The organism is Mycobacterium sp. NGS49 (assembly GCF_059812565.1).
The window spans coordinates 1-41,909 of record NZ_JCALCX010000039.1 but is presented as its reverse complement, the minus strand read 5'-3'; the positions used below and the strand labels follow the sequence as shown (position 1 = coordinate 41,909).

Annotated in this window: 38 protein-coding genes and 1 pseudogene; 13 read left to right on the top strand and 26 right to left on the bottom strand. The window is 67.3% G+C overall.

Annotated features, from left to right (window positions below; translation table 11 throughout):
* The 7 genes from AC5Y7D_RS27215 to AC5Y7D_RS27185 form a co-directional block, all read right to left on the bottom strand.
* A partial coding sequence (locus tag AC5Y7D_RS27215; protein WP_499928969.1) for a PE family protein occupies nucleotides 1–713 on the bottom strand: 713 nt, incomplete at its 3' end.
* A 262-nt stretch (nucleotides 714–975) separates the two neighbouring features.
* Entirely contained in the window at nucleotides 976–2,631 is a 1,656-nt protein-coding gene (locus AC5Y7D_RS27210; RefSeq protein WP_499928967.1) for a PE family protein, read from the bottom strand.
* Between the two features lie 130 nt (nucleotides 2,632–2,761).
* Nucleotides 2,762–4,792, bottom strand: coding sequence for a peptidoglycan D,D-transpeptidase FtsI family protein (locus AC5Y7D_RS27205; protein WP_499928965.1), 2,031 nt, complete (start codon nucleotides 4,790–4,792; stop codon nucleotides 2,762–2,764).
* A complete protein-coding gene (ftsL, locus tag AC5Y7D_RS27200) occupies nucleotides 4,789–5,937 on the bottom strand; it encodes a cell division protein FtsL (RefSeq protein ID WP_499928963.1) in 1,149 nt (382 codons plus the stop codon). The genes AC5Y7D_RS27205 and ftsL overlap by 4 nt, the downstream gene beginning before the upstream one ends.
* On the bottom strand, nucleotides 5,934–6,947 hold the full coding sequence (gene rsmH, locus AC5Y7D_RS27195) for a 16S rRNA (cytosine(1402)-N(4))-methyltransferase RsmH (protein ID WP_499928961.1): 1,014 nt from the start codon (nucleotides 6,945–6,947) through the stop codon (nucleotides 5,934–5,936). Before rsmH ends, ftsL begins: the two co-directional genes overlap by 4 nt.
* Nucleotides 6,948–7,086: 139 nt before the next feature.
* Complete coding sequence (mraZ, locus tag AC5Y7D_RS27190) at nucleotides 7,087–7,518, bottom strand: division/cell wall cluster transcriptional repressor MraZ (protein WP_459362405.1); 432 nt, start codon at nucleotides 7,516–7,518, stop codon at nucleotides 7,087–7,089.
* Between the two features lie 399 nt (nucleotides 7,519–7,917).
* Nucleotides 7,918–8,322 (bottom strand): SCO2097 family morphological protein, encoded by a 405-nt coding sequence (locus AC5Y7D_RS27185; RefSeq protein WP_499928958.1) that lies wholly within the window; start codon nucleotides 8,320–8,322, stop codon nucleotides 7,918–7,920.
* Between the two features lie 284 nt (nucleotides 8,323–8,606).
* On the opposite strand from AC5Y7D_RS27185, the gene AC5Y7D_RS27180 reads away from it, so the two are divergent.
* Nucleotides 8,607–9,221: a GNAT family N-acetyltransferase gene (locus tag AC5Y7D_RS27180; protein WP_499928956.1), complete on the top strand. Its 615-nt coding sequence runs from the start codon at nucleotides 8,607–8,609 to the stop codon at nucleotides 9,219–9,221.
* A gap of 124 nt (nucleotides 9,222–9,345) precedes the next feature.
* Nucleotides 9,346–9,993 (top strand): lipoprotein LppM, encoded by a 648-nt coding sequence (lppM, locus tag AC5Y7D_RS27175; RefSeq protein WP_499928979.1) that lies wholly within the window; start codon nucleotides 9,346–9,348, stop codon nucleotides 9,991–9,993.
* Here the strand turns inward: lppM and AC5Y7D_RS27170 are convergent.
* A complete protein-coding gene (locus AC5Y7D_RS27170; protein WP_499928954.1) occupies nucleotides 9,990–10,883 on the bottom strand; it encodes a mycobacterial-type methylenetetrahydrofolate reductase in 894 nt (297 codons plus the stop codon). The genes lppM and AC5Y7D_RS27170 overlap by 4 nt on opposite strands.
* 182 nt (nucleotides 10,884–11,065) lie before the next feature.
* Between AC5Y7D_RS27170 and idsA2 the strand changes: the two genes are divergently transcribed.
* Complete coding sequence (gene idsA2 / locus AC5Y7D_RS27165; protein WP_499928952.1) at nucleotides 11,066–12,157, top strand: bifunctional (2E,6E)-farnesyl/geranyl diphosphate synthase; 1,092 nt, start codon at nucleotides 11,066–11,068, stop codon at nucleotides 12,155–12,157.
* 4 nt (nucleotides 12,158–12,161) lie between these two features.
* The gene (locus AC5Y7D_RS27160; protein ID WP_499928951.1) at nucleotides 12,162–13,685 is read left to right on the top strand and encodes an alpha-(1->6)-mannopyranosyltransferase A; all 1,524 of its coding nucleotides are present in this window, start codon (nucleotides 12,162–12,164) and stop codon (nucleotides 13,683–13,685) included.
* Here the strand turns inward: AC5Y7D_RS27160 and AC5Y7D_RS27155 are convergent.
* Complete coding sequence (locus AC5Y7D_RS27155; RefSeq protein WP_499928950.1) at nucleotides 13,672–14,076, bottom strand: Rv2175c family DNA-binding protein; 405 nt, start codon at nucleotides 14,074–14,076, stop codon at nucleotides 13,672–13,674. The two genes, AC5Y7D_RS27160 and AC5Y7D_RS27155, sit on opposite strands and share 14 nt — an antisense overlap.
* An 81-nt stretch (nucleotides 14,077–14,157) precedes the next feature.
* Between AC5Y7D_RS27155 and AC5Y7D_RS27150 the strand changes: the two genes are divergently transcribed.
* Nucleotides 14,158–15,426 carry a protein kinase domain-containing protein gene (locus tag AC5Y7D_RS27150; protein ID WP_499928948.1) on the top strand — a complete coding sequence of 423 codons (1,269 nt, stop codon included), beginning with the start codon at nucleotides 14,158–14,160 and terminating at the stop codon, nucleotides 15,424–15,426.
* On the opposite strand, the gene AC5Y7D_RS27145 is transcribed toward AC5Y7D_RS27150, so the two are convergent.
* The 3 genes from AC5Y7D_RS27145 to AC5Y7D_RS27135 form a co-directional block, all read right to left on the bottom strand.
* Nucleotides 15,423–16,820 (bottom strand): class II 3-deoxy-7-phosphoheptulonate synthase, encoded by a 1,398-nt coding sequence (locus AC5Y7D_RS27145; protein ID WP_499928946.1) that lies wholly within the window; start codon nucleotides 16,818–16,820, stop codon nucleotides 15,423–15,425. The genes AC5Y7D_RS27150 and AC5Y7D_RS27145 overlap by 4 nt on opposite strands.
* Before the next feature lie 34 nt (nucleotides 16,821–16,854).
* Nucleotides 16,855–17,361 (bottom strand): polyadenylate-specific 3'-exoribonuclease AS, encoded by a 507-nt coding sequence (locus AC5Y7D_RS27140; RefSeq protein WP_499928944.1) that lies wholly within the window; start codon nucleotides 17,359–17,361, stop codon nucleotides 16,855–16,857.
* Nucleotides 17,362–17,465: 104 nt separating this feature from the next.
* Complete coding sequence (locus AC5Y7D_RS27135) at nucleotides 17,466–18,377, bottom strand: hypothetical protein (RefSeq protein ID WP_499928977.1); 912 nt, start codon at nucleotides 18,375–18,377, stop codon at nucleotides 17,466–17,468.
* 60 nt (nucleotides 18,378–18,437) lie between these two features.
* Here AC5Y7D_RS27135 and AC5Y7D_RS27130 point away from each other — a divergent pair, with 60 nt between their 5' ends.
* Nucleotides 18,438–19,715 carry a glycosyltransferase 87 family protein gene (locus AC5Y7D_RS27130; protein ID WP_499928942.1) on the top strand — a complete coding sequence of 426 codons (1,278 nt, stop codon included), beginning with the start codon at nucleotides 18,438–18,440 and terminating at the stop codon, nucleotides 19,713–19,715.
* 9 nt (nucleotides 19,716–19,724) lie between these two features.
* Here AC5Y7D_RS27130 and AC5Y7D_RS27125 read toward each other — a convergent pair whose 3' ends face one another.
* The 5 genes from AC5Y7D_RS27125 to AC5Y7D_RS27105 form a co-directional block, all read right to left on the bottom strand.
* Nucleotides 19,725–20,450 (bottom strand): lysophospholipid acyltransferase family protein, encoded by a 726-nt coding sequence (locus AC5Y7D_RS27125; RefSeq protein WP_499928940.1) that lies wholly within the window; start codon nucleotides 20,448–20,450, stop codon nucleotides 19,725–19,727.
* Nucleotides 20,451–20,543: 93 nt separating this feature from the next.
* Nucleotides 20,544–20,936, bottom strand: coding sequence for a hypothetical protein (locus AC5Y7D_RS27120; protein WP_499928939.1), 393 nt, complete (start codon nucleotides 20,934–20,936; stop codon nucleotides 20,544–20,546).
* Nucleotides 20,933–22,195, bottom strand: coding sequence for an ArsA family ATPase (locus AC5Y7D_RS27115; protein WP_499928975.1), 1,263 nt, complete (start codon nucleotides 22,193–22,195; stop codon nucleotides 20,933–20,935). Before AC5Y7D_RS27115 ends, AC5Y7D_RS27120 begins: the two co-directional genes overlap by 4 nt.
* Nucleotides 22,192–22,626 (bottom strand): SRPBCC family protein, encoded by a 435-nt coding sequence (locus AC5Y7D_RS27110; RefSeq protein WP_499928937.1) that lies wholly within the window; start codon nucleotides 22,624–22,626, stop codon nucleotides 22,192–22,194. Before AC5Y7D_RS27110 ends, AC5Y7D_RS27115 begins: the two co-directional genes overlap by 4 nt.
* A 153-nt stretch (nucleotides 22,627–22,779) precedes the next feature.
* Nucleotides 22,780–23,169 (bottom strand): polyketide cyclase / dehydrase and lipid transport, encoded by a 390-nt coding sequence (locus tag AC5Y7D_RS27105; protein ID WP_499928935.1) that lies wholly within the window; start codon nucleotides 23,167–23,169, stop codon nucleotides 22,780–22,782.
* Between the two features lie 132 nt (nucleotides 23,170–23,301).
* Here AC5Y7D_RS27105 and AC5Y7D_RS27100 point away from each other — a divergent pair, with 132 nt between their 5' ends.
* Nucleotides 23,302–25,104: an AMP-dependent synthetase/ligase gene (locus AC5Y7D_RS27100; RefSeq protein ID WP_499928933.1), complete on the top strand. Its 1,803-nt coding sequence runs from the start codon at nucleotides 23,302–23,304 to the stop codon at nucleotides 25,102–25,104.
* On the opposite strand, the gene pimB is transcribed toward AC5Y7D_RS27100, so the two are convergent.
* From pimB to AC5Y7D_RS27080, 4 genes are all read right to left on the bottom strand, one after another.
* Nucleotides 25,089–26,243 carry a GDP-mannose-dependent alpha-(1-6)-phosphatidylinositol monomannoside mannosyltransferase gene (gene pimB / locus AC5Y7D_RS27095; RefSeq protein WP_499928931.1) on the bottom strand — a complete coding sequence of 385 codons (1,155 nt, stop codon included), beginning with the start codon at nucleotides 26,241–26,243 and terminating at the stop codon, nucleotides 25,089–25,091. The two genes, AC5Y7D_RS27100 and pimB, sit on opposite strands and share 16 nt — an antisense overlap.
* Nucleotides 26,244–26,365: 122 nt before the next feature.
* On the bottom strand, nucleotides 26,366–27,196 hold the full coding sequence (locus AC5Y7D_RS27090) for a gluzincin family metallopeptidase (RefSeq protein WP_499928973.1): 831 nt from the start codon (nucleotides 27,194–27,196) through the stop codon (nucleotides 26,366–26,368).
* Nucleotides 27,197–27,228: 32 nt separating this feature from the next.
* Nucleotides 27,229–28,386, bottom strand: coding sequence for a peptidoglycan hydrolase RipC (ripC, locus tag AC5Y7D_RS27085; protein ID WP_499928929.1), 1,158 nt, complete (start codon nucleotides 28,384–28,386; stop codon nucleotides 27,229–27,231).
* Between the two features lie 173 nt (nucleotides 28,387–28,559).
* Nucleotides 28,560–28,823: a hypothetical protein gene (locus tag AC5Y7D_RS27080; RefSeq protein WP_499928927.1), complete on the bottom strand. Its 264-nt coding sequence runs from the start codon at nucleotides 28,821–28,823 to the stop codon at nucleotides 28,560–28,562.
* Nucleotides 28,824–28,982: 159 nt separating this feature from the next.
* Here AC5Y7D_RS27080 and AC5Y7D_RS27075 point away from each other — a divergent pair.
* Nucleotides 28,983–30,803, top strand: a pseudogene (locus AC5Y7D_RS27075) (DEDD exonuclease domain-containing protein); the annotation flags it as partial.
* Here AC5Y7D_RS27075 and trpD read toward each other — a convergent pair.
* Nucleotides 30,741–31,826, bottom strand: coding sequence for an anthranilate phosphoribosyltransferase (gene trpD / locus AC5Y7D_RS27070; protein WP_499928971.1), 1,086 nt, complete (start codon nucleotides 31,824–31,826; stop codon nucleotides 30,741–30,743). The pseudogene AC5Y7D_RS27075 and the gene trpD sit on opposite strands and share 63 nt — an antisense overlap.
* Before the next feature lie 78 nt (nucleotides 31,827–31,904).
* On the opposite strand from trpD, the gene ctaE reads away from it, so the two are divergent.
* From ctaE to qcrB, 4 genes are read left to right on the top strand one after another with little or no spacing between them, the layout of a single operon-like run.
* Nucleotides 31,905–32,516: an aa3-type cytochrome oxidase subunit III gene (ctaE, locus tag AC5Y7D_RS27065; protein ID WP_499928925.1), complete on the top strand. Its 612-nt coding sequence runs from the start codon at nucleotides 31,905–31,907 to the stop codon at nucleotides 32,514–32,516.
* 52 nt (nucleotides 32,517–32,568) lie between these two features.
* Nucleotides 32,569–33,411: a cytochrome bc1 complex diheme cytochrome c subunit gene (qcrC, locus tag AC5Y7D_RS27060; protein WP_499928924.1), complete on the top strand. Its 843-nt coding sequence runs from the start codon at nucleotides 32,569–32,571 to the stop codon at nucleotides 33,409–33,411.
* Nucleotides 33,408–34,637: a cytochrome bc1 complex Rieske iron-sulfur subunit gene (gene qcrA / locus AC5Y7D_RS27055; protein ID WP_499928922.1), complete on the top strand. Its 1,230-nt coding sequence runs from the start codon at nucleotides 33,408–33,410 to the stop codon at nucleotides 34,635–34,637. Before qcrC ends, qcrA begins: the two co-directional genes overlap by 4 nt.
* Nucleotides 34,634–36,313 carry a cytochrome bc1 complex cytochrome b subunit gene (qcrB, locus tag AC5Y7D_RS27050; RefSeq protein WP_499928920.1) on the top strand — a complete coding sequence of 560 codons (1,680 nt, stop codon included), beginning with the start codon at nucleotides 34,634–34,636 and terminating at the stop codon, nucleotides 36,311–36,313. Before qcrA ends, qcrB begins: the two co-directional genes overlap by 4 nt.
* Nucleotides 36,314–36,450: 137 nt before the next feature.
* Here the strand turns inward: qcrB and AC5Y7D_RS27045 are convergent, their stop codons facing one another.
* The 4 genes from AC5Y7D_RS27045 to ctaC all read right to left on the bottom strand — a co-directional run bounded on the left by AC5Y7D_RS27045 (nucleotide 36,451) and on the right by ctaC (nucleotide 39,695).
* Nucleotides 36,451–37,095 (bottom strand): DUF2561 family protein, encoded by a 645-nt coding sequence (locus tag AC5Y7D_RS27045; RefSeq protein WP_499928918.1) that lies wholly within the window; start codon nucleotides 37,093–37,095, stop codon nucleotides 36,451–36,453.
* Nucleotides 37,095–38,024 (bottom strand): MmpS family transport accessory protein, encoded by a 930-nt coding sequence (locus AC5Y7D_RS27040; protein ID WP_499928916.1) that lies wholly within the window; start codon nucleotides 38,022–38,024, stop codon nucleotides 37,095–37,097. The genes AC5Y7D_RS27045 and AC5Y7D_RS27040 overlap by 1 nt, the downstream gene beginning before the upstream one ends.
* 175 nt (nucleotides 38,025–38,199) lie before the next feature.
* The gene (locus tag AC5Y7D_RS27035) at nucleotides 38,200–38,619 is read right to left on the bottom strand and encodes a cytochrome c oxidase subunit 4 (protein WP_499928914.1); all 420 of its coding nucleotides are present in this window, start codon (nucleotides 38,617–38,619) and stop codon (nucleotides 38,200–38,202) included.
* Between the two features lie 8 nt (nucleotides 38,620–38,627).
* Nucleotides 38,628–39,695, bottom strand: a complete 1,068-nt coding sequence (gene ctaC, locus AC5Y7D_RS27030; RefSeq protein WP_499928912.1) for an aa3-type cytochrome oxidase subunit II — start codon at nucleotides 39,693–39,695, stop codon at nucleotides 38,628–38,630.
* A gap of 222 nt (nucleotides 39,696–39,917) precedes the next feature.
* On the opposite strand from ctaC, the gene asnB reads away from it, so the two are divergent.
* Complete coding sequence (gene asnB / locus AC5Y7D_RS27025; protein WP_499928910.1) at nucleotides 39,918–41,894, top strand: asparagine synthase (glutamine-hydrolyzing); 1,977 nt, start codon at nucleotides 39,918–39,920, stop codon at nucleotides 41,892–41,894.
* The last annotated feature ends 15 nt before the right edge of the window (nucleotides 41,895–41,909 follow it).

The following is a 41,909-nucleotide window of genomic DNA, read 5'->3' as shown; positions in this document are numbered from 1 at the left end:
CCGCCGGCGTTGCCGCCGGCACCGCCGGCTCCACCCCACCCTATGAGCGAGGCGTTACCGCCGGCCCCGCCCGCTCCGCCATTCCCGAAAACCACCGATTCTCCGCCGACGCCACCGGCGCCGCCGCTGCCGATCAACCACCCGCCGTTGCCGCCCGCGCCGCCGACGCCGCCGCGGAAACCGGCACCGCCCGCTCCGCCATTGCCGATCAATCCGGCGGCACCACCGCTGCCGCCATTCTGCAGGTCTAGCCCGCTGTTGTAGCTGAAGCCATTGCCGCCGTTGCCGATGAGCAGTCCACCCGCACCCCCGTTCGGACTGGCCGCTGTGCCGTTGGCACCATTACCGATCAGCGGACGCCCCAACAGCGCCAGAGTGGGCGCGTTCACCACACCGAGGACATTGCTTTCCAACGCCTGCAACGGCGTGGCACTGGCCGCATCGGCGGCCGCATAGGCTCCACCGGCCGCAGTCAAGGTCTGCAGAAAACTCTCATGAAACGCTGTCGCCGCAGCGCTCAACGACTGATATTGCAGGCCGTGACTACTGAACACCGCAGTGACCGCCGCGGATATCTCGTCGGCTCCGGCGGACAGTATCTCGGTTGTCGACGCCGCGGCGGCCGCATTCGCGCTCTGCAGCGCGGACCCGACGCCCGCTATCTGCTGTGCAGCGGCGCCCAGCATTTCCGGAACAGCAATGACAAATGACATCGGACTCCTCCTGATGCGTCGCGGGCAGGCCCGAATTTCCTGCTTTTCCACGAGCGGCAGGAGTCAGTATGCATAGCCGCGGCGGCTTCGAAGCCGCATTTGCCGAAATGACTTCATGGTGTCGACCCACTGATCTACGGCACCGTCTGTCACATTGCCTCGAAGGTGACCAATGGTCCCAGTTTCGCTGACAGCTGCCACCTTTCGCGCTGCATCGGCGAGCCTGACAACCCGGCACCGCAGTACATCGCGCGCCGTGCAGCTAGGGCGATCCGTTCGTGCCGTTGGCGCCGAAGATCACACCTCCGGTGCCGCCGGCACCTCCGGCGCCGCCATTGGCGCCATTGCCGCCGTTACCGCCGTGTCCGAACAAGGTCGGGACGAAGGCGCCCTGGTTGATCGCCCCGACGCTGCCGCCGGCGCCGCCGCTGGCAGGGCCGCCGCCGGGGCCGGTGTCGCCGCCGTTGCCGCCGTTGCCGCCGTTGCCGAAGCTGAAGATGCCGCCGGCGTCGCCGCCCTCACCGCCGATGCCGCCGGCGGCGATGATGCTGCCGCCGCCCACACCACCGTGACCGCCGGCACCCAGGCCCGCGACAAGAACGCCCCCACCGCCCGCTCCGCCGGCACCGCCGACGCCGTCGACGCTGAAGCCGCCGGCACCGCCGACACCGCCCACACCCAGACCCGTGATCGCAGCTCCGGTGCCGCCCGCACCGCCCGCTCCGCCGGCGTTGATGTTGGAGCCGCCACCGATGCTGCCGGCCCCACCGACGCCTACACCGAGGACCGCCGCTCCGGTGCCGCCTGACCCGCCCGCGCCGCCACCGGCGGCGCCAAAGCCACCCATGCCGCTGACACCGCCCTGCGCATAGCCGAGTAACACACCGGCGGCGCCCCCAGTGCCCCCGGCGCCGCCGATACCGCCGACGGAATCCAGAGCCGCACCGCCGGCACCACCGGCACCACCGAGGGCGAGGAAGTAGCCCCCGCCGGTGCCGCCCGCGCCACCGGCACCGCCTATCGACCCGCCCAATCCGCCGGCCCCGCCGGCACCGCTAAGACTGAAGACCAGACCGCTGGCTTCGCCGCCCGCGCCCCCGGCGCCGCCGCTGGTTGAGCCGAACCCGCCGGCCCCGCCGGTGCCGCCGAAGGCGACGAGTCTTCCGCCTGCACCGCCGATCCCACCGACCCCACCGGTTCCCTGCTGGGAGTCGCCACCGGCACCACCGTTACCGCCCCAGCCGATGAGTGGAGCGTTGCCGCCGGCCCCGCCCGCACCGCCGGTGCCGCCAGGCATAAACACCCCGCCCCCGACCCCGCCGGCTCCACCGCTGCCGATCAGCCAGCCTCCGCTGCCGCCGGAACCGCCGGTCCCGCCGGCGAAGCCATTGCCGCCCGCTCCGCCGTTACCGATCAAGCCGGCGGCACCGCCGCTGCCGCCATTCTGCAGGTCTAGCCCGCTGTTGTAGCTGAAGCCATTGCCGCCGTTGCCGATGAGCAGTCCACCCGCACCGCCGTTCGGACTGGCCGCTGTGCCGTTGGCACCATTACCGATCAGCGGACGCCCCAACAGCGCCAGAGTGGGCGCGTTCACCACACCGAGGACACTGCTTTCCAACGCCTGCAACGGCGTGGCACTGGCCGCATCGGCGGCCGCATAGGCTCCACCGGCCGCAGTCAAGGTCTGCAGAAAACTCTCATGAAACGCTGCGGCCGCAGCGCTCAACGACTGATATTGCAGGCCGTGACTACTGAACACCGCAGTGACCGCCGCGGATATCTCGTCAGCTCCGGCGGACAGTATCTCGGTTGTCGACGCCGCGGCGGCCGCGCTCGCACTGTGCAGCGACGAACCGATGTTCGCCACCTGCCGCGCAGTCGTTCCCAGCACATCCGGAGCAACAGAAACAAACGACATCGACAGCCTTCCCGACAGGTCGTCAAACAGGAACCAAAGGCTGCCAGTATGCACAGCCGAGACGAATTCCGGCGGCCGTTCTGCCGAAATGTTCGGATACTGTGGATGATCGGCTACGCGCCCGAGGCGGTTACATCGCCTGCAGCGTGAGCGGCGGTCCCGGATCCGGTGACAACGGCACGTTTTCGCGCTGCATCAACCAGCCCGCGATGTTGTGGAACAGGGGCGCCGCCGAATGCCCCGGTGTGCCGTCGGCGTTGCGTTGCGGATTGTCCATCATGATGCCGATGACATATCGGGGATTGTCGACAGTCGCCATGCCGGCGAAGGTGATCCAGTAGACGTCGTCGAAATAGCAGCCACAGCCCGGGTTGATCTGCTGTGCGGTTCCGGTCTTTCCGGCCATCTGGTAACCCGGCACCGCGGCCGCGGGACCGGTGCCCTGCTGGTAGCCCATCGGGTCATGTTGCACGACGGCACGTAGCATCTGGCGCACCGTCTGCGCGGTCTGGGCCGACACCACCCGAATGCCGTCTGGACGCGGTTCTTCGGTACGGGAGCCGTCGGCGCCGATGGTGGCCTTGAGGATGCGCGGCGGGACTCGCACCCCGTCATTCGCGATGGCCTGATACATGCCGGCCATCTGCAGCAGTGTCATCGAAACACCCTGCCCGATAGGCAGATTGGAGAAGGTGCTGCCCGACCACTGGTCGATCGGCGGCACCAGGCCGGCGCTCTCACCGGGCAGCCCGACACCGGTACGCTGGCCCAGCCCGAATTTGCGGACCATGTCATAGAAGCGCTCCGGACCCACCCGCTGCGCCAGCATCAGGGTGCCGACATTGGAGGACTTCCCGAATACACCGGTCGTGGTGTAGGGCATCACGCCGTGCTCCCACGCATCATGCACCGTGACGCCGCCCATCGAGATGGTGCCGGGCACCTGCAGCACCTCGTCGGGGTTGGACAGGCCGTATTCGATGACCGAGGACGCGGTGATGATCTTGTTCACCGATCCCGGTTCGAAGGGCGAGGACACCGGCAGGTTGCCCAGTTGGCGGTCGCCCTGTCGTCCGATGTCCTGCGACGGGTCGAAGGTGTTGTCGTTGGCCATCGCCAGCACTTCGCCGGTCTTGGCGTCGAGCACCACCGCGGAGACGGTGTGGGCTCCGGACACGTTCTTGGCCTGCTGCACCTGCTGCTGCACGTAGAACTGGATGTCGTCGTCCAGGGTGAGTTGGACGGTGGAACCGTGCACCGCTTTGTGCCGGTTGCGGTAGCTGCCGGGGATGACGACGCCGTCGGAGCCACGGTCGTAAGTGACCGAACCGTCGGTGCCGGCCAGCATGGCGTCCAGGGAGTCCTCGAGGCCCAGCAGACCGTGTCCGTCCCAGTCGATGCCGCCGACGATATTCGCTGCCAGCGACCCTCCCGGGTACTGACGCAGGTCCTGGCGCTCGGAACCCACCTCGGGATACTTGGCCGAAATCGCGTGCGCCACAGCGGGATCGACATTGCGCGCCAGATAGACGAACGAGTCGTTGCCCTGCAGCTTCTTCAGCAGCGTCGAAGTGTCCGGCTTGTTGTTCAGCTTGCCCGCGATGTCTTTGGCGATGTCCTTGAGCCGCTCCTGCGGGTCGGGCGCGCGCGAAGACTTCTTCTTGGCCTCCTCGAGTTGCTGGCGAACTCGCTTGGGCTGGAAGGTCAATGCGCGGGCCTCGATGGTGAAGGCGAGCCGGTCGTTGTGCCGGTCGATGATGGCGCCGCGGACGGCCCGTTCGACGTCGGTGACCTTGAGCTGGCCGGCTGCCTGGGCATTAAGCGCCGCGGCGTTGGAGACCTGCAGGTAGAACAGCTGCGTGATGGCCACCAGCATCAGCACGCCGATGACGGCGTTTCCCGCCCGGTGACGAAAGACGAACGATGCGCCGCGGCTGGTCACCTCGACCACCTGGCGGGTGCGCCGCTCCTTTGCCGAGCGTCCCGTCTCCGGCCGTGCGCCGGCGCGGGAGTTTTGGGCTTCCTTGGGTTTCCGGACTCGCTTGGGTTGGCCGACGTCGGTACCGGACCGGTCCTTGCGTCCGTTGGCCCGTCCCTGATCCTCGGGCGGCCGGCCGGGACTGCGCGCCTGCCGGCCCCGCCGCGCCTCGCCGCGGTTCATCGGGGGATCCCTGGCACCGCCGGAGCCGAGGGCGCGACCGGGGCGAACTGTTCGGTGTTGGCCGGTGGGGGCAACGGCGAATCGTGGATCGGGTTAGGCACCGTCGCAGGCTGTGGCATCGGTGGCGGCAGTTGAGCCGGCACCGGAGCGGGATATGACGACAGTGGGCCGTGTATGTCAGGCACCTGACCCGGCACCGTCGGCACCTGACCCGGCACCGTCGGCACCTGACCCGGCACCGTCGGCACCTGGCCCGGCACCGTCGGCACCTGACCCGGCACCGTCGGCACCTGGCCCGGCGCCTGCAGGTGGGGATCCAACGTCGATGCCCCGTCGGGCCCGCGCAGCAGCACTTGCGGACCGGGCCGTGCGGGCGGCGCCGGGTCACCTGGAGCGGGCAGCACACGAACGGCCACCTCGGGGGGAGTCACCGGCGGTTTCGGCGGTGCCGGTGGCGCCTCGTCGGGCAGCTTGGCATTCAGCGGCGGTGGCTGAACGCCGTCAGCGGGCTTGGGCGTGCCCACCACCACCCAGTTACCGTCCGGAGCCTGGACCAGGTGCGCGGTGTCCCGGGTGGGAATCATGCCTTGTTTGCGTGCCGCCTCGGCCAGCGCCGGCGCCGACTCCGCCTCACGCACATCGCGTTCGAGCGCTTCCTTCTGCTGTTGCAGTAGGTGGGTCCGCTCCCGGGCATGGCTCAGCTGATAGGAACGCTCGGCGGCGTCGGTGGACAACCACAACGTCAGGCCCAGCCCGACGCCGAGCGAACCGATGACCAGCACGACGAAGGGAACCTTGCTTATCAGGGTCTGCGGCCGCAGGTCTATCTCAGCCAGTCTGGCGGCCAGCCGTTCCGTCAGCTTCGGCCGAACGACCTTCGGCGCTTTGGCTTTTCGCGCCTTGGCCCGCGCCTTGGCCTGACTGGCGTTCTTGGCCCGCACCGGCCGGTCGACGGGCCGGGCGGTCGGGCTGGTCTGTGGTCCCGACCGCGGCACCCGAGCCTCACGAGTGGGCGCCGCCGGCTTGTCGGCACGTCCCCGACCGCGGCGCGACGGCGACTCCACCGCGCTGGGACGGGCGGCACCGGCACGTCGCCCGCGGCGTTCACTCTCCCGCCGTTTGGTCGTCTCGCGCTGTGCGCTCATGCCTGTGCCCTCCCGCTCGCGTGCTCAATTCGTTGCAGGGCCCGCAGCCGGACCGGGGCGCTGCGCGGATTGCGTTCCAACTCGGCCGCATCGGCTTTTACCGCTCCGTGTGTCAATGAGCGGAACAGTGGCCCATGGCCGGGGAGTTCGACCGGCAGACCCGGCGGTGTCCGGGAGGCGGTCGCGTCGGCGAACAGACGCTTGACGATCCGATCCTCCAGCGACTGATAGGCCATCACCACGATGCGCCCGCCTACGCCGAGCGCGTCCAGCGCGGCGGGGAGGGCAGTGCGCAGTGACGCCAGCTCGTCGTTGACCGCCACGCGCAGCGCCTGAAACGTCCGTTTGGCCGGATGCCCGCCGGTGCGCCGGGCCGCCGCCGGAATCGCCTCGTAGAGCAAGGCCACCAACTCCGACGTCGAAGTGAACGGGTGGCGGGCGCGCCGACGGACGATCTGAGCGGCGATGCGGCGCGCGAACCGCTCCTCACCGTAGCGGTGCAGAATGTCGGACAGCTCCGCCTCGCTGTAGGTGTTGACGATGTCAGCCGCCGTCAGTGGTGACGACTGGTCCATCCGCATGTCCAGCGGCGCGTCTTTGGCGTAGGCGAAGCCGCGCTCGGCGCGGTCGAGTTGCATCGACGAGACACCGAGATCGAACAGCACGCCGTCCACCGATTCGACTGTGCTGCAACCCGATTCGTTCAGCGCGGTAGCAATGCCGTCGTAGCGCGTGTGCACCAGGGTGACCCGGTCAGCAAAGGGGGCCAGCCGGTCGCGGGCGATATCCAGCGCACTCGGGTCCCGATCGAGTCCGATCAGACGCAGGCCCGGCAGCTCGGTCAGGAACCGCTCGGCATGCCCGCCGGCACCGAGGGTTGCGTCGACGAGGACGGCGTTTGTGCCGTCGGAGCGATAGCGGGTCAGCGCCGGGGCAAGCAGGTCGACGCAGCGTTCGGCCAGGACTGGGATATGGCCGAAATCGCCTGCGCCGGAGGCTGGGTCAGGCATGGCGATACCTCCCCCGCTCGAGCCGCGCCGGTTTACCCGTCTCGTCCGTGCACCGAGGCCCCTGTCCGACACGCACCTGGCGTTGGGGAAGTACGCCAGGGTCGGTTCGGGCAGAGACCACGGTGCACAGGCATGCACCTCAGAAGATGTCGCCGAGTGCTTCATCGCTTGCCGCGGAGAAGTTCTCTTCATGGATCTGCTGATAGTTGTTCCAGGCCTGCGCATCCCAGATCTCGAGGTAATCGACCGCGCCGATCACCACGCAATCCTTCGACAGGCCCGCGTAGCGGCGGTGGTCGGCCGACAGGGTGATGCGGCCCTGCGCGTCGGGATGCTGTTCGTCAGTGCCGGCGGCCAGGTTTCGCAGGAAGGCCCGCGCCTCCGGGTTGCTGCGGGGCGCCTTGCTCGCCCGGCGTGCCAACTGCTCGAACTCCGCTCGTGGGTAGACCGCGAGGCTGTGGTCTTGACTCTTGGTGACCATCAACCCCCCTGCCAACGCGTCGCGGAACTTGGCCGGCAGCGTGAGCCGCCCCTTGTCGTCGAGCTTGGGCGTGTAGGTGCCGAGAAACACTGGGGCACCTCCAACTTGCTTCTCACCCAAACACTTCGGCCACCATACCCCACAACCCCCCACTTCGCCCCATAAACACCCCCTCCGCGCGTCCAGCTCTCGCGTTTTCCCACGGCGGGCTGGTCATGGCGGCGATCCGGCCCTTGCCAGAAGCCGGCTCAAGCCAACGAAAAGCCATGCCAGAAAACATGATTCGGTCGGCTGGCGCGCAGTGGGGCACAGTGGGGAGCAGTGGACACAACTGCGCTACAAGTGGGGCACGAGATGGCTTCACCCGGCTTGGACGGCGTGTCGAAGCGACCGGGTCTGCAACGCTGGTCTCGGCGCCTCCACCGGGGCGTCGCACAACGAAACGGGGCAGCCCGCTTGGGCTACCCCGTTATGTCGTCTTGGGTGGGACTATTCGTCGAACCGGCGGCGGAACCGGTCCTCCATGCGACTGGTGAACGAGCCGCCGGATCCCTTGGCCCGACGCTGTCGCGACGAACCCGCCGCGGGGCCACCCTGGTCCGGCCTACCGGACAGCCGGCGACCGGTCACCGCGTACACCACGCCGGCGAACATGACGAGGAAGCCGAGCACGCTGAGAATGGGGAAGCTTCCGATCATCGTGGCCTTGAATGCCACGCCGGAAACGAGCATGCCCAATCCGACGGTGAACAGCGCCGTACCCTGAAGGCGCCGTCGCGCGGTCGGAGCCCGGAAGCCGCCGCCGCGCACACTCGACGCGAACTTGGGATCCTCGGCATAGAGAGCGCTCTCGATCTGATCGAGCATTCGCTGCTCATGATCGGAGAGTGGCATTCGTCCCTCCTTGCCGACACACAGTCACGTAGCCATCAGTAGCACGCACTTCGCCCATTTGTTAGGGCACTTAACTCCGATGATACGAGCTCATTCTGCGCCGTACCACTGGTTCGCAGGCGATTCTATCTCGGCGACGCCAGTGCGACGTGATCGGTCACGACCGCGTGGCGGTGCAACCGGTCACACCGCGGCCCGGCGCCCAGTCGCCGACCCTAGAACGCCGCGTCCGATACTGGAACCACCCGGAGCCCAGCCGCAGCCGATGAAAGGGACACCGCAAGTTGGCGACTTTCCTCATCGACCTGTCGGCCAAGGACATGGAGCGCCGCCTCGGCGAGGCCCTGAGCGTCTACGTCGATGCGATGCGTTACCCCAAGGGCACCGAGCACCAGCGAGCCGCCATGTGGCTGGAACACACCCGGCGGCGCGGCTGGAAGGCCGTCGCCGCCGTCGAGGTCGCCGCCGACGAGGCGAACGCCGGTAAGCCGGGCGGGCCGTCGGAGGGCGAACTGAGCACCGCACCACTGGTCGGCATCGCTTACGGCTACCCAGGGGCGCCCGGCCAGTGGTGGCAACAGCAGGTCGTCCTGGGACTGCAACGCAGCGGCTTTCCCCCCGATGCGATCGACCGGCTGATGAACAGCTATTTCGAGTTGACCGAACTGCACATCCACCCGCGCGCCCAGGGGCGCGGCCTCGGTGAGGCGCTGGCCCGTCGCCTGCTCGCGGGGCGGGACGAGAACAACGTCCTGCTGTCCACCCCGGAGAACAACGGCGAGACCAACCGGGCCTGGCGGCTGTACCGGCGCCTGGGATTCACCGACGTCATCCGCGGCTACTACTTCGCCGGGGACCCGAGGGCATTCGCGATTCTTGGTCGGGCACTGCCCCTGTAAACCCCTCGACCATGAATGGCACCGGGTCTGGCACGATGACCTGGTGCGAGCCAGCTCTCTCCCGCTACCAGCCCGCGGATTCCGCAACATCGGCGCTCGAAAGCGCCGCTTGCTGGCCGTCCTGATGCTGCTGATGCTGGTGCCGCTGGCCACCGGGTGCCTGCGGGTGCGCGCGTCCCTGACGATCTCTCCCGACGACCTGGTGTCCGGCGAGATCATCGCCGCGGCGAAGCCGAAGAACAACAAGGACACCGGGCCGCAGCTCGACACGAACCTGCCGTTCAGTCAGAAGGTCGCCGTATCCAACTACGACAGCGACGGCTACGTGGGGTCGCAGGCGGTCTTCTCCGACCTGTCATTCGCCGAGTTGCCGCAGCTGGCCCACATGAACTCCGACGCCGCCGGGGTCAACCTGTCGCTGCGCCGCAACGGCAACCTGGTGATCCTGGAGGGCCGGGCCGACCTGACCTCACTGACCGACCCGGACGCCGACATCGAGTTGACCGTCGCCTTCCCCGGGACGGTGACCTCCACGAACGGCGACCGGATCGAACCCGAAGTGGTGCAGTGGAAGCTGAAACCGGGCGTGGTGAGCACCATGACCGCGCAGGCCCGCTACACCGACCCCAACACCCGATCGTTCACCGGGGCCGGGATTTGGCTGGGCATCGCGTCGTTCGCGGCCGCCGGCGTCGTGGCCATGCTGGCGTGGATCAGCCGCGACCGCTCACCCCGCTTCACCACGTCCGGCGATCAGACCTCGTCTGGTTAGCACCGGTCAGGCGCCCAGTAGGCGAGCATCTCGGCGAACGTCTCGAAGGCCGGACCGGATACGCCGTAGGTCGCTTCGAAGTGGATGCTCAACGGGAAACCGAGATCGGCCACACCGTCGACCACCCGCTGGTACAGGTCGACCAGCAACCGGCGCTTGTGCGCGGGTTCGCTGGCGGCCAGCGTACTGACGAACTCCTGCTCGTCAGCCACCGCCGGGTTGCCCGGGTCCTGGATCAACCAGTTGATCAGGCCAACGCGGGTCTCCAGTTTGGGGACGAAGCCGAACGACAGCAGGATCTCGGGCCGGTGATCGGTCTCTTCGGCGAACTCGGCCAGAAATCGCACGATCGCGTCGGAATACAACAGCTGGGTCATTCCGTAGGTTGCGCCCTGGTTGCACTTGAAGTTGAACCGGCCCTGCTCCCCTTCCCGCGTGGGGATCACGATCACACCGCGGTTGGCCACCGCGTCCCGATAGATGGACAACGCGTCGGTGGGTGCGACGCCGGAGCCCTCCCCGTCGTTCATGGTGCGCGGCACCCCGACGAACACGACGCCCTCCATGCCGGCCTCGGTAAGCTCGGCCAGCCGCACGCCCAGAGCTGCCTCGTCCGTGAACGCGGTGACCTGCGTGCACAAGCCGCGCATGCCGGGCAACTGCGGTTTGATGATCGACCAGAAATCCAGCACGTCCAGCTTGGGCTTCATCGGAACCGGGCGATCGTCGTCCTCGGCGATCATGCCGGGGATCATGACGTGCCGGATGCGGCCGTCCAGCCCCGACTCTGCCGAGTACCGCACCACTTTCTGCGCGTCTTCTGCTGCCTTCTCCCGTCCCCCGTCCACGTTCGGCGGCACCAGCTCCAGCGCGATGGTGTTGAGCGTCACCCGGCTCCTCTCTTTCTCTTGCGTGCTGCGCCATCCCGGGCTCCCCCAAGCCGGGCCACCACGACAGCATAGGGGCGGCTGGTGCGTCGACCGTAGCGCCGGGGGTTGCCACCGGGCCGCCGGCATCCAGGCGGCATACACTGTCGGGCCAGAAGCACGCCGACCAGAAAGGGGCACCTCCGGTGAGCTTGGAAGCATCGGCAACCGTGGAGGTAGCCGGTGCCATCACCGAACAACTGCGACGGTATCTGCACGACCGTCGCAGCGAATCCGCCTATCTCGGCGCCGACTACACCGCGTTGACCGGCTGGCTGGAGGACTTCGTCCTGGGCGGCGGCAAGCGGATGCGGCCGGTCTTCGCCTACTGGGGTTGGGATGCGGTGACCACCGAGCCGCCCGATGCGGATGCACTGCTGTTGTTCGCCGCGCTGGAGTTGCTGCACGCGTTCGCGCTGATCCACGACGACGTCATCGACGCCTCGGCTACCCGCCGCGGCAGACCGACCGCTCACGTCCATTTCGCCGCACTGCACCGCGAACGCGGCTGGCGCGGCGCGGCCGAGGAGTTCGGCGTATCGGCGGCGATTCTGCTCGGCGACATCGCACACGCCTGGGCGGGCGACGTCGTCGCAGGGGCCGGTCTGTGCCCCGCAGCCCGGGATCGGGTGCAGCGGGTCTGGTCGGATATCCGCACCGAGGTGCTGGGTGGACAGTTTCTCGACATCGTCGCCGAGGTGTCGGTACCGGCATCCGCTGCCGAGTCGCTCGCAGCGGCGATGACGGTCGCGACCTACAAAACCGCCTCCTATACGGTGTCGCGGCCCCTGCAGTTGGGGGCGGCGGCCGCTGCCGACCGACCCGACGTGATGGCCGCCTTCCACCACTTCGGGACCGACCTCGGGGTGGCGTTCCAGCTTCGCGACGACGTGCTGGGAGTGTTCGGCGACCCCTCGGTGACGGGCAAACCCTCCGGCGACGACCTGCGCTCGGGCAAGCGCACCGTGCTGCTGGCCGAGGCCACGCAGTTGGCCGACGAGTCAGACCCTGCGGCGGCCGACCTGTTGCGCACCCTGGTCGGTACCGAGTTGACGGATGCGCAGGTATGCCAACTGCGCACGGTGATCGAGGATCTGGGCGCGTTGGCCGCCGCGGAGACCCGGATCACCGAACTCACCCAGCGGGCGCTGGCCACATTGTCCGCGGCACCCATCAACCCGACGGCCAAGGCGGGATTGTCCGAACTGGCCCGCCTGGCCACCGATCGGACTGCCTGACCCCATGTCGAGTCCGGCCACCGCCCCGCCCGGAGAGACTTTCCGGCAACGCCTTTCCCGGTTCCGGGTGTTCGCCACCGCCCCGGCCGGCGGACCGGCGCGGCTGGGCTTCCTGGGCGCGGTACTCATCACCACCGGCGGTCTGGGCGCCGGCAGTACCCGTCAGCACGACCCGGTGCTCGAGTCGATCCACATGTCATGGATGCGGTTCGGGCACGGCCTGGTGTTGTCGTCGATCCTGCTGTGGGTGGGCGTCGGCCTGATGCTGATCGCGTGGCTGCGGCTGGGTCGCCATTGCCTGGCCGGCGCGACCACCGAGTTCACCATGCGGGCCACCACCGCGTTCTGGCTGGCGCCGCTGCTGTTGTCGGTGCCGGTGTTCAGCCGAGACACCTACTCGTACCTGGCCCAGGGCGCACTGCTGCGCGATGGCCTGGACCCGTACGCGGTCGGTCCGGTCGGCAATCCCAACTCACTGCTGGACGACGTCTCACCCATCTGGACCATCACCACGGCGCCCTATGGCCCGGCGTTCATCCTGGTGGCCAAGCTGGTCACGATGATCGTCGGCAACAACGTCGTCGCCGGCACCATGCTGCTGCGGCTGTGCATGCTGCCCGGGCTGGCGCTGTTGATCTGGGCCGCTCCACGGCTGGCGCACCATCTGGGCACTGACGGCGCCAAGGCGCTGTGGATCTGCGTCCTCAACCCGCTGGTGCTGATCCACCTGATGGGCGGGGTGCACAACGAGATGCTGATGGTGGGCCTGATGGCCGCCGGTATCGCACTCACCCTGCAACGCCGCCACGTCGCCGGAATCACGCTGCTCACCATCGCGATCGCGGTGAAGGCCACCGCGGGACTCGCGCTGCCGTTCCTGTGCTGGGTGTGGATGCGTCACCTGCGCGAGGACCGCGGCTGGCGGCCGGTGCGGGCGTTCGGAACGGCCGTGCTGGCGTCGCTGACGATCTGTGTCGTCGGATTCGCGGTGCTGTCGTTGGCGGCCGGGGTGGGGCTGGGCTGGTTGACCGCGCTCGCCGGCTCCGTCAAGATCATCAACTGGCTGACCGTCCCTACCGCGGCGGCCAACCTCATCCACGCGTTCACCAGCGGTTTGTTCGCGGTGCAGTTCTACACCGTGCTGCGGATCGCCCGGCTGATCGGGATCATCGTCATTCTGGTGTCGCTGCCGGTGCTGTGGTGGCGCTTCCGCCGTGACGACCGGGACGCACTGCTGGGGATCTTCGGCGTGATGGTGGTCGTCGTGCTGTTCGTGCCTGCCGCATTGCCGTGGTACTACTCCTGGCCGCTGGCGGTGGTCGCCCCGCTGGCGCAGTCCCGACGGGCGATGGCGGCGATTGCCGGATTCTCGACGTGGATCATGGTCATCTTCAAGCCGGACGGGTCGCACGGCATGTATTCCTGGCTGCACGTCGGGCTGGCGACCGCCGCAGCAGTGGGGGCCTGGTATTCGTTGCACCGGGAGCCGGCGGGCAGTGCGGAACCGGCGCCGGTCAGTACGCCATAGCCTGCGCGCGGCGCACCACTTCGCGGGCCTGATGGGCATGCAGCGCATCGACGGGGCGGGCGTTGTTCAGGGCGTCCCGCGAGCCGTCGCGGGTGACCGTCAGCGACGGGTCCGGGGTGAACAACCAGCGCACGATCTCGGTGTCGCGGTAGCCGCCGTCGTGCAGGATCGTCAACAGGCCCGGCAAGCTCTTGACCACCTCGCCGGTGTTGGTGAAGAAAACCTGTGGCACCACTACGCCGCCGTCGCGGCGTACCGCGACCAGGTGCCCTTCCCGTAGCTGCCGGTGGACCTTGCTGACCGGTATGCCGAGGAGTTCGGCGACCCGGGAGAGGTCGTAGGTTGGCTCGTCAGGATCCAGAACATCGTCGCCGGCCGGAATGCTGCCCACGACCGTCAGTCTAGAACTTGCCGGGCGACCAAGTCTTCGGCTTAGCCTCCGTTCTGCCATCGAATTCCGCGTCCACCTACGATGGCCTCCGTGGTTGGAGGGGACCCGTTGGACAACGCCTTGCTGGACGGGCGGTACCTGGTGCAGGGCAAGATCGGCAGCGGTGGCACCTCGACGGTTTATCGCGGGCTGGACACCAGGCTGGACCGCCCGGTCGCATTGAAGGTGATGGACGCCCGCTACGCCGGCGATCAGCAGTTCCTCACCCGCTTCCAGCTCGAAGCCCGCACCGTCGCGAGGCTCAAGCATGCCGGGCTGGTCCCGGTCTACGACCAGGGCCAAGACGGCCGGCACCCGTTCCTGGTGATGGAGCTCGTCGAGGGCGGTACGCTGCGCGAGTTGCTGACCGAGCGCGGTCCCATGCCGCCGCACGCCGTGGCGGCCGTGCTGCGCCCGGTGCTGGGCGGGCTGGCCGTCGCGCATCGGGCCGGACTGGTGCACCGCGACGTCAAGCCCGAGAACGTACTGATCTCCGACGACGGCGAGGTCAAGATCGCCGACTTCGGATTGGTGCGCGCCGTCGCCGCCGCCGGAATCACCTCCAGCAGCGTCATCCTGGGCACCGCGGCGTATCTGTCGCCCGAGCAGGTCCGTGACGGCAACGCCGGTCCGCGCAGCGACGTGTACTCAGCCGGGGTTCTCACCTACGAGCTGCTGACCGGGCACACACCGTTCACCGGTGACACCACGTTGTCGATCGCGTATCAGCGACTGGACCATGATGTTCCGCCGCCCAGCGATGCAATCGACGGTGTGCCAACCCAATTCGACGAGTTTGTGGCGTGCGCGACAGCCCGCGACCCGGCACAGCGGTATGCCGATGCGGTCGAGATGGCGGCCGATCTGGAATCCATCGTCGAGGAGCTGGGTTTGCCCGAATTCCGGGTTCCGGCGCCGCGCAACTCGGCTCAACACCGGGCTTTGCAGCACAGCCGCATGACCCAGCCCACTGCCCGGCCGCGTCCCGGCGCGCCGGTTCCCAACCCCACCCGTCAGTTCACCCGTGAAGCGCAGGAGTTGGCCCAACCCGCTGCGTCAACCGAGCCGGACGACCTCGGCGACCTCGACGACCTCGACGAGCTCGGCGACCTGGACGACCTGGACGCCCTCGACGACGAATTCGCTGCTGAGCCTGGGCAATTCGCTGGAATTCCACTGGACGAGTTCGCCTGGGCACGCCAGCGCAACCGGCGCATGGTGCTCGTCTGGGTGGCGGTAGTGCTCACCCTCACCGGCCTGGTCGCGACCGCGGCCTGGACCATCGGCGTGCACTTGAGCACCCTGCTCTAATCCCGCAGCATCTCCGCGACCAGGAAGGCCAGCTCCAGCGACTGCTGGGTGTTCAGCCGGGGATCGCAAGCCGTCTCATAGCGGCCCGCCAGGTCGGTGTCGGAGATATCTTGTGCCCCGCCAAGGCATTCCGTGACGTTCTCACCGGTGATCTCGACGTGGATGCCGCCGGGGTGGGTGCCCAGTGCGCGGTGCACTTCGAAGAAGCCCTGCACCTCGTCGACGATGCGGTCGAAGTGCCGCGTCTTGTAGCCCGTCGACGACTCGTGGGTATTGCCGTGCATGGGGTCGCACTGCCAGATCACCTGGTGGCCCGCTGCCTGAACCTTCTCGATGATCGGGGGCAACACGTCGCGAACCTTGTTGTTGCCCAACCTGCTCACCAGGGTCAGCCGGCCCGGCTTGTTGTGCGGATCGAGCCGCTCGACGTATTCCACGGCCAACTCCGGCGTCATGGTGGGGCCGATCTTGACACCGATCGGGTTGGCGATCACCTCGGCGAATGCCAGGTGGGCACCGTCGAGTTGGCGGGTCCGCTCGCCGATCCACACCGTGTGCGCGGACAGGTCGTACAGTTTGGGTTCCCCGCCCTCGAGGTCGGGGTCATCGGACAGACGCAGCATGGCGCGCTCGTAGTCGAGCACCAGGGCTTCGTGGCTGGCGTAGATCTCCGCGGTCTGCAGGTTGCGGTCGGCCACTCCACAGGCGCTCATGAACCGCAACGCTCGGTCGATCTCGGATGCCAGCGCCTCGTACCGTGCACCGGCCGGCGAGGTCCGCACGAACTCACGGTTCCAGTCGTGCGCCAGATGCAGTGCGGAGAAGCCCGACGACGTCAGCGCACGCACCAGGTTCATGGCGGCGCTGGCGTTGGCGTAGGCCCGCACCAGCCGCGACGGGTCGTGGGCGCGCGCCGCGGCGTCGGCGGCGAAGCCGTTGATCATGTCGCCGCGGTAGGACTTCAGACCCAAAGCGTCGATGTCTGCCGAACGGGGCTTGGCGTACTGGCCGGCGATGCGGGCCACCTTCACCACCGGCATGCTGGCGCCGTAGGTCAGTACCACGGCCATCTGCAGCAGGGTTCGGATGTTGCCGCGGATATGAGGTTCGGTGTTGTCGGTGAACGTCTCCGCGCAGTCGCCGCCCTGCAGCAGGAACGCCTCGCCCCGGGCCACCTGCGCCAGCTGTTCCTGCAGCCGGACGATCTCCGACGGCACCGTCACCGGTGGCACGCTTTCCAGCACCTTGCGCATGGCCGCCGCCTCGTCGGCGTCCCAACTGGGCTGCTGGGCGGCCGGCTTGGCCAGCGCGGCGTCCAGCTGCGCACGCAGGTCGACAGGCAGCGGCGGCAGCGGCGGCAGCTGGTCGATCGGAATGTCGACGGTCCAGTTCATCGGTCCATGGTAACTGTGGCCGTTCAACGGCTGATCAGGGCGAACGGTGTCGACCCGCATCGTCGGCACCGGTGATTATCTGGAAGCGGCGCAACTGATCGCGGGCGTCGACCAGCGCGTCGTGCGCGTCGGAAGAACGGGCCGGCAACCGCGGGGATCCCCGTTCCTCCCACAACTGGCGCAGCTCGCGGGTGAATCGAGGGATCGCCCTGGGCAGATTGGGCATCGTCCCCCACAGCTGACACAGGACCACATGGTCGTAGGCCCCCAGCCAGGCCCACAGCTCGATGGGCTCCGGGCCGTTCACATCCAGGAACTGTTCCAGGTCGGCGCGGATGCGCCGGCGTGAGCGCCACAGCTGGGAGGACGGCGACGGCAGTTTCGGCAGCACATGGGCCCGCACCCAGTTGCCGGCCCGCGCCGGATCGAACTCGGTGGACACGGCGTAGTACTCCCGGCCGTCTTCGGCGACCACCCCGATCGAGATCAGCTCGATGGTGCGGCCGTCCTCGATGAATTCGGTGTCGTAGAAGTACCGCACTGGCGCAGCTTAGTTCGCCCTTCCTCGGCGAGCAGTCGCAAAGTCGCACGATCCGCGCCGCCACAGTGCGATTCTGTGTCTGCTCGCGGTTGGGAGGTGGGGCGTCAGCCGCCGATCAGGATCGGGCCGGTGGCGTCCGGCGGCGGCGCCGGGTGCACCTCGAGATCCAGTTGCGCATCGACGATCCGCTCATCGGGCAGTCGCGGAGTTCCCGCGATCGCGCCCTGCAACCACAGCTTGGCCTGCACCACCGGACGCCGCCAGCGGCGTTCACGCTGCAGCGCGCGCCGCATCTTCGCCGGCCGGGCGGTGTAACGCCACCGCGCCCACGGAGCGTGCGGGCGGGACAGCCGAATCGCACCGATGATCAGCAGCACCACGATGAACATGCCGAGCAATCCGGTCCACACCTTGCCCTTGAGCAGCACGATCACCGCCAACGGCAGGGTGAACACCAGCGCAGCGATCAGCGTGCTCTGCAGCACCACCCAGTCGCCGCCGTACCGGATGGGCAACACGAACATCAGTGGGTGCAAGCCCAGCATCAACAGTCCCGCCACCGCGATCGCGGCGAACACCGCGTCTACCGAGCTGCGGCCGTCTTCTTCCCAGTAGACGTCGGACAGATGCAGGATCAGCGCGTACTCGTCGAGCACAAGTGCCGCACCGACACCGAAAAGCACTGCCGCCAACGTCAGTTGCGGTTGCTCCCCGTTGACCGCCAGCGTCACCAGGGTGAGCCCGGACAGCATCACCAGCACCACCCCGACCGCGACGTGGTGAATGTGCACCGTCCCGATGTGAAGGTTGCGCGGTTGCCACCACCGCGCCGGCCGCTCCCGGTCGGCGCGATGGCGGATGAAGCGCACGCAGGAGCGCGTGACGAAGAACGTGAGGATGAAGGCGACCAGACAACACAACAGCGGGAGCCGGCCGCGGTCGATGATGTCGTGCTGCAACCAACGGTGCACTTGGAAAAAACTACGCCGGACCGGCCCGCCAAGCCGGGAAGGCAGGCTGCGCGGGCAAGACCAAGGCGAAATAACCATTAGGCTGTCTCCTGAAAATGAGAAGACATGAGTAAATGGCGGTCGCCCGAGGCGGGCAGTCGATTCGGGCGGGTTTCGCTATGGTGCCTGCTCTGGCTGCTTGCCGCATTGGCGCTGACCTACACCTGCTGGCAGCTGTTCGGCCACATCCCCTATCGCATCGACATCGACGTGTACCAGATGGGCGGCCAGGCCTGGCTGGACGGCCGCCCGCTGTACAGCGGCAACGTGATGTTCCACACACCCATCGTGGATCTCCCGTTCACCTATCCCCCGCTGGCCGCCATCGTGTTCAGCCCATTCGCCTGGATGGGAATGCCCGTCGCCAGTGTCGCCATCACCGCGCTGACGTTGGCGGTTCTGCTGGTGTCGACCACGATCGTGCTGAGCCGCCTCGACGTGTGGGCCGAATCGACGCTGCTGCCCGGCCCGGCGTGGTTGCGACGCGCCTGGTTGGCCGTGGTCATCGTCGCGCCGGCGTCGATCTGGTTGGAACCCATCGATTCGAACTTCGCCTTCGGCCAGATCAATGCGGTGTTGATGACGTTGGTCATCGCCGACTGCTTCCCCCGTCGCACGCCCTGGCCGCGTGGTCTGTTGCTGGGGCTGGGTATTGCGCTCAAGCTCACTCCCGCGGTGTTCCTGCTGTACTTCCTGCTGCGCAGGGACAAACGTGCCGCCCTGACCTCGCTGGCGAGCTTCGTGGGCGCGACGCTGCTGGGCTTCGCGCTGGCCTGGCGTGATTCCTGCGAGTACTGGACCAACACGCTGCCCCACACCGACCGCATCGGTGAGGCGGCGCTGAACACCGACCAGAACATCGCCGGAGCGCTGGCGCGGCTAGGGCTCGATCAACATGAGCGCTTCCCGTTGTGGGTGCTGGCCTGCCTGCTGGTGCTGGCCGCCACCATCTGGGCGATGCGCCGCGTGCTGAAGGCCGGTGAACCGACCCTGGCGATCATCTGCGTGGCACTGTTCGGGCTGGTGGTATCACCGGTCTCCTGGTCGCACCATTGGGTGTGGATGTTGCCCGCGGTGTTGGTGACGGGAGTGCTGGCCTGGCGTCGCCGCAACGCCGCACTGGGCGTGGTCACCCTCGCCGGCCTGGCGCTGATGCATTGGTCACCGATAGATCTGCTACCCAAGCATCACGAGACAACCGCGGCCGGGTGGCGCCAACTGCTGGGCATGTCCTACGTCTGGTGGGCGCTGGCCGTCATCGTGGTGGCCGGCGCGACCGTCACCGCGGCGATCGCACCGACACGCTCGACAACGCGCGAACGCACGCCGGTGGTGGCGGCTTAGCCGATTCGGCTAACCGGCAGCCGTCTCCGGAATCCGCGCGGCATGACCGTCGCCGATTTCGGCGCCGCCTTCCTTGACGGTGGCCGCGTAGATGTCGACGTACTCCTGGCCGGAAAGGCCCATCAGCTCGTACATCACCTCGTCGATGACGGCGCGCTCGATGAAGTGGTTGCCGGCCAGACCGTCGAACCGGGAGAAGTCCATCGGCTTGCCGAAGCGGACCCTGACGCGGCCGAATCGCAACATTTTCTTACCGGGCGGGTTGACGACGTTCGTGCCGATCATCGCCACCGGAATCACCGGCACCCCGCTCTGCAGGGCCAGCCGCGCCAGCCCCGTCTTGCCCTTGTACAGCCGACCGTCCGGCGAGCGGGTGCCCTCGGGGTACATGCCCAGCAGCCGGCCCTGACTCAGCAGTCGCTGCGCGGCATCCAATGCGCCCTGCGCGGAATCGGCGTTGGTGCGGTCGATGGGCACCTGACCCGAGACGGTGTAGAACCAGCGGTTGATCCAGCCCTTGACGCCCGTTCCGGTGAAGTATTCCGCCTTGGCCAGGAACCAGATTCGCCTGCGCACCACCAGGGGAAGATAGAAGCTGTCCGCCACGGCGAGGTGATTGCTGGCCAGGATCGCCGGGCCCGAACTCGGGATGTTTTCCAGCCCTTCGACTTTCGGGCGCCCCAGCAATGTGAACAGCGGACCCATGAAGACGTACTTAAACAGGTAGTACCACATGGCTCCCTCTCGGCCGCACCGGATGGTGTCTGCGCCAACTGTACCCATCCCCGATGGCTCGGACCACCTCGCCGATGCGGGCCCAGCGCCGGCTCACTCCTGCACGATGACCGGAATGGCCTGGTAACCGGTCTTTGTGGCGCCGTTCCCGGTCGGGCTCGGATCGGTGATCAGGCCGTCGGCAGGGGCCTCGTCCGGGGCCGGGGGCGGCACCCCGTCGGCTGTCGGTCCCAAGTCGTCGACGATGGACTGGATCACCTCCAGCAACGCGACGCTGTGATTGGCGATGACCGTCAACAGCGGATGCTGTTCACCGTTGACCGCCGCGGCCAACGCGCAGACGGGACACCAGACTTGCTGGCACTTGCCGGTCCCGGCGTTCAGTGCCATGGTGGCCGCGGCGCGCACGGCAGGGTCGATTCCGTCCACGATGGCCTGCGCCAGTCGGCGCAACTCGGGACCGACATCGGTATGACCCTTACTCACTTTGGCCATACCTCCGGATCTGGTCGAAATCGAACGGTCAGCTCACCGCCGCGCAGTTTTGCGTCCAGCACGGTACACCGGCGCAACACCGAGGCCAACCGGATACGGCGCCGTACCCCGCCGGCGCTGATGATCAGGTCGTCGTCGGAGCGGCCCAGTGCCAGCGATCCGGCATCCAGCTGAGGCAACGACAGCCGCAGTCGATACACCGACTCCAGACCCAACCCTGATTCGAGGTCGACGACGGGGTGCAGCGGTCCGGGCGGGGGGGCACCGCGGCGGCGGCGGGCGCTGTCGAGCAGTCCCCCCAGCGCCTTGGGGCCGATCGGCTCCCCCGCCTGATGCGGAACCAGCACCAGCGCAACGTCACCGATGGTGGCGTCCAGCTCTTCGAGGACGGCGCGTTGCTCGGCGATGCGCTCGGCATACCAGTAGAACGCGGGATGATCGGGCAGGCTGCGGTACTCGTAGGTTTCGTCGCGGACCAGCACCTGATTGACCAGCAGCTCCTCGACCCGCACTCCCATCAGAGCAAGCGACCCGAGGGTGCGGGCCGCTTCGGCGGCCACCACCCGCTCGGGCGTAAGTACCAGGTGCGCGCTGACCAGGTCGCCGTCGGCCAGGAGCGAGCTGAGCCGTTCGACACCGGCGCTGGTGCGTTCCAGCAGTTGCACGACCGCGGCCGAGCGTGGATCGTCGGCGCCGATGCTGAGCCGCCGGTGCCGCGGCCACGCGCGTTCGACGTAGAGCCCGAACGTCGACGGCAGGGTCAGCATCCGCAACGCGTCCGCCGTCGAGGCACAGTCGACCACGATGCGGTCCCAACGGCCCGACATGGCCAGCTCACCGACAGCGTGCAAGCCGAGGACTTCCTGAATACCGGGCAGCGCCGAAAGTTCCTCGGGGGCTATGCGATTGAGTTCCGACTCGGGAAACCGCGCATCCAGTGCGTCGACCACGTCGCGCCACCGGGCCTCGAGCAGGGCCAGGGTGTCCAGGGCCAGAGCGTCGAGAAAGCCGCCGCCGGCCTCGGCGTCGTCGGCGTGTACCCGGACGGGTTCGCCGCACCCGGTCGGCGGGACCGGGATGCCCAGCACGTCACCCAGGGAGTGGGCCTGGTCGGTCGAGACCACCAGCACGCGCCGTCCACCGCTGGCGTCGCAGACCGCGGTCGCAGACGCCAGGGTGGATTTCCCTACCCCGCCCTTGCCGACGAAAAGACTGATCCGGGCCGGGGTAGGCGCGTCGGAATCACTCAGCCCTCGACTCGTTTCTTCAGATCCTTCAGTGCACCGTCGATCAGTCGGCGTTCGGCCTTGCGCTTGAGCATGCCGATCATCGGGACGGCGAGGTCTACCGCCAGCTCGTAGGTGACGTCGGTGCCAGAACCCTTGGGCGCCAGAATGTAGGTCCCCTCCAGGGACTTGAGCAAGGAACTCGACTCCAGCGTCCAACTCAGCGACTGACGGTCGGCCGGCCACTCATAGTTCATGATCAGGGTGTCTTTGAAGATGCCCGCGTCCATCAACATCCGCGCCTTTTTCGGGTAGCCGTCGTCGGTGGCCTCAAGGACTTCGACTTCCTTGTACTCGTTGATCCACTCCGGGTAGGACTCGATGTCGGCGATCGCCTTCATTACCTCAGCCGGATCTGCGTCGATGTAGATCGTCTGGTTCGTCTTGTCCGCCACTTGGCTGCTTCCCTTTCCCGGTCAACCCCGGTCACTTGCGGGAGTGCCCCAATTCTCCCGGCAGAAACGGTACTCTTCCTCGTCAATCTCGAAGTCAATCTCGAAGTCAATCTCGAAGTCGATCTCGAAGTCGATCTCGAAGGCTTGACCCGGTTAAACTACCGGAGAACTCCCGACGGGTCGTGCGTGTTCCAGGGTCGTTTTCACCTCGAACGCCATATTCTTGCCCGCTACCCGGCGGCGGTGCGTCATCTTGGCCAGGTTCAGTTTGGCCAGCTCAGCTGCCGAGACGCCGGTCGGCTCCGCGTGCAGGAAGTAGTGGAGGATCACCCCGTCCATCGACGGCTCCAGCCAGATTTCCATGGTGCCCGTCAGGGGGCCGCTGACCGCCCACCGGATCCCCTTCTCGCCGCGCTCCTCGGTGACCTGCAGGCGCAGGTCCGGCCACCATCGGCGCCATTTCGACCGGTCGGCAATCACGGCCCCCACCAGTGCGCCCGCGGCGGCGACGTACGTTTCGTCGGCGATCTGGATGCTGTTCATCGCCTCAGCTTCACATATCCGACGCCACGGGACCGGTGCAGCCCGCGGTGCAGCGCGAATGCCCCCGATAGGCTGGACAACAGCAAGCCGACCGGCAATCGGAGCCACCCTAGGGCCAAGCGAGGTAGCAGAGTGCGTTCATACAGTGTCCCCGCCCGCTTCTCCGTCTACGATCACGACAACGTCGCCGCGGTGGTGTACGAGCACGAGCGCAACGATCCCGACTACGTCATCTACCGGCGCCGGATCGACGGCACCTGGACAGACGTCACCTGCGCCGAGGCAGCTAACCAGATCCGTTCCGCCGCGCTCGGTTTGATCTCACTCGGGGTGCAGGCCGGCGACCGGGTCTCGATCTTCTCCGCCACTTGCTACGAGTGGGCGATCCTGGATCTGGCCATCCTGTCGGTGGGTGCGGTGACCGTCCCGATCTACGAAACGTCGTCGGCCGAACAGGTGCGCTGGGTGCTGCAGGACTCCGAAGCGGTGCTGGTGTTCGCTGAAACCGATGCGCACGCCGCCATCGTCACCGAACTCACCGGCGACCTGCCCGCCCTGCGCCGGGTGCTGCACATCGACGGTTCCGGGCCCAAGGCGCTCGACCAGTTGATGGAGGCAGGTGAGTCAATCGAGGCAGCGGAACTGACGGCGCGACAAGAGGCGCTGGGTGCCGACCATCCGGCGACGCTCATCTACACCTCGGGCACCACGGGCCGACCGAAAGGCTGCCAGCTCACCCATTCGAACCTTCTGCATGAGATCCGTGGCACCAAGGAGTGCCTGCCGACGCTGTTAGGGGAAGGTCAACGGCTGCTGGTGTTCCTGCCACTGGCCCATGTGCTCGCCCGGGCACTGACCCTTTCGGCATTCACCAGCAAAGTGACCGTCGGGTTCACCAGCGATATCAAGAACCTCTTGCCGCTGCTGGCAGAGTTCAAACCGACTGTGGTGGTTTCAGTTCCGCGGGTATTCGAGAAGGTGTACAACACCGCCGAGCAGAACGCCGCCAACGACGGCAAAGGACCGATCTTCAAAATGGCCGCGCAGACCGCGGTCGATTGGAGCCGCGCACAAGACGACGGAAAGCCCGGATTGGCGCTGCGCGCCAAGCACGCGGTGTTCGACCGGCTGGTCTACCAGAAGCTGCGTGCGGCGCTGGGCGGCGTGTGCCGTGCCGCCGTCTCCGGGGGTGCGCCGCTGGGCGCCCGGCTCGGGCACTTCTACCGCGGCGTCGGAGTGACCATCTACGAGGGCTACGGCCTTACCGAAACCAGCGCGGCGATCACCGTCAACCAGATCAACGGCCTCAAGATCGGGACGGTCGGCAAACTGGTGCCGGGCAACAGCCTGCGAATCGCCGAGGACAAGGAGCTGCTGGTGCGCGGCGGGGTGGTGTTCAGCGGCTACTGGCGCAACGAGCAGGCCACCAAGGACGCGTTCACCGACGGCTGGTTCCGCACCGGCGACCTCGGCAGTGTCGACGAAGACGGTTTCGTGAGCATCACCGGGCGTAAGAAGGAACTGATCGTCACCGCGGGCGGCAAGAACGTGGCACCGGCGGTGCTGGAAGACCAACTGCGCGCCCATTCCTTGATCAGCCAAGCGATGGTCGTCGGGGATGCCAAGCCGTTCATCGGCGCGCTGATCACCATCGACCCGGAAGCGTTCGAGGGCTGGAAGCAGCATCACCACAAGGCTGAGACAGCGACCGTGGCCGAACTGGCGACCGACCCGGATCTGTTCGGCGAGATCGAGGCCGCGGTCAAGCAGGCTAATGAGCAGGTGTCCCACGCCGAGTCGATCCGTAAGTTCCGTATCTTGCCCGTCGACTTCACCGAAGTCACCGGCGAGCTGACGCCGACGATGAAGGTCAAACGCAACGTGGTGGCCGAAAAGTTCGCCGACGACATCGAGGCGATCTACGCCAAGGACTGACTGCGCAGCAGTTCTTCCAGCCGGGCGGCCAGGACGTCCCAGCGCCACTGCGTTCGCACCCAGTCCCGGCCGGCGGCGCCCATCGCGGCCGCGCGGTCGCGGTCGGTCAGTAGGCCGGTGACCGCCTCGCTGATTTCCTCCACCGAGTTGCCGTCGATCACCAGCCCGGTTTTGTTGTGCTGCACCGCTTCCGGAGCTCCGCCGGAATCGCCTGCCACCACCGGGACGCCCGTCGCCGATGCTTCCAGGAAGACGATGCCGAGGCCCTCGACGTCCATGCCGGCGCCGCGGGTGCGGCAAGGCATCGCGAACACGTCGGCCATGGCGTGGTGAGCGGGCAGCTCGTCACCGGGAACACCGCCGGTGAAGATGACGTGGTCTTCGACTTCGCAGTCACTGGTCAGTTTCCGCAAGGTCTCCAGGTAGGGGCCGCCGCCGACGATGACCAGCGCTGCGCCCTCGACGTGCCGGCGAATCGACGGCAGCGCCCTGATCAGCATGTCCTGCCCTTTTCGAGGCACCAGCCGCGACAGACACACCACCGTGGGTCGGTCGCCCAGCCGGTAGCGTTGCCGCAGCTCGGCGCGGGCGGCGGGGTCTGGCCGGAACCGATCGCTGTCCACACCCGGCGGGAGGTATTCCAACGCGGCGTTGGGCCCGAACGAGGGTGCGAACCTCGATCGGGTGTAGCGGCTGACGAAGGTCACGACGTCGGTGTGGTCACCGATGCTTCGTAGTACCGATCGTGCGACCGGCAGCATCGACCAGCCCACTTCGTGGCCGTGTGTGCTGGCCAGCACCCGGCTGGCGCCGGCCTGCCGGGCGCGTGGGGCCAGCAGGGCCAGTGGGGCGGCCGCGCCGAACCAGACGGTGTCGATGTCATGCTCTGCGATCAGGGCGCGCATCCGGGTGTCGACGGTGGGGACGGGCAGCATCAGCGTGGTGGGATGGCGCACTACGCGATAGCCCGCCCCATCCGCCGCTTTGTCGAAGGCTTCGGCACCTTTCCACTTGGGCGCGTATACCGTCACGTCGTGCGACTTGGAGTCGGCCAGCCTGCTGACGAACTCCCCCAGGTAGGACTGGATGCCTCCGCGGCGGGGGGGAAAGTCGTTGGTTACCAGCAGGACCCGGCTCACCCCGTGAGGTTAGCGGGCGACGACGCGCGCCGCGTGAGCGGCGCGACGAGGAGCCCGCAAACTGGCCGGCGCCGCGGGGTGTCGCTGTGCAACTGTGCACGCTCGCGGCCGGCGGCCGCTGATCAGGCGCGCCCGGTCAGCCAGTGCTGCCAGCGCGGCAGCAGGCCGGGAACGTCGATACCGAGGACCCTCCTGATGGCGCTGTCCACATCAACGCGTCCGATTCCACAGGCGGCCACGTAGAGCTCGCGCAGCGTGGCGGGTCCGTAAGTGTCGGCGACGAACCTGGTGAACCACCACGCGCGGTCGTAGGCCAGTGAGCGCTGCGGCCCGGGAGTGTCGAGGTCGTTGTCCGACGGCAGGCGTAGCGCCGCGGACACCGCATCGGCTGGTAGCGCCGCCTGCGGCCGGGCAACGTAGTCGGCCACCCCTTCGGTGAGCCACCGGGGCGCGTCGGGCTCGGTGTCGACTCGGGCCGCATAGTGAAAAAGCTCGTGGGCCAGCACGATTCGTAGCGACCCCGCACTCATGTGAGCCGCTCCCGGAGCCAGCACGATGCGCGCGCCGGCCATCGTGCGGGTCAGCGGATCGACGTGCTCGGCCACCGTCACCGCCGCGATATCCGCCCATTGCGAGGCGGGGCCGCCCCCGGCGGCTCCTTGAAACTCCTCGTCCGAACCGGTGGCCATTACCGCGATCTCGTGCGTCCAATCGGGCCCCCAGAAGCGGACGACGGCATCGACGGCGTTGCCGATGTCGGCCGCGACGCGCGAAAGCAGTTGGTCGGTCTCCGAGCCACCCAGGCTTTCCATTCGGACAACACGGTCACCGACCAGCGACATCGTCGTGGTCGGGCCCGAGCGCGCGACCACCGGCTGCGACGCTGCGAGCCGATCGTGGCTGGGAAGCCCGACCCCGGCGATGAGTTCAGTGGCGAATACATACGCCAGCAGCAGCCGGAGCCGATGCCGCCTGGGTGGAAACGTCAGTAGCGGCGGGCATCGTAGATGGGACCGGACGAGTCCATCGGGACCACCCGGACCGGCTGGCCGAAGGTGGAGGAATGGACCATCATCCCGTCGCCGATATAGATGCCGGTGTGCGAAGCGTCGGAGTAGAAGGTCAGCACGTCACCGGGCTGTAGGTCGCTGAGAGAAACCGGCTGACCGCCATGTGCCAACGCTTGGCTGGAATGCGGCAGTGAGATGCCGGCCTGTTGGAACGCCCACATCACCAGCCCGGAGCAGTCGAATCCACCGGGGGCCGCACCGCCCCACACGTAAGGACTTCCGATCTGGGTCAAGGCAGCTTGCACGACCACCGCACGGTCGCCGCCACCGCCGCCCGTGAAGGGCACATTCGAGGCCCCTCCCGGCATGGGTGCCTCACCCGGTGGGGCACCCTCCGGCGGCACCGGCGCGCCCGGCGGCAATGCATCGGGCGCCGGCGCTCCCGGACCGTCGGGAACGCGGTCGGGAACCGGTCCAGGATTGGCCAGAGCGGTGCGCTGTTGCGGCGTCAACGCTTGGTACTGGGACTTGACGACGGCGATCTGCACCTGAAGTTGACTCTGTTTGTGCTGCAGGTTTGCCCGCACGGCCGCGGCCTGCTCGGCGGCGGCCTTGGCGTCGGCGGCCGACCTGGCGGACGCCTGCTCAGCCTTCACGGCCTCCTGGCCGGCTGCCTTGAAGCTGGCCATCTGCGAGGACATTTGACTTGCCATTACCCGCTGCACCGCCAGCCCGTCGATCAGCAACTGCGGGGACCCGGCGGTCAGGATCGCGTCCAGCCCGTCGGTGCGCCCACCCATGTAGGTCGCGGCGGCCACCTTGTTGACGGCGGTCTGGAAGGTGGCCAGACGGGCCCTGGCGGCTTCCAGTTTGGCCTGGTCTTCACCCAGCTTCCGCTCGGCTGCCTGCTGGGCGGCGAGCTTCTCGTTCAAGTCGAGTTGAGCGCTGTGCATCGCCTCGGTGGTCTGCTCGGCCTGCCGGGACAGCTCGTTTAGCTTCGCCAACGCGTCATCGGCGGGGTCCGCCAGCACGCTGGCGGCGGTTATGGCCGAGAACACGATGAAGCTCGCTAACGAACCGATGGCGGACCGCTTGATTGCACGCGCGATCGAATGCCTACAGTCGAGCCTCAAGATTTGCTTCCTTAAACTGCCATCGACGGAAATACGCCGGCTGGTTTAGGTCTCAAACAGGTTACGAAACGATATCGACGTTTGTCCAAAGGGGGGAGTTAAGAAATTAGGAAGATTTATGTCATTTCTCTGTGAGCCAGGTTCCTTGCCGCGGTCGACCCTACACGACCCCACTAAGCCACTCCCTTAGGCGACACATCACGGTTGCGCCGAACCGGAACCAGACGCAACCGCGGAGCCAGCCCCGCTTCGGCCAGCGTCTCCAACGCGACTTGTTCTTCGTACGAAAGGGTTTCAGGCACACCGAGCAGAACGCTCACCACGCACTCGCGACAGCCCGGACCGCGCACCGCACAATCGTCGCAGTCGATGACCACCGGCTCCCCCGGCCTGGCCGCCGCGCCACCGGTCCCGTCGGATCCGCTGCTGTATGCCATCTGGGTCGGTCCTCTCCATCGCGCTGTTCGGTCACCGAGTCGGCTTGTTCGGCACGCTAATCCCACCCACCGACATCTATTGACCGCCGACCGGCGGGCCCACCGGAACCCCGGCGTGGGAACCGGTCGGTGTCGGTGCGCCTGCCTAGCCTCACCGTCATGGGTGCTACCGGTGGAACTCAACTCAGCTTCGCCGGCTTGGACCGCTGGGGCGCCCCGGATGAGCTGCCGCTGCGCGAGACCACCTTCGTGGTGGTCGACCTGGAGACCACGGGTGGACGCGCCAAGGCCCGCGAGGCCGCCACTGCGGATGCGATCACCGAGATAGGCGCGGTCAAGGTGCGCGGCGGTGCGGTCCTCGGTGAATTCGCCACCCTGGTCGACCCGCAGCGCAGCATCCCGCCCCAGATCGTGCGGCTGACCGGGATCACCACCGCGATGGTGTGTGACGCTCCGACGATCGACGCCGTGTTACCGATGTTCTTCGAGTTCGCCGGAGACTCGGTACTGGTGGCCCACAACGCCGGCTTTGACATCGGGTTCTTGCGCGCCGCGGCCGAACGGTGTCACATCAGCTGGCCGCGACCCCGTGTGTTGTGCACCGTCCGGCTGGCGCGCCGGGTGCTGAGCCGCGAAGAAGCGCCCAGTGTGCGGTTGGCCGAGCTCGCACGGATCTTCGCCGTGGCCACTCAGCCCACCCACCGCGCCCTCGACGACGCCCGCGCCACCGTCGACGTACTGCATGCACTCATCGAGAGAGTCGGCAATCAGGGCATCCACACCTACACCGACCTGCGCTCGTACCTGCCGGACGTCACCCCGGCGCAGCGCCGCAAACGGGTGCTGGCCGACGGTCTGCCGCACCGGCCGGGCGTATATCTGTTTCGCGGCCCGTCCGGGGAGGTGCTTTACATCGGCACGGCCGTCGACCTGCGGCGCCGGGTGAGCCAATACTTCAACGGCACCGACCCGCGCGGCCGGATGAAGGAGATGGTCGTCCTGGCCGGCGCCGTCGACCATGTGGAATGCGCGCACGCGCTGGAAGCGGGCGTTCGGGAGCTGCGGCTACTGGCCGCGCACGCCCCGCCGTACAACCGCCGCTCGAAGTTCCCCCACCGCTGGTGGTGGGTCGTGCTCACCGATGAACCGTTCCCCCGGTTCTCGGTGGTCCGCAACCCACGGCACGAGCACGCCATCGGCCCTTTCCGCTCTCGCACCGACGCAGCCGACACCGCGGCACTGCTTGCCCGCTTCACCGGCGTGCGGACGTGCACCAAGCGGCTGGGACGTGCTGCGCTGCATGGCCCGGCCTGTCCCGACGTCGAGCTGTCGCCCTGTCCCGCCGCCCGCGGCGTGCCGGCCGAGCTGTACACCGAGGCGACGCGACGCGCTACGGCCCTGATCGCGGGGACGGACAACTCTGCACTGACCGCGGCCGTCGCCCAGGTCACGGCGCTGGCCGAGCGCCGTCACTACGAGAGCGCGGCCCGGCTGCGCGACCACGTCGCCACCGCCGTCGAGGCGTTGTGGCGCGGGCAGCGGCTGCGGGCCCTCGCCACGCTCCCCGAGCTGATCGCCGCGGCACCCGACGCGGACGGCGGCTACCAGTTTGCGGTTGTCCGTTACGGCCAACTCGCCGCAGCGGGTGGCGCTGGGCGCGGCGTTCCGCCGATGCCGGTGGTGGACGCGATCCAGGCCGGCGCGCAGGCGGTCCTGCCGTCCTCAGCCCCGCTGGGCGGTGCGCTGGTCGAGGAGACCGCGCTGATCGCGCGCTGGCTGGCTGCCCCCGGGGTGCGCATCGTGCGGGTGACCGGCCCGCAGGGCTGGGCCTCGCCGCTCGGCGCGGCGGGCACCTGGGCAGCCTGGGCGGCGGCGGCCCGTTCGGCCCGGCTGGCCGGTCGCCAGGCGGAGGCGCAGTCAGACCTGCTGGCTGAACCGCACCCATCGCGCGAGCAGGTGTTCGGCCGCACCGCTGTCGATCGCGGCGCGGGCCTTGGTCAACCCGTCCTCCCAGGCCGGCAACCATTCAGCGCGGCTGGATAGCCCCGCATGCGCAACCAGTGCGCCGGCGGCGTTGAGCACCACGGCGTCACGCACCGGCCCTCGGACTCCGGCCAGCACCGCACGCACCTCGGCGGCATTGGCCGCTGCGTCCCCACCGCGCAGCTCGTCGAGCTCGGCCCGCGCGAAGCCAAACCCCGCGGGATCGAACTTGAGCTTGTCCACCGTGCCGGCCTGCACCCGCCAGATCGTGCTCGTGGTGGTCGTGGTGAGCTCGTCGAGACCGTCATCGCCATGCACCACCAGCACGCTGGAGCGGCGTGCGGCAAAGACGCCGGCCATCACCTCGGCCAGGTCGGCGAAGGCGCAGCCGATCAAGCCGGCCCGCGGTCTGGCGGGATTGGTAAGTGGCCCAAGAAGATTGAACACCGTCGGCACCCCGATCTCGCGGCGCACCGCGGACGCATGTCGGTACGACGGATGGAATTGCGGCGCGAAGCAAAACCCGATGCCCACCTCGGCAACGCTGCGCGCGACCTGTTCGGGACCCAGATCGATGCGCACTCCCAGCGCCTCGAGCGTGTCGGCGCCACCCGACAACGAGGACGCCGCCCGGTTGCCATGCTTGACCACCGGCACACCGGTAGCCGCCACCACGATCGACGCCATGGTGGACAGGTTGACCGTGTTGACGCCGTCCCCACCGGTGCCGACGACGTCGACGGCGTCATCCGGCATCCCGTCGATCGGCATGGGAAGGGCATGGTCGAGCATCACGCCGGCCAGTTCGCTGACTTCCTCGGACGTCGGGCCCTTCATCTTCATCGCCACCGCAAAGGCCGCGATCTGGGCCGGCTGCGCCGTGCCGGCCATGATCTGGTCCATCGCCCAGGCGGCCTGGCCGCGCAGCAGGTTCTGCCGATCCGTCAGTCGCCCCAGCACCCGCGGCCACGACGGCGCGGTGGACGAACGAGCCTCGGACGACGCAGCCACGCCGCCGATGGTCCCATCCGACACGAAATCTCGGAAATTTCTGACCCGGGTAGTCTTCGACAACTACAAAGCGTCATACTTGCGGATGTGACGAGTGCTGTAGGGACCTCGGGTACTGCGATTACGTCGCGAGTGCATTCGCTGAACCGGCCCAATATGGTCAGTGTTGGCACCATAGTGTGGCTATCCAGCGAGCTCATGTTCTTTGCTGGCCTGTTCGCGTTCTACTTCACGGCGCGAGCGCAGGCCGGCGGGAACTGGCCACCGCCGCCGACCGAACTGAATCTGTATCAGGCCGTGCCGGTGACGCTGGTGCTGATCGCGTCGTCGTTCACCTGCCAGATGGGCGTGTTCGCGGCCGAGCGTGGCGACGTTTTCGGGCTGCGCCGCTGGTATGTGATCACGTTCCTGATGGGGTTCTTCTTCATCCTCGGGCAGGCCTACGAGTACGTACACCTCGTTCAACACGGCACCACCATCCCCGGCAGCGCCTATGGCAGCGTGTTCTATCTGGCCACCGGCTTTCACGGCCTGCACGTCACCGGCGGTCTGATCGCGTTCATTTTCCTGCTGGTGCGCACCACTATGAGCAAGTTCACCCCGGCACAGGCAACCGCCAGCATCGTTGTCTCGTATTACTGGCACTTCGTCGACATCGTGTGGATCGCGTTGTTCGCCGTGATCTATTTCATCCGTTAGAGCCGCCGCCCCGCATGAGGCCCCGTTACCAGGAAATGACAGGAGTGCTCAGTTGAAGAGACTGGGGTTCACCCGATCCGGTGGCAGCAAGAGTGGTCGCTCCCGACGGCGTCTGCGCCGCCGGCTGTCCGGCGGACTGTTGCTGCTGATCGCCCTGACCATCGCCGGTGGTCTGGCGGCCGTGCTCACGCCGACACCGCAGGTCGCGGTCGCCGACGAATCGGGCTCGGCACTGCTGCGCACCGGCAAGCAACTGTTCGACACCTCGTGCGTGTCGTGCCACGGAGCCAACCTGCAGGGTGTGCCCGATCACGGGCCCAGCCTGATCGGCGTCGGTGAGGCGGCCGTCTACTTCCAGGTGTCGACGGGCCGGATGCCCGCCATGCGCGGTGAGGCGCAGGCACCGCGCAAGGAACCGATCTTCGACGAGGCCCAGATCGACGCGATCGGCGCCTACGTGCAGGCCAGCGGCGGTGGCCCCACCGTCGTGCGCAACCCCGACGGCAGCCTCGCCATGCAATCGCTGCGCGGCAGCGACCTGGGCCGCGGCGGCGACCTGTTCCGGCTGAACTGCGCCTCCTGCCACAACTTCACCGGCAAGGGCGGCGCGCTGTCGTCCGGTAAGTACGCACCCGACCTCGGCGAGGCCAACGAGCAGCAGATCCTCACCGCGATGCTGACCGGCCCACAGAACATGCCGAAGTTCTCCGACCGTCAGCTGTCCTTCGAATCGAAGAAGGACATCATCGCCTATGTGCGGACCGCCGCCGAGGAACGCTCCCCTGGTGGCTATGGACTGGGTGGATTCGGACCCGCGCCGGAGGGCATGGCCATGTGGATCATCGGCATGGTCTCGGCCATCGGGCTGGCACTGTGGATTGGGGCGCGATCATGAGCGACGGTTCGGACGTGACGAGAGCCGCTGACAAGGCCAGCTCCGACACCGACACCGACACCCACATGGGCGCCCGCGAACCGGACGACGCGGCACTGGCTGCCATGTCCCGCGAGGAGCTTCTGGAACTGGGCGGCAATATCGACGGCGTCCAGATCGTCTACAAGGAGCCGCGCTGGCCCGTCGAGGGCACCAAAGCCGAGAAGCGCGCCGAGCGCGGGGTCGCCCTATGGCTTTTGCTGGGCGGGCTCTTCGGACTCGCTCTGCTGCTGGTCTTCCTGTTCTGGCCGTGGGAGTACAAGCCGACCGGCAGCTCGGGCAACCTGTTGTACTCGCTGGCCACCCCGCTGTACGGCTTCACCTTCGGGATGTCCATCCTGTCGATCGCCATCGGCGCGGTGCTGTTGCAGAAACGCTTTATCCCCGAAGAGATCACGATTCAGGACCGCCACGACGGCGCCTCTCGGGAGATCGACCGCAAGACGGTGGTGGCCAACCTGGCCGACGCATACGAGGGTTCGACGGTCGGTCGCCGCAAGCTGATCGGCGCATCCCTGGGAATAGGCCTGGGCGCATTCGGGCTGGGCACCCTGGTGGCGTTTGCCGGTGGCCTCATCAAGAACCCGTGGAAACCGGTTGTCCCCACCGCCGAGGGCATGAAGGCTGAGCTGTGGACATCGGGTTGGACGCCGCGCTACAAGGGCGAAACGATCTATCTGGCGCGTGCCACCGGGGCCCATGACGGACCTCCGTACATCAAGATGCGCCCCGAAGACTTGGACGCCGGCGGCATGGAGACGGTCTTCCCATGGCGGGAGTCGGACGGCGACGGCACCACGGTGGAATCGCACGAGAAGTTGTCGGCGATCTCGCTGGGTGTCCGCAATCCGGTCATGCTCATCCGGATCAAGCCCGGCGACGTGGACCGCGTGGTCAAGCGTCAGGGCCAGGAGAGCTTCAACTTCGGCGAGTTCTTCGCCTACACCAAGGTATGCTCGCACTTGGGTTGTCCCGCATCGCTTTATGAGCAACAGTCCTACCGAATCTTGTGCCCATGTCACCAGTCGCAGTTCGACGCGCTGCACTTCGCCAAGCCGATCTTCGGCCCGGCGGCCCGTGCGCTGGCGCAGCTGCCCATCACAATCGACTCCGACGGGTATTTCGTCGCCAACGGTGACTTCATCGAACCCGTGGGACCGGCATTCTGGGAGCGCACAACAACATGAGTCCGAAATTGAGTCCCCCGAAAATCGGTGACGTCCTGGCCCGCCAGGGCAATGACATCGACTCTCGCTACCACCCGTCCGCGGCGGTGCGTCGCCAGCTCAACAAGGTGTTCCCGACGCACTGGTCGTTCCTGCTGGGTGAGATCGCGCTGTACAGCTTCATCGTGCTGCTGATCACCGGCGTGTACCTGACCTTGTTCTTCGACCCGTCGATGGCGGAGGTCACCTACAACGGCGTGTACCAGCCGCTGCGCGGCGTCGAGATGTCGCGGGCCTACGAAACGGCCCTGAACATCTCCTTCGAGGTCCGGGGTGGTCTGTTCGTCCGTCAGATCCACCACTGGGCGGCGCTGATGTTCTCGGCGTCGATCATGGTGCACATGGCCCGCATCTTCTTCACCGGCGCGTTCCGCCGGCCCCGCGAAGCCAACTGGGTCATCGGCTCGCTGTTGCTGATCCTGTCCATGTTCGAGGGCTACTTCGGCTACTCGCTGCCCGATGACCTGCTGTCAGGTATCGGTCTGCGCGCGGCGCTGTCGTCGATCACGCTGGGCATGCCGGTGATCGGCACCTGGCTGCACTGGGCGCTGTTCGGCGGCGACTTCCCGGGCACCATCCTGATCCCCCGGCTCTACGCCCTGCACATCCTGTTGCTCCCGGGCATCATCCTGGCGCTGATCGGCGCACACATGGCCTTGGTGTGGTTCCAGAAGCACACCCAGTTCCCCGGTCCGGGCCGCACCGAGCACAACGTGGTCGGTGTGCGCGTCATGCCGACCTTCGCGTTCAAGTCGGGCGCCTTCTTCGCCTGCATCGTCGGCGTGCTGGGCCTGATGGGTGGCCTGTTGCAGATCAACCCGATCTGGAACCTGGGCCCCTACAAGCCATCTCAGGTGTCGGCGGGCTCACAGCCGGACTTCTACATGATGTGGACCGAGGGCCTGGCCCGCATCTGGCCGCCATGGGAGTTCTACTTCTGGCACCACACGATCCCGGCCGTCGTCTGGGTCGCGATCATCATGGGTCTGGTCTTCGTCCTGCTGATCGTCTACCCGTTCCTGGAGAAGCGGTTCACCCGCGACTACGCGCACCACAACCTGCTGGTTCGACCGCGGGACGCACCGGTGCGCACCGCGATCGGCGCGATGGCCATCACCTTCTACATGGTGCTGACGCTGTGTGCCATGAACGACATCATCGCGTTCAAGTTCCACATCTCACTGAATGCGACGACGTGGATCGGGCGCATCGGCATGGTGGTCCTGCCGCCGCTGGTGTACTTCATCACCTACCGCTGGGCCGTCGGATTGCAGCGCAGTGACCGTGCGGTGCTCGAGCACGGGGTCGAGACGGGCATCATCAAGCGCTTGCCGCACGGCGCCTACATCGAGCTGCATCAGCCGCTCGGGCCGGTCGACGCCCACGGCCACCCGCTTCCGCTCGCCTACCAGGGTGCGGCCCTGCCCAAGAAGATGAACAAATTGGGCTCAGCCGGCTCACCGGGTAGCGGCAGTTTCCTGTTCGCCGACCCGGCGTCGCAGGACTCGGCACTGCGCGAGGCGAGCCATGCGGCCGAGCACCGGGCGCTCACCGCCCTGCGCGAGCGCCAGGAAGGCTCCAACGGCTCTTCCAACGGCTCCAACGGCTCCAACGGTTCGAGCAACGGGCACAGCTAGAAAGGCAGTACGCAGCAGGCTGGGCGCCGCATAGCGGCGCCCAGCCTTTTTGTAGGCCTTTTCGGTGGCCATTCCGGGGGTCGCTCCCGGCACATTCGTGCCCAGGCGCGGCGTACGAATGGCAAAAACCGGACGAACTAGTGCGCGACCTGGCCCCGGCGCAGCTGCCGCACATAGAGAATCTCGACCACCGGCAGCCCGGCCGCGATCACGCCCGCGAACCCGTAGCTGATCCAGGACGCCCCTTCATGCCCGGCGGCCATCAGATAGGTGGCCACCGCGACGGCGATCAGCGACGTACCGATCACGCTGGTCAGCGCGAGAGCGCCACGCAGCCAGATCCTGTCCACTACCTCTCCGGACCATTCGTCAAGCGCCCCATACGCTTTCACCGGATCGCGACGCGCCTGCTCGACCGGAAGTCGAGACCCCGTGCGCCCGCCCTGCCTGGCGGGCCGGATCGCCCCGCCCTGTAGCGCCCGTGACCGCACCACCGGCTCGGAATGCGTCATCCGGCGGGCCCGCAACAGCACCGGGATGGCGCCGGCGATGATCAGCGCGGAGACAACGATGACCGCATAGAGCACCCAGGTGGTATGCGGAGTCCGCGTCATCTTCTGAAAGCCCCGGCCCAGGTCCGCCAGAGCGACAACGGCCGCGACGCTGACACCGACCAGCACCAGCCAGATGGCGGCGCAGGCCCCCATCATGACGCGGTCGATGATCTGCGGATTGACCACCGGGTCCGGGCCACGGCGATATGCCGAATACCTGCCGACCATCAGCAGCTCGTCTGTGGTGAGTCGTTGGTGTTGGAGGACAACACCGTTCCGTCACTGGTGATGATGGAGCAGTTGAGTCGGCTGACGCGGAAGAGGCTGGACGCCTCCACCGAGCCCACCTCCGATTGGGAGATCGGGGTGACGGTCATCGACCACGGGATGTACACGTTGTGCTGCGTGCGCCGCCGGCCCGACGCATCGACATAGGTCACCGAGATGATGTCGCCCGGCGCCTTGGTCCCGGTTACCGAGTAGGTGACCTGACGAGGCCCGGTCGGCGTCGTGGTCGTCGGCGGCGGTGCCGCCGCGCTTGAGGTGGTCGCCGGCGGGGGCGCGGCGCTAGTCGGCGGCGGTGGCGGTGGTGGCGGAGGGGTCACGGTTACTGTCTGCGTCTCCGTTGCGGTGGGAGTCTCTGTGGGTGGCGGCGGCGGGGGCGGCTCAGAGGAGGGGGGCGGTGGCTCTGACGAGGGTGGCGGCTTGGTGGTGGTGATCTGGTCCTGCGCCGGCGGCGCCGACGAGGTGGTGGTGGCCGGGTTGGCGCGTTGAGTGGTGTTCGTGTGCGTTACCAGCAGTGACACCGCAGCCACCAGCGAAATCGCCGCCAGAATCGCCGCCACGCCAACTACCCACGGCCAGCGCGGCGAACGGTCGTCCTCGGCGTCTATTTCGTCGTAGCTGTCGTAGTCATACAGGGCGAGGTCGCCGGGCAGGTACGGCCCACCGGTGAAGAGCTCGGACTCGGGCGCAGAGTAGGCCCGCGAGTAGGCGTCGGTTTCGGCTGCGGGTTCCACCTCGGCGCCGCCGTCGAGCGGCTCCAGCTCGTCGATGTGATCGAACTCATCACCGGCGCTGGCGAATTCAGGTTCGGAGAGCTCGCTTGCAGGGTCGGGTTCGTCAGGATCCCGTCCCGGCGGATGCGGCCCGCTCATGTCTGCCTACCCTGTCCAACTACCTCACCAGCGCGCGGGGCCCCGCGGCTGCTTCCGTGCACTTGGTGAAAACTCATCGTGCCCCGGAAACCCTACCGAACCGGCCGGGACAGAGGTCCCTTGGCAAACTGCCCACCGGTCAACTGGTGACCAGATTGTGACCTTTCGGATCCAATCAGTGTTTCTCTGGCCCGACGTAATACTCAAAGACCAGCCCGGCCACCGACGAGAGGATGAACACCACTCCCGCCACGATCAGCCACGGGAGCCACAGACCCATACCGACCGCGGTCACCGATCCGGACAGGGCGATCATGATCGGCCACCAGCTGTGCGGGCTGAAGAAGCCCAACTCCCCTGCGCCGTCGCTGATCTCGGCGCCTTCGTAGTCCTCGGGACGGGTGTCGAGGCGACGGGCCACGAACCGGAAGAAAGTGGCCACGATCAGCGCCAAACCGGCCGTCAACGCCAGCGCGGTGGTGCCGGCCCACTCGACCCCACCGGGGGAGAACACGGCGGTCAACACGCCGTAGAGCACCGTCACCACTATGAAGAATGCGGCGATGAACTCGAACAACCGGGCTTCGATGTGCATGAGTTGTCCTAACCTCTTGGGCTCGGGGCCAATTCGCCGCGGCGGGTTTCGAACGGATGTGTGGTGATCGCCAGCGGCGGCTGGTTGATCGCCTGCAGGGCTTCGGCATTGGTCTTGCCGGCAATCCGCTGTTGCAGGTAGGCGACAAAGTCGTTGGGCTCCACCACCCGCACCTCGAAGTTCATCATCGCGTGATAGGTGCCGCACAGCTCGGCGCAGTGCCCGACGAACGCGCCGGTCCTGGTGATCTCCTCGACCTGGAAACGGTTCTCGGAGTGGTTCGCCTCCGGGTTCGGGATCACGTCGCGCTTGAACAGGAATTCCGGCACCCACCAGTCGTGGATCACGTCAGCTGACGCCATCTGAAACTCGATGCGCTTGTGGGCCGGCAGCACCAGGATCGGGATCTCGGTACTGGTACCCAGCACCTCGACCTTGTCGAAGTTCAGATAGGTGCGGTCCTCGGTGTTGAGTCCCTTGACGGGCCCGACGATTTCCTCACCGTGGCGGTCCTTGCCCTCCGGCTTGGAGGTCATCGCCTTCTTCTTGGCCTCGTCGGCACCGTCGTAGTTGAACGTGCCGTCTTTGAACGCGACCCGCTGGTAGCCGAACTTCCAGTTCCACTGGAACGAAGTGATGTCGATTACCACCTCGGGGTCCTTGGCCAGGTGCGTCATCTTTTCTTGCACCACGACCGTGAAATAGAACAACACCGAGATGATCAGGAAGGGCGTGACGGTGAGCACCAACTCCAGCGGCATGTTGTAGCCGAATTGCCGCGGCAGGTCGTCATCGGTCTTCTTCTTCCGGTGGAACGCGCACGCCCAGAAGATGAGCGCCCACACGATGACGCCAACGACCAGCGAGGCGATGACGGCCCCGATCCACAGCTGCCGGTTGAGTTGGCCTTCGTGGGTAATACCCGTCGGCCAGCCGAGCGCCAGCGCATCCTGCCAGGAGCAGCCACTGAGGGTGAGCGCCAGCACGCCCAGGGCCACGGTGAGCGCCAGCGGACGAGAACGGCGGGACAGGCCACGCGCCTTTCCGGAACGGTGCCGAGACCTGCACTGCGACAAGCTCTGCGAACTATCTTGCCCGCGACGTGTCACGTTGACGCCTCCTGTATCGCAAGCTGGGCCGACTGGCCTTTCGCTAACTCGGTCTAACTCCGATGTCGAATACTACGCAGCGTAGACCACACCGCTCCCGCGGGCGACTGCCTGGTCACCGCGACCCGCCGGGTGCGGCATGCACGGCGACATCACAAGGTCGCCGATAGTGCGGCATACTGGGGCGCCGTGTGTGGACTGCTGGCCTTCGTCGCCGCTCCGGCGGCCCCAGAGGGCCCCGACGGAGCCGATGCTGCCGCGGCGTGTGCCGCGCAGGCCGACGGCGCGATAGCCCGCGCATCACACCTGATGCGACACCGCGGGCCAGACGAACCAGGCACCTGGGCCGACCCGGACGCCGACGGTTCGGTGGTATTCGGGTTCAACCGGCTCTGCATCATCGACATCGCGCATTCCCACCAACCCCTGCGCTGGGGGCCGCCGGAGGCACCCGACCGCTACGTGCTGGTGTTCAACGGCGAGATCTACAACTACCTCGAGCTGCGTGAGGAACTGCGCGCCCGGCACGCCGCGGTCTTCGCCACCGACGGCGACGGGGAAGCCATCGTCGCGGGGTTCCACTTCTGGGGCACCGGCGTGCTCAAGCGGTTGCGCGGCATGTTCGCCTTCGCGCTGTGGGACACGGTCACGCGCGAGCTGTTTTGCGCCCGCGACCCGTTCGGCATCAAGCCTCTGTTCATGGCGACCGGGTTTGGCGGCACCGCGCTGGCCAGTGAGAAAAAATGCCTGCTCGACCTCGCCGACCTGGTGGGCTTCGACGGAGCGATCGACGAGCGGGCCGTGCAGCACTACACGGTCCTGCAGTACGTGCCCGAACCCGAAACGCTGCACCGGGGTGTGCGCCGGCTCGAGTCGGGTTGCTACGCCCGGATCCAGCCGGGAGCCGACCCGGTGGTCACCCGCTACTTCTTCCCGAAATTCGCTGCGGTGCCGATCAGGTCAGGCACCGAACAGGCGCGTTACGACGAGATCACCGCGGTGCTGGAGGATTCGGTCGCCAAACACATGCGCGCAGACGTCACCGTCGGGTCGTTTCTGTCCGGCGGCATCGATTCCACGGCAATCGCCGCCCTGGCGATCCGGCACAACCCGCGCCTGATCACATTCACCACCGGTTTCGAGCGTGAAGGCTTCTCCGAACTCGACGTCGCGGTGGCATCCGCGGAGGCGATCGGCGCCCGCCACATCGCCAAGGTGGTCAGCGCTGAGGAGTTCGTGACCGCGCTGCCCGAGATTGTCTGGTACCTCGACGAACCGGTGGCCGACCCGGCGCTGGTCCCGCTCTTCTTCGTCGCCCGCGAGGCACGCAAGCACGTCAAGGTCGTGCTGTCCGGTGAAGGCGCCGACGAACTGTTCGGCGGCTACACGATCTACCGGGAGCCGCTGTCGCTGAAACCGTTCGATTACCTGCCGCGGTCGGTGCGGCGGTCGATGGGACGGGTGTCCAAGCCGCTGCCCGACGGCATGCGCGGCAAGAGCCTGCTGCATCGCGGATCGCTGACGCTCGAGGAGCGCTACTACGGCAATGCCCGCAGTTTCTCCGACGAACAGTTGCGCGGCGTACTGCCGCGATTTCGGGAGGACTGGACGCATACCGACGTGACAGCGTCCATCTACGCCGAATCGGCCGGTTGGGATCCGGTGGCCCGGATGCAACATCTCGACCTGTTCACCTGGCTGCGCGGTGACATCCTGGTCAAGGCCGACAAGATGACCATGGCCAATTCGCTGGAGCTGCGGGTGCCGTTTCTGGATCCCGAGGTGTTCGCGGTGGCTGCACGGCTGCCCTATCAGGCCAAGATCACCCGGACCACTACCAAGTACGCCCTGCGGCGCGCGCTGGAACCCATCGTGCCCGCACACGTGCTGAACCGGCCCAAACTCGGTTTTCCGGTACCCATCCGGCATTGGCTGCGCGCCGGCGAGCTGCAGGAATGGGCGTACGAGATGGTGGGGGCCTCGCAGGCCGGCCACCTGGTGGACCTGGCCGCGGTACGGCAGATGCTCGACGAACACCGGGTGGGCGACAGCGATCACAGCCGGAGGCTGTGGACGATGCTGATCTTCATGCTGTGGCACGCGATTTTTGTCGAGCACAGCGTGGTGCCGCAGATCAGCGAGCCGGTGTACCCGGTCGAGCTGTAGTCGCTGCGCCCCGCC

Coding starts and splice junctions, on each gene's coding strand:
- lppM (WP_499928979.1), top strand. CDS start 9,346: ATGCTGCTGATGCTGGTGCCGCTGGCCACCGGGTGCCTGCGGGTGCGC.
- AC5Y7D_RS27045 (WP_499928918.1), bottom strand. CDS start 37,095: ATGGTCGGCAGGTATTCGGCATATCGCCGTGGCCCGGACCCGGTGGTC.
- AC5Y7D_RS27035 (WP_499928914.1), bottom strand. CDS start 38,619: ATGCACATCGAAGCCCGGTTGTTCGAGTTCATCGCCGCATTCTTCATA.
- AC5Y7D_RS27210 (WP_499928967.1), bottom strand. CDS start 2,631: ATGTCGTTTGTTTCTGTTGCTCCGGATGTGCTGGGAACGACTGCGCGG.
- AC5Y7D_RS27125 (WP_499928940.1), bottom strand. CDS start 20,450: ATGTGGTACTACCTGTTTAAGTACGTCTTCATGGGTCCGCTGTTCACA.
- qcrA (WP_499928922.1), top strand. CDS start 33,408: ATGAGCGACGGTTCGGACGTGACGAGAGCCGCTGACAAGGCCAGCTCC.
- AC5Y7D_RS27040 (WP_499928916.1), bottom strand. CDS start 38,024: ATGAGCGGGCCGCATCCGCCGGGACGGGATCCTGACGAACCCGACCCT.
- ftsL (WP_499928963.1), bottom strand. CDS start 5,937: ATGAGCGCACAGCGCGAGACGACCAAACGGCGGGAGAGTGAACGCCGC.
- AC5Y7D_RS27160 (WP_499928951.1), top strand. CDS start 12,162: ATGTCGAGTCCGGCCACCGCCCCGCCCGGAGAGACTTTCCGGCAACGC.
- AC5Y7D_RS27130 (WP_499928942.1), top strand. CDS start 18,438: ATGAGTAAATGGCGGTCGCCCGAGGCGGGCAGTCGATTCGGGCGGGTT.
- AC5Y7D_RS27205 (WP_499928965.1), bottom strand. CDS start 4,792: ATGAACCGCGGCGAGGCGCGGCGGGGCCGGCAGGCGCGCAGTCCCGGC.
- qcrB (WP_499928920.1), top strand. CDS start 34,634: ATGAGTCCGAAATTGAGTCCCCCGAAAATCGGTGACGTCCTGGCCCGC.
- AC5Y7D_RS27150 (WP_499928948.1), top strand. CDS start 14,158: ATGGCCTCCGTGGTTGGAGGGGACCCGTTGGACAACGCCTTGCTGGAC.
- AC5Y7D_RS27105 (WP_499928935.1), bottom strand. CDS start 23,169: ATGAACAGCATCCAGATCGCCGACGAAACGTACGTCGCCGCCGCGGGC.
- rsmH (WP_499928961.1), bottom strand. CDS start 6,947: ATGCCTGACCCAGCCTCCGGCGCAGGCGATTTCGGCCATATCCCAGTC.
- AC5Y7D_RS27080 (WP_499928927.1), bottom strand. CDS start 28,823: ATGGCATACAGCAGCGGATCCGACGGGACCGGTGGCGCGGCGGCCAGG.
- AC5Y7D_RS27145 (WP_499928946.1), bottom strand. CDS start 16,820: ATGAACTGGACCGTCGACATTCCGATCGACCAGCTGCCGCCGCTGCCG.
- AC5Y7D_RS27185 (WP_499928958.1), bottom strand. CDS start 8,322: ATGCCACTCTCCGATCATGAGCAGCGAATGCTCGATCAGATCGAGAGC.